The sequence below is a fragment of the Paenibacillus sp. FSL K6-2859 genome, assembly GCF_038008265.1.
Classification (GTDB): Bacteria; Bacillota; Bacilli; order Paenibacillales; family Paenibacillaceae; genus Paenibacillus_AQ; species Paenibacillus_AQ nitricinens.
Map to the genome: position 1 here is coordinate 115343 of NZ_JBBOYU010000003.1, position 57671 is coordinate 173013.

At 38.5% G+C, this 57671-nt stretch carries 62 protein-coding genes (2 of these 62 running past the window's edge); 1 reads left to right on the plus strand and 61 read right to left on the minus strand.

Translation table 11 applies throughout. The features are described 5' to 3' along the window. From MHB64_RS33135 to MHB64_RS33435, 61 genes are all read right to left on the minus strand, one after another. Positions 1-1723: the 5' end (the start) of a fibronectin type III domain-containing protein gene (locus MHB64_RS33135; RefSeq protein ID WP_341136458.1), read on the minus strand. Its footprint begins 7343 nt before the window's first position; only the first 1723 of its 9066 coding nucleotides appear in the window; it begins with the start codon at positions 1721-1723; the stop codon falls past the left edge of the window. A gap of 199 nt (positions 1724-1922) precedes the next feature. Further along, positions 1923-2159 carry a hypothetical protein gene (locus tag MHB64_RS33140; protein ID WP_341136459.1) on the minus strand — a complete coding sequence of 79 codons (237 nt, stop codon included), beginning with the start codon at positions 2157-2159 and terminating at the stop codon, positions 1923-1925. A gap of 112 nt (positions 2160-2271) precedes the next feature. Then, positions 2272-2508 carry a hypothetical protein gene (locus tag MHB64_RS33145; protein WP_094878525.1) on the minus strand — a complete coding sequence of 79 codons (237 nt, stop codon included), beginning with the start codon at positions 2506-2508 and terminating at the stop codon, positions 2272-2274. Between the two features lie 256 nt (positions 2509-2764). Next, complete coding sequence (gene dnaG / locus MHB64_RS33150; protein WP_341136460.1) at positions 2765-4087, minus strand: DNA primase; 1323 nt, start codon at positions 4085-4087, stop codon at positions 2765-2767. 43 nt (positions 4088-4130) lie between these two features. Further along, a complete protein-coding gene (locus tag MHB64_RS33155; protein ID WP_341136461.1) occupies positions 4131-4787 on the minus strand; it encodes a hypothetical protein in 657 nt (218 codons plus the stop codon). 93 nt (positions 4788-4880) lie between these two features. After that, positions 4881-5660, minus strand: coding sequence for a hypothetical protein (locus MHB64_RS33160; RefSeq protein ID WP_341136462.1), 780 nt, complete (start codon positions 5658-5660; stop codon positions 4881-4883). A gap of 528 nt (positions 5661-6188) precedes the next feature. Beyond that, positions 6189-6764, minus strand: a complete 576-nt coding sequence (locus MHB64_RS33165) for a hypothetical protein (protein ID WP_094878521.1) — start codon at positions 6762-6764, stop codon at positions 6189-6191. A 65-nt stretch (positions 6765-6829) separates the two neighbouring features. After that, complete coding sequence (gene hfq / locus MHB64_RS33170; protein WP_341136463.1) at positions 6830-7279, minus strand: RNA chaperone Hfq; 450 nt, start codon at positions 7277-7279, stop codon at positions 6830-6832. Between the two features lie 634 nt (positions 7280-7913). Next, positions 7914-8624 carry a hypothetical protein gene (locus tag MHB64_RS33175; protein ID WP_341109667.1) on the minus strand — a complete coding sequence of 237 codons (711 nt, stop codon included), beginning with the start codon at positions 8622-8624 and terminating at the stop codon, positions 7914-7916. A gap of 110 nt (positions 8625-8734) precedes the next feature. Next, complete coding sequence (locus MHB64_RS33180) at positions 8735-9445, minus strand: hypothetical protein (RefSeq protein ID WP_341136464.1); 711 nt, start codon at positions 9443-9445, stop codon at positions 8735-8737. A 24-nt stretch (positions 9446-9469) separates the two neighbouring features. Continuing rightward, positions 9470-10432, minus strand: a complete 963-nt coding sequence (locus tag MHB64_RS33185) for a hypothetical protein (protein ID WP_341136465.1) — start codon at positions 10430-10432, stop codon at positions 9470-9472. Between the two features lie 194 nt (positions 10433-10626). Then, positions 10627-10938, minus strand: coding sequence for a hypothetical protein (locus MHB64_RS33190; protein WP_094878516.1), 312 nt, complete (start codon positions 10936-10938; stop codon positions 10627-10629). A 111-nt stretch (positions 10939-11049) separates the two neighbouring features. Then, positions 11050-11763, minus strand: a complete 714-nt coding sequence (locus MHB64_RS33195; protein ID WP_445671655.1) for a hypothetical protein — start codon at positions 11761-11763, stop codon at positions 11050-11052. A gap of 303 nt (positions 11764-12066) precedes the next feature. Then, positions 12067-12261, minus strand: a complete 195-nt coding sequence (locus tag MHB64_RS33200) for a hypothetical protein (RefSeq protein WP_094878514.1) — start codon at positions 12259-12261, stop codon at positions 12067-12069. 688 nt (positions 12262-12949) lie between these two features. Continuing rightward, positions 12950-13258, minus strand: a complete 309-nt coding sequence (locus tag MHB64_RS33205; RefSeq protein ID WP_256990664.1) for a DUF2325 domain-containing protein — start codon at positions 13256-13258, stop codon at positions 12950-12952. Between the two features lie 424 nt (positions 13259-13682). Further along, positions 13683-14048 (minus strand): hypothetical protein, encoded by a 366-nt coding sequence (locus MHB64_RS33210; protein WP_094878513.1) that lies wholly within the window; start codon positions 14046-14048, stop codon positions 13683-13685. A gap of 435 nt (positions 14049-14483) precedes the next feature. Further along, complete coding sequence (locus tag MHB64_RS33215) at positions 14484-15230, minus strand: LytR/AlgR family response regulator transcription factor (RefSeq protein ID WP_341136467.1); 747 nt, start codon at positions 15228-15230, stop codon at positions 14484-14486. A gap of 16 nt (positions 15231-15246) precedes the next feature. Then, positions 15247-15648, minus strand: a complete 402-nt coding sequence (locus tag MHB64_RS33220) for a hypothetical protein (protein ID WP_280788210.1) — start codon at positions 15646-15648, stop codon at positions 15247-15249. A 186-nt stretch (positions 15649-15834) separates the two neighbouring features. After that, positions 15835-16182 carry a LytTR family DNA-binding domain-containing protein gene (locus tag MHB64_RS33225; protein WP_341109661.1) on the minus strand — a complete coding sequence of 116 codons (348 nt, stop codon included), beginning with the start codon at positions 16180-16182 and terminating at the stop codon, positions 15835-15837. A 144-nt stretch (positions 16183-16326) separates the two neighbouring features. Further along, a complete protein-coding gene (locus MHB64_RS33230) occupies positions 16327-16866 on the minus strand; it encodes an accessory gene regulator B family protein (RefSeq protein WP_341136468.1) in 540 nt (179 codons plus the stop codon). Between the two features lies 1 nt (position 16867). After that, positions 16868-17536 (minus strand): hypothetical protein, encoded by a 669-nt coding sequence (locus MHB64_RS33235; protein WP_341109659.1) that lies wholly within the window; start codon positions 17534-17536, stop codon positions 16868-16870. A gap of 286 nt (positions 17537-17822) precedes the next feature. Further along, positions 17823-19163, minus strand: a complete 1341-nt coding sequence (locus MHB64_RS33240; RefSeq protein WP_341109658.1) for a hypothetical protein — start codon at positions 19161-19163, stop codon at positions 17823-17825. A gap of 122 nt (positions 19164-19285) precedes the next feature. Beyond that, a complete protein-coding gene (locus MHB64_RS33245; RefSeq protein ID WP_341136469.1) occupies positions 19286-19792 on the minus strand; it encodes a hypothetical protein in 507 nt (168 codons plus the stop codon). Between the two features lie 102 nt (positions 19793-19894). Continuing rightward, positions 19895-20410: a putative metallopeptidase gene (locus MHB64_RS33250; RefSeq protein WP_341136470.1), complete on the minus strand. Its 516-nt coding sequence runs from the start codon at positions 20408-20410 to the stop codon at positions 19895-19897. A 43-nt stretch (positions 20411-20453) separates the two neighbouring features. After that, positions 20454-20789: a hypothetical protein gene (locus MHB64_RS33255; protein WP_341136471.1), complete on the minus strand. Its 336-nt coding sequence runs from the start codon at positions 20787-20789 to the stop codon at positions 20454-20456. A 520-nt stretch (positions 20790-21309) separates the two neighbouring features. Further along, the gene (locus tag MHB64_RS33260; RefSeq protein WP_143812458.1) at positions 21310-21720 is read right to left on the minus strand and encodes a hypothetical protein; all 411 of its coding nucleotides are present in this window, start codon (positions 21718-21720) and stop codon (positions 21310-21312) included. Positions 21721-21935: 215 nt separating this feature from the next. Beyond that, the gene (locus MHB64_RS33265) at positions 21936-22325 is read right to left on the minus strand and encodes a hypothetical protein (RefSeq protein WP_094878502.1); all 390 of its coding nucleotides are present in this window, start codon (positions 22323-22325) and stop codon (positions 21936-21938) included. Positions 22326-22868: 543 nt separating this feature from the next. Next, on the minus strand, positions 22869-23957 hold the full coding sequence (locus tag MHB64_RS33270; RefSeq protein WP_341136472.1) for a replication-relaxation family protein: 1089 nt from the start codon (positions 23955-23957) through the stop codon (positions 22869-22871). A 387-nt stretch (positions 23958-24344) separates the two neighbouring features. Further along, positions 24345-24836, minus strand: a complete 492-nt coding sequence (locus tag MHB64_RS33275) for a hypothetical protein (RefSeq protein WP_094878822.1) — start codon at positions 24834-24836, stop codon at positions 24345-24347. 33 nt (positions 24837-24869) lie between these two features. Beyond that, positions 24870-25262: a hypothetical protein gene (locus MHB64_RS33280; protein ID WP_094878823.1), complete on the minus strand. Its 393-nt coding sequence runs from the start codon at positions 25260-25262 to the stop codon at positions 24870-24872. Between the two features lie 156 nt (positions 25263-25418). Next, positions 25419-26525: a ParM/StbA family protein gene (locus tag MHB64_RS33285; RefSeq protein WP_280788201.1), complete on the minus strand. Its 1107-nt coding sequence runs from the start codon at positions 26523-26525 to the stop codon at positions 25419-25421. Between the two features lie 114 nt (positions 26526-26639). Further along, on the minus strand, positions 26640-26951 hold the full coding sequence (locus tag MHB64_RS33290) for a hypothetical protein (protein WP_094878825.1): 312 nt from the start codon (positions 26949-26951) through the stop codon (positions 26640-26642). Next, positions 26944-27852 carry an AAA family ATPase gene (locus MHB64_RS33295; RefSeq protein WP_094878826.1) on the minus strand — a complete coding sequence of 303 codons (909 nt, stop codon included), beginning with the start codon at positions 27850-27852 and terminating at the stop codon, positions 26944-26946. The genes MHB64_RS33290 and MHB64_RS33295 overlap by 8 nt, the downstream gene beginning before the upstream one ends. A gap of 32 nt (positions 27853-27884) precedes the next feature. Further along, positions 27885-28202: a response regulator transcription factor gene (locus tag MHB64_RS33300; RefSeq protein ID WP_094878827.1), complete on the minus strand. Its 318-nt coding sequence runs from the start codon at positions 28200-28202 to the stop codon at positions 27885-27887. Between the two features lie 245 nt (positions 28203-28447). After that, positions 28448-28840 carry a hypothetical protein gene (locus tag MHB64_RS33305; protein WP_094878828.1) on the minus strand — a complete coding sequence of 131 codons (393 nt, stop codon included), beginning with the start codon at positions 28838-28840 and terminating at the stop codon, positions 28448-28450. Positions 28841-29038: 198 nt separating this feature from the next. Beyond that, positions 29039-29965: an alpha/beta fold hydrolase gene (locus tag MHB64_RS33310; protein WP_341136473.1), complete on the minus strand. Its 927-nt coding sequence runs from the start codon at positions 29963-29965 to the stop codon at positions 29039-29041. 132 nt (positions 29966-30097) lie between these two features. After that, positions 30098-30961: a hypothetical protein gene (locus MHB64_RS33315; RefSeq protein ID WP_094878830.1), complete on the minus strand. Its 864-nt coding sequence runs from the start codon at positions 30959-30961 to the stop codon at positions 30098-30100. 41 nt (positions 30962-31002) lie between these two features. After that, a complete protein-coding gene (locus MHB64_RS33320) occupies positions 31003-31929 on the minus strand; it encodes a type II secretion system F family protein (protein WP_094878831.1) in 927 nt (308 codons plus the stop codon). A 2-nt stretch (positions 31930-31931) separates the two neighbouring features. Then, a complete protein-coding gene (locus MHB64_RS33325) occupies positions 31932-33443 on the minus strand; it encodes a CpaF family protein (protein ID WP_280788200.1) in 1512 nt (503 codons plus the stop codon). A gap of 83 nt (positions 33444-33526) precedes the next feature. Then, a complete protein-coding gene (locus MHB64_RS33330; RefSeq protein WP_341136474.1) occupies positions 33527-34471 on the minus strand; it encodes a hypothetical protein in 945 nt (314 codons plus the stop codon). Then, positions 34468-35367, minus strand: a complete 900-nt coding sequence (locus MHB64_RS33335; RefSeq protein ID WP_280788199.1) for an SAF domain-containing protein — start codon at positions 35365-35367, stop codon at positions 34468-34470. The genes MHB64_RS33330 and MHB64_RS33335 overlap by 4 nt, the downstream gene beginning before the upstream one ends. Before the next feature lie 22 nt (positions 35368-35389). Beyond that, the gene (locus MHB64_RS33340; RefSeq protein WP_094877624.1) at positions 35390-35806 is read right to left on the minus strand and encodes a hypothetical protein; all 417 of its coding nucleotides are present in this window, start codon (positions 35804-35806) and stop codon (positions 35390-35392) included. 20 nt (positions 35807-35826) lie between these two features. Then, positions 35827-36411 carry a hypothetical protein gene (locus tag MHB64_RS33345; RefSeq protein WP_280788198.1) on the minus strand — a complete coding sequence of 195 codons (585 nt, stop codon included), beginning with the start codon at positions 36409-36411 and terminating at the stop codon, positions 35827-35829. Positions 36412-36479: 68 nt separating this feature from the next. Beyond that, positions 36480-39527 carry a CARDB domain-containing protein gene (locus MHB64_RS33350; RefSeq protein ID WP_094877626.1) on the minus strand — a complete coding sequence of 1016 codons (3048 nt, stop codon included), beginning with the start codon at positions 39525-39527 and terminating at the stop codon, positions 36480-36482. Continuing rightward, a complete protein-coding gene (locus MHB64_RS33355; protein ID WP_341136475.1) occupies positions 39524-40570 on the minus strand; it encodes an S-layer homology domain-containing protein in 1047 nt (348 codons plus the stop codon). The genes MHB64_RS33350 and MHB64_RS33355 overlap by 4 nt, the downstream gene beginning before the upstream one ends. A 192-nt stretch (positions 40571-40762) precedes the next feature. Next, complete coding sequence (locus tag MHB64_RS33360; RefSeq protein ID WP_179283719.1) at positions 40763-41527, minus strand: stalk domain-containing protein; 765 nt, start codon at positions 41525-41527, stop codon at positions 40763-40765. 149 nt (positions 41528-41676) lie between these two features. Continuing rightward, positions 41677-43878, minus strand: a complete 2202-nt coding sequence (locus MHB64_RS33365; protein ID WP_341136476.1) for a hypothetical protein — start codon at positions 43876-43878, stop codon at positions 41677-41679. Between the two features lie 162 nt (positions 43879-44040). Then, positions 44041-44475 carry a hypothetical protein gene (locus tag MHB64_RS33370; protein ID WP_341109645.1) on the minus strand — a complete coding sequence of 145 codons (435 nt, stop codon included), beginning with the start codon at positions 44473-44475 and terminating at the stop codon, positions 44041-44043. An 88-nt stretch (positions 44476-44563) separates the two neighbouring features. Beyond that, positions 44564-46384: a peptidoglycan DD-metalloendopeptidase family protein gene (locus tag MHB64_RS33375; RefSeq protein WP_341109644.1), complete on the minus strand. Its 1821-nt coding sequence runs from the start codon at positions 46382-46384 to the stop codon at positions 44564-44566. A 170-nt stretch (positions 46385-46554) separates the two neighbouring features. After that, on the minus strand, positions 46555-49083 hold the full coding sequence (locus MHB64_RS33380) for a hypothetical protein (RefSeq protein WP_341136477.1): 2529 nt from the start codon (positions 49081-49083) through the stop codon (positions 46555-46557). Positions 49084-49087: 4 nt separating this feature from the next. Continuing rightward, complete coding sequence (locus MHB64_RS33385) at positions 49088-50989, minus strand: VirB4 family type IV secretion system protein (RefSeq protein WP_341136478.1); 1902 nt, start codon at positions 50987-50989, stop codon at positions 49088-49090. Continuing rightward, entirely contained in the window at positions 50986-51786 is an 801-nt protein-coding gene (locus MHB64_RS33390) for a hypothetical protein (RefSeq protein WP_280788189.1), read from the minus strand. The genes MHB64_RS33385 and MHB64_RS33390 overlap by 4 nt, the downstream gene beginning before the upstream one ends. Positions 51787-51929: 143 nt before the next feature. Then, positions 51930-52226 carry a hypothetical protein gene (locus tag MHB64_RS33395; RefSeq protein WP_280788188.1) on the minus strand — a complete coding sequence of 99 codons (297 nt, stop codon included), beginning with the start codon at positions 52224-52226 and terminating at the stop codon, positions 51930-51932. Between the two features lie 12 nt (positions 52227-52238). Then, positions 52239-52634: a pilin gene (locus tag MHB64_RS33400; protein ID WP_341109641.1), complete on the minus strand. Its 396-nt coding sequence runs from the start codon at positions 52632-52634 to the stop codon at positions 52239-52241. 698 nt (positions 52635-53332) lie between these two features. Next, positions 53333-53680, minus strand: coding sequence for a type II toxin-antitoxin system PemK/MazF family toxin (locus tag MHB64_RS33405; RefSeq protein ID WP_341136479.1), 348 nt, complete (start codon positions 53678-53680; stop codon positions 53333-53335). 112 nt (positions 53681-53792) lie between these two features. Then, complete coding sequence (locus MHB64_RS33410) at positions 53793-54296, minus strand: metal-dependent hydrolase (protein WP_094877639.1); 504 nt, start codon at positions 54294-54296, stop codon at positions 53793-53795. 139 nt (positions 54297-54435) lie between these two features. Next, positions 54436-54840 (minus strand): hypothetical protein, encoded by a 405-nt coding sequence (locus MHB64_RS33415; protein ID WP_280788184.1) that lies wholly within the window; start codon positions 54838-54840, stop codon positions 54436-54438. 93 nt (positions 54841-54933) lie between these two features. Then, positions 54934-55392 carry a thioredoxin family protein gene (locus tag MHB64_RS33420; protein ID WP_094877641.1) on the minus strand — a complete coding sequence of 153 codons (459 nt, stop codon included), beginning with the start codon at positions 55390-55392 and terminating at the stop codon, positions 54934-54936. A gap of 47 nt (positions 55393-55439) precedes the next feature. Then, the gene (locus tag MHB64_RS33425) at positions 55440-56162 is read right to left on the minus strand and encodes a transcription termination/antitermination NusG family protein (protein WP_341109639.1); all 723 of its coding nucleotides are present in this window, start codon (positions 56160-56162) and stop codon (positions 55440-55442) included. 50 nt (positions 56163-56212) lie between these two features. Next, on the minus strand, positions 56213-56608 hold the full coding sequence (locus MHB64_RS33430) for a hypothetical protein (protein ID WP_094877643.1): 396 nt from the start codon (positions 56606-56608) through the stop codon (positions 56213-56215). 230 nt (positions 56609-56838) lie between these two features. Further along, positions 56839-57063 carry a helix-turn-helix transcriptional regulator gene (locus MHB64_RS33435; protein ID WP_256990570.1) on the minus strand — a complete coding sequence of 75 codons (225 nt, stop codon included), beginning with the start codon at positions 57061-57063 and terminating at the stop codon, positions 56839-56841. Positions 57064-57291: 228 nt separating this feature from the next. On the opposite strand from MHB64_RS33435, the gene MHB64_RS33440 reads away from it, so the two are divergent. Then, a protein-coding gene (locus tag MHB64_RS33440; protein ID WP_341136480.1) for a helix-turn-helix domain-containing protein crosses the window boundary here: on the plus strand, positions 57292-57671 show its beginning. Its footprint extends 502 nt past the window's final position; 380 of the gene's 882 nt are visible here — the first part of the coding sequence; its start codon is at positions 57292-57294; its stop codon lies off the right edge, out of view.

Below are 57671 nucleotides of genomic sequence, written 5' to 3' on the forward strand. Positions count from 1 at the left end.
TCGCGGCAGTTACTTTTGCCGCATAATCAATCGCTGCTTGCACTGTATCCAAACGAGCGCTCAACGGTGTTTTTTCCGATGCGTTGAGGGCATTCACCAAGGTACGGGCTGCCGTAACATCTGCTTGGAGCTTCGACCCTTCTGCTTTCACTACCGCTGCTGTTGCGGCAGTTACTTTTGCCGCGTAATCAATCGCAGCTTGCACTGTATCCAAACGAGTGCTCAGCGGTGTTTTTTCCGATGCGTTGAGGGCATTCACCAAGGTACGGGCTGCCGTAACATCTGCTTGGAGCTTCGACCCTTCTGCTTTCACTACCGCTGCTGTTGCGGCAGTTACTTTTGCCGCGTAATCAATCGCAGCTTGCACTGTATCCAAACGAGCGCTCAACGGCGTTTTTTCCGATGCATTGAGGGCATTCACCAAGGTACGCGCCGCCGTAACATCTACCTGGAGCTTCGACCCTTCTGCTTTCACTACCGCTGCAGTTGCGGCAGTTACTTTTGCCGCATAATCAATTGCTGCTTGCACTGTATCCAAACGGCCTCCAAGTGTCGCCTTGTCAGATGCATTGAGAGCATTCACCAATGTACGCGCCGCCGTTACATCTGCCTGAAGTTTCGACCCTTCTGCTTTCACTACTGCTGCAGTCGCTGTCGTAACCTGTGCAGCATAGTCGATTGCCACCTGCACTATATCCAAACGGGCGTTGAGTTCACCCTTTTCCGGATCATTCAATTTACTGACAAAATTTCTGGCTGAAGTCACATCCGCTTGCAACTTAGATCCTTCCGCTTTTTCAACCGAATTCATGGCTGATCTATAAGTTAATTCATACATTAGACCTGTGACTACAACCGAAGAAACTGTACTCACATTTCCAGCAGCATCCGTTGCTCGAGCGTAAACCGTAGCATCCGCAATTAAACTAATCGGAGCAGTATATTGGGAATAAGTACTTCCATTTGTTGACCATTCTTTAATAACAGAATCAGCCGAATAGTTTATAGTTACTTTTTTAATCCCATCATAAGGTGTTGTATTATCAACGCTGAAAGTAGGTTTTGACGGAGGAATATTGTCAATTCCCGTGACGGTATATCTCCCAGTAACTGATCTCACGCCATCCGATGAATAACTGTATGCTTGTAATACTTGATTATTTACCACTGCATTATATGAACCAGTATAGTTACTTCCATTTACCTTGGGATTTGTTGTACCAGCTGCATAATTAATGTATACGGTCTTAGCTTTAGCTTCACCAGGATTATCTACAGAGAACGTTGGTGCTGCTGGAGGAAAAAGCATCTTTTTAGTAGTGAATGTAAAATTACTATCCTGTGCATAGTAAACCGCTTGAATTGTAATAGTTTTATCATCATTAAAAGTTACAGTTACATTCAGTATTTTATCTTGATCGTTCCATGGTGCATCCGGTAGTTGCCGAGAGTCAAGATCATCCTCAACACCATTAACTATTCTCGATACATAAGCGAGATCCGGGTCATAAATAGTTACACGATATGAATATCCATCAGGCCCAGGTACTGTGAAATTATCAGAATAGACTGTGGTTGAGCTTGCTGCCTGTGCAATGGATGGACCAAAACCCGTAATTCCCCCACCAACTGTCATTGAGCTACCGAGGATCGCTACAGAGAGGGCGAGTTTCCCAATAATAGTCCATTTACCTGTACGCGTTTTTCTTAATAGTGGTCTCATTTACTTACCTCTTTCGAAATAATTTTGTGATAAATTGTCCTTTCAGCGCCTCCCATTCGCTATGGATATAATTTTTTCTTAGTGTTTTCATCATACATACATTCTGTACACATGTAAATACATTAAAACTATATTGTAAATATTTAAATACAAAAAAAGACGCCCATATTAGGCGCCTTTTTTTGTAATATGGTCACTTTTAGTTTGTGCGACCCCAGCCGGATACGTTATCCGTTGCAGTGTCAGGAGAAATACCACTCGTTGCTGTTGCTTCCATGCCGGATAGGACAGTCTCACCAGTTGGTTTCAGATATTGAGATACCAGGAAGGTTGCACCCACTGCCAAGGCGATACCGCCCAGCATCAGCATACCATTTTCAGTTGTCAGAGAAGCGGATTGTTCGTTCAGAGCCCATTTTTTAACTTTATTAAACATTGTAAGTTTCCTCCTTAGGGAAATGTGATTGGTTTGGTTAGGCAGGTTAATTCAATCGAGGCTACCCTTCCTCTTTTAGATCCATTGTGCTGCTGCAGAGCACATTAACCGATTAGTTCGTGCGACCCCATCCTGAAACGTTATCCGTTGCAGTGTCAGGAGAAATACCACTCGTTGCTGTTGCTTCCATGCCGGAAAGTACAGTCTCACCGGTTGGTTTCAGATACTGAGACACCAGAAAGGTTGCACCCACTGCCAAGGCGATACCGCCCAGCATCAGCATGCCATTCTCAGTTGTCAGCGATGCGGATTGTTCGTTCCGTACCCACTTTTTTACTTTTTTCAACATAATTCAAACTCACCTCCAACTAAAAGTGTTAAAATATCCCAAGTCGGCTCTGGCCGACCAATCAGCTCTCACGTTGTTTCGTGCGTGCTGCTTACATTTATAATAATACGGTTTCAAAGCGGCTTTGTAAGTAACCTAATGTATACAGTTTATTATACTATAGTGTAATTAATCATTTACAGATAACGAATTCTAATTTTTTTCCAAAAAAAAAGACCCCCTTTCGGGAGCCTCAATACCTGTTTCGACTTTTCATCTATAAAAAGGTTCTTCTCGATAGATGAAATCTACTTTCAAACTTGGTAAGGTATCTGTGCTGTTCACTATATGGCAGTTTTTTTATTAGACTAATTATTTTTTGAAGATATACCTGATAAGCAACCCGATCTCCACCCGCTTCAAAACATTTTGTTCTTAAGCGATTACAGCGGAACTCAAAAGGATGAATTGCTTTTCCTATCACATCTCTCTGAAAAGAGTGAGCACCATACGCTTTGAAATAATCATCTGGATCCGTACCAGCCGGCATCGGAGCAACCTTTAATACCATTCCGAAGTTTTCATTTTGCAAGAGGGCCTTTTCAGTTGCTGATTGTCCAGGTTCATCGCCATCATAGCAGATAATAGCCTGATCAGTTACTGAAGATACTAGGCGAACTTGAGATTGCGTCATAGCTGTACCTAAAGTGGCTACACCAATTGTACATCCAGCTTGCCATGCAGCAATCACATCCATATAACCCTCAAAATAAACAATCGGTTGTCCCTCTTTATGTCCACGTAAGACACGGTTCAAATTATAAACATGTTCACCTTTTATGAAAATCGGAGTTTCTGAAGTATTTAAGTACTTCGGTTGCACTCCATCCTGAATCGTGCGTCCTCCGAAACCAACAACGCGATTTTTAATATCCTGGATTGGGAAAATTATTCGACCACGGAATCGGTCAAACATTTTCTTTTTATCATTCATATATATCAAACCACATTCTACCATGAGCTCCATATTAAAGTTCTTTGCTTTTAAAGCATCGGTAGCAAACTGAAATGAATCTGGTGCGAATCCGATTTTAAATGTTTTTATAGTTTTCATCGTTAAGCCGCGCTTCAATAAATACCGAAGAGCCAGCTTCCCTTCTTCTGTTTCTGTAAGTACACGATGATAAAGGTTCGCTATAAATTCATTCCCCTCATACATTTCGATCAACTGGTGATGCCTTTCATGACGTGGATCCACCAAATGCGCTATGTTAGTCCCAATGTACTGCTGATTCACGAGTTTAAACGCATCATATGCAGAAAACTCCGGATTGATTTTTCGATTCATTAAGAGGATAAACGTAAAAAAGTCACCCTCCACTTGGCACGAACTACATTGGAATACTTGTTGGGTCTGGTTCACTTCAAAAGTAAGTTCCTGTCCCTTTCGCTCATGAAAAGGACAGATACTTCTAAGCATATTCCCATTCCTCTGCAAGAACAGATAATCCCCGACTACATTTGAAATATCAATCTTTTCTTTTGCTTTTTGTGACCAAGCGATAATGATTTCTTCTTGTTGCTCCTTAGTGATTGCCATGTGGAAGGCTCCTCCTTTACAATTTTATCTTTTTGTCACTTTATTATGATATTTTGTTCTCATGCTGATAGCGCGAAATGATCGTATAGTTTTGTTCAGCTTGGCTCAAAAAATCATCAATAGAGAGAGTTTTATTGTCCTCGCTCCCTTGCAGCACCACATGGGTTTCAAATTCATTAATCCCAACAACAACGTAATCATCGTCACCCGAATTAATTGTTTGACCAATATATTGACTAACTTTTTTCAACTTCTTTTGATGTTCCTTATCCGGCTTTGGCCGTTCGAGAAGTTCAAGAAAATAGCCTGCAGGAAGAACTCGAATATCTCCACATCCTACTCCTTCTGACCAGAGATAGATTAAACTATTTTTTCGTAGAGCGAAAAAAAAGATCCCATTCTGACATTTAATCTTGTCTCCTCGTTTCAAAGAAAGGACTTGTTTACTCCGCTCTTTTCCTTGTTGAACCTCAACATGATAATCTTGAACGAGTTGAGGTGCAGCATTCTTTTCAAGAATTTTTTCAAAATCATTCAAAGATACGGAATATTGTTGTTTATTTGCTGAAGCTGCCAAGAGAGTACATCTATTGCCCCTCTTAATCACTTCCAACAAAAAGAATTCCTTTCCTTTTCGATTAGCAAATCGGTCCCCAGGTTCAATTCCTAACTCGACTACTTTTTTCGCTTTTTCTTCCATTTTCAATTCCCTCCATATCGATTGGTAATGTGTATAATATAGTGTCCCAAAATAGAAAGCCTGGAGCCTTTTTCGCTCCAGGCCATATTGGGGTTAGACCGCAGTTAGTACAGCCTTTGCTTGTTCTAAATAACTTTCGACTTTTTCCAGGCTTTCTAGCAGATTTTCATCCGCTTCTTGTAGCTGAAGTTTTCCTTCATCGATTACAAAAAATGCATGGTCCAAGGCTTGTTCAGCACGAGTTATAAAGTCTTGAATAGACAACTCAGCAGGCTCCAGCTCGGATAACCATTTCTCATACGCTTGCTGAGTTACATACACTTCCTCAATCTGAGCATCCAATGTAGCAGTTGTTTGCTCCTTCATACGTTTAACTTTATCTTGGCTGTTGCGGATCAATTGTGCTTTCCGCTCAATGCTATCTATTTGACCCATCCAAGCACTTTTTACAAAACCTTCTGGATTTTTACTTGTAGAGAGCAAATCTTGAAGGATATAGTATGCTGACTCTTCTGCATCCTTGGCTTTTTCAAATTCCCAGTTTAATTTGGAATTTGTTTTCATCTCTTCTAGTTGCTTAATCTGACTTTCCAGCTCCACCGGTACCAAGGTCTGTTCTACTGTCTTCTTTGCTTCGCTAGCAAGAATATCAGCGATGATCGCTTCCTTTTCATCAATAGTCGCCTCTTCTGTAATTCCATCGATGAACTCTTGCGCACCTGAATGATCAGGTCCATACAAGTTCGAACTGGACAACAGAGTCACTTTAGTGACTGCCGGGATTACGGTTTGGTTCTCTTTCTTTTTATCACTACAACCAGTGGCAATCAGACATACCATTATCATCAAGACAACGACGATTTCTTTTTTCATTTTGAGTTCCTCCATTTTTGTTTTTTATTCAAAGTACTCTTCTGAATTAGTTGTTACGAGAATGATAACCTGACTTTTCTAATTGACAACATCTGCATCGTCAACCTTCTTCTCACCTACAGGCACAAAAAAAAGAGCATCGGCCTAATTTGGCTGACACTCTTTTATAATCCCGTAGGGCTTTGCATCTTCATTTTTAAAATCACTGTTTAAATATCTCTGCCTGCATTTTGAGAACAAGAGCGGAATCAATACGCAATCCTGATCGTCATGCTAGCTGCGTTGTCATCATCAGTACGGAGCTATTGTTCAAAAATTCCGTGACGACTTACAACTTCATTCCTCTATCCTTTGGTCGATGATTTCCGCTAACCAAAGTCCACTGTGCACTATAAGATTTGCTGCCATCGTATTATAACGTTCACAGCTTAAGAGTACACTCAAAGGAATGCAAAAAAGATTTGATAAACCTAGTTTACATATTTTTGTAATAAAAGTAAATAAGAAATTTGGTCAAAACTGCTATTTCTAATTTGCATATTTACTAAGCCTACGCTTAATTTCACTTTTGGAGGTTATACTCTCGATTACCAAATTCTCCTTATCAAGCTGTCGTTGATGAATATATATACGAATGACTAGAATAGCTAGAAACAGAATAAAGCAACCGGGGATAAGAATCCTCAAGCCCACATTAACCTCACCACCCGCTTCCAGTAAACCTTGCATCCAAGTAAAAACCAACAATACGCAGATCACAAAATAGTATGAACCCTTTATTTGAGTATGCTGTTGATTTCTTTGGAGTTCTTTCCCAATCCATTTTAACTCAGTGTATGATAGGCACTTATACTTTTCTTCCATAGCAAGCTTACAATGCGGTATGTTTGAAGCTTCTTTGACTTTAGTTAATCTATTAGTGCTGATATTCGAATCCTTTTGTCTATTTCGGTCCATTGCATAACCCATAATGCTTATCATCACTATGACAAAGAAAAACAGCTTCTTGTCATTGGGATTGGATAGAAAACTCTGAAATACACTATAAACAGCTGCCAAAAATAAAACGCGAAGCACACAAATTCCTCTCAAAGACAATTTCATCACACTACCTCATAATATATTTAGCATATTTTCTTCATCACATGTAAAGCATCGTATTATGATGTTTACTTTATTGTAACCTTACGCGCTGGTGATATGGTCGAAACGGCATGTTTATAGATAAATGACTGTTGGCCACCTTTACCATTCAATACCATAGTAAAGGTATCAAAATGAGAGATTGTACCGATCAATGGTTTTCCTGATATTAAATAGACAGTGAGAGGGATCTTTCCTGCCTGACATTGAGTGAAAAAGCGATCTTGACGATCACCATGCTCCAGAATCTCCATAGGAGGAAGAATAATAGGTTTAACGGGAATAATAGAAGCTACCGCTTGTTTGTAGATAAAGTGCTGTTTTCCATTATCAAGAATTAGTAGAGTGAAACTATCGTATTCCGTAAGATGTCCATTTATTGGTACCCCATTCTTCAGATAGATCCGGAGTAGCGTACGGTCCTTTCGACACTGATTTAAAAAATGGTCCTGAATAATTGGTTTATTATGCTTCATAAATCTTCCTCCTCCAATACCATACTGGTATATTAATTTGATGGTCTGATTATCATAGTATGGGATTACCAAATGACAACTCAGTTCGGAGGATATAATGATTCACCTAGTAGGGAGGAGGACATTTACGCTCAAAAACCCATTTCTATTCCTTGCTTCGCTATTTCACCCATGTGATGTCGCTAAGCTGAGCGCACAGAAAAAAGCCTCTCATACAGGTGTATAATAGGCTTTTGATGAATGGGATATTAGAGTGGGTTTTCGGTTTTACGAGATTAGCCCCATTTTTTAGACTTGTTCTAGTTTACTATGTTTTTTTCGATTTATAACTTCTCCAGGTATTAATTAGTAGAACCCACATTTGAATGTTCAATACATTTAATAATCCAATTGTCGCTATGATCGCAGCATATTGAATATCACGTAAAATTAAAAGAGTTGAAACAAAGAGGACAAAAAAAGCAGCTATTGGATACATGATTTTATTCATAATTTCAATCCCACTTCCTGAAATTTTATTGGACTTAGAAAAGGAGGAACCTAAGGTACCTTCTCTTATTTTCAAAATCCTAGTTTTCTGTACAAGCTATTAGGATATTCAAAATATCGTATCCATCCAGAAGTTTGACCCTTCTTAGGAAAACCGAGAGATTAATTTATTATATTGTGTGACATCTAGCAATTGTTGATGTAGCCGGTCTAAGAGATCACTTTCAACACAAGAACTCTCACCTAATATATCTTGAAATTCATGAAGGAATATCGCTGCTACTATGATCATCTCAGCATCATCATTTAAATGGTTTAAATGGTCAATATAAACTCGTAAGCCCTTCATAAATGATGGAAGGTCTGCTTCTGAACAATATATGAGCATCTGCCCCGACGTGCCATACTGTGATTGGTCAATATTATCTATAAAACAAGCAGACTCAAGTTCTATTTGAAATTGCTCCGCCCAATATTTCCAATGCAACATCTCATACTCGAATATATAATGTTGTTCGGATTTTCGATTTCCACCAAGACGAATTAGGTGATGATCCAGTTCAACTTTTTTTAAATAGTATTCTGTGAGCACATCTTCATACTGTCTGCCATCTGTTATGAGAATTCCCTCACTATTGTTCAAAAACAGTAGCATATCTTGGTATCGTTTCATTAAAGCTTCGCATATCTGAATCCAGCGCGGTATATACGTGCAATTTATTGAAACGGGAATGTTATGCTCTATGTTTAAAGCAGTTTCCTGAAAATACAAAGCCTGGGCCCGCTCCTTTAAATAATCTTCCACCTCACGCTCACTGCGGTAATTTTCCAGTGATACGATTTTATTTTTTTTCATAGTGTAGCTCACCTTCTTCCTTCTATACACTATACTGGAGTGCATTATTCCAATGATTCTATAATAAAACATTAATATACCAATGGGCTTTACGAAACATAAATAGTGGGTTATGGATTCATCTGTCTTTGTATATCTTCCTTTGCCCTGTAAAAAAGTTTCCCTCCTTCTTTTTTCACTTCACACCAATTCATTTCAAAAGATCTTAAAGCATTTGAGACTGATGATTTTGGAGCAGCATAATGTCTATGCGCTTCACAGTGATCTAAAATCTCTTGAATTTCTATCCATCCATAATTACGAAAGCCCCCGTGAACAGATCTCAAATTATCGGCATCTCTCACGCTTATTAAATGATTTCTAATCCCATTCATCAAAAGTTTGTAAGGAGTCTGTATGTGAGGACCGTTATCCCCTCCAACATGTAACTTATATTCTGGTCTCAATACACTGTCCCACTTTATATTGTGATATGGAGCGGGACGATTAAATCTCGCAGGAAGAGACATGCTTACGAAATCATTCTGAATTTCAAGCAATCCTATCCCTTCTCTATTTAATAAATCTCTTGCTATTCTAGGTATGGGTGTCTTTCTTTTAGGAATTCCAATGTAAACATAATGGAAATACGCTTTTCGGTCTACAGCCTGACTTAATAACTCAAAAGAAAGCTGCACTTTCAACTCCACATTCAGTACTGCCATCCCATGCCGACCGACTATGTCCGCTCGACCACCGACACCAGTCACCTCTGCATATACATCCCATTCCCGCTCCTCTAGCCAGCTTTTGACCGGTTCAAAGAGATCTGTTTCTCTCATTACCTATACTCCTTTACTTATTAATCAAGATCGACATGACAGCAGGTGTTTACTTCTATCTGTGCTTGTCCGAGACATCGACTCTTCGTGTGACCTTTTCAAATCAAGTAACATCTGATTTTGGACGATGGTTTTAAGCTTAAAAATCATTTTTTTCAGTACAAAGCCGCCAAGCATGACCTGCAAAGTTATACAATCGCCTTTACGGTCTGGATTCGGACGTACACCGCCTTCTCGTGTCCGTATACCTGGTCCTTGCTTTAACCGAATACCGAGCTTTCCGTCGCGCATGACGTTAAATTCTGTTATTCGCGAAATACATTCGCCATTGATGAATCCGCCTCCATAAAATGTTTCTCCAGAAAATTGCTCACGAGAAACCATGTCCATAATTGCACCAAACTCACACATGCCAATGTAGTGCTTCAGAATACCGGTGCGTTTTGATGATTCTTTATTGAAAGTCAGAATGGTTATGACAATTTTATGCCGCTCATTATCTCCATCTTCTTGGTCATGAAAAGAAAGTAGGTCGAATTGTATTTTCAAGTCATTTTCGCCTTCTCTAAGCTTTATAAACTCGTGATGAAGCATTATCTCATGTCTGTCTAGTTCTGCCTTAGGTTTCTGAATGACATGTGGAATGCTTAATGAATGATTAGTCCTGGTCTTCTCACTCGGCTTATTATTCGCAATATCCAATCTGTCCAAGTTATCTCTGTTCTTTAATGATACAACCTTCGGTCTTTCGTCTTGATTGGAAAGGGGTTGAACTGCCTTGTTGGAAACCTGTTCTCTTGGCTTATCATCTGGCTGCCTGCGGAACATTCCTTCAAAACGGGCTTGTTGTTCATCCATAGATGGTATTCCAAGCTTTTCAGGATAGTTATGTTGACCGGTTATTACGGATGATTTGTTGTCAACATTACCAAATGATGCTACTGAAGAGGATCCAAACTGTCTCGTTCTTCGATATGTTTCTAACATAGTACACATCCTTTCGATCGCAGAAAACAATATCATTCATTGCCAATGCTACAATTATCCTAACCTGAGTTTTAATAATTACAAGGTGGTCAATGTTAGCGATCAGCAATAGGAGAATCAAATGAGATAACTATGAGTAATGCTAGTAATTTTCTCGATGCCACTTCCAATCCCTTTTATGAATTCATGGATCCTCAGACTGACTCCCAACGGAATGGTCTACCCTCTTGACGACTAATGTTTTCATCTTCGAATGAAAGTAAATGAGGCACCAGCTCTAAACCATATTCTTGTCGTATGACATCCAAGTTCTTTCCGATCAGCTCCTCGCGAAAAACTTCTTTTGCATAGGCATCTATCACTGGCTGGATCTTCCTTTCCCATACTAGATGATCAGGGACCTGAATCGTAACTCGATTACATAGCTCTCTCGGCTTAGGTTTAACTGGGTAGTATTGATGCCCCACCTTCCGAACTAACCGTTGTTCGATTTTCAAAATTGCCATCTAACTAACCTCCTCCTGTTCTTGTCGTTATTAATAAAAAAAGAGCACCTACAGGGTGCTCCTAGAATACCATTCTCACCAGCTTGTTCTTCCAGTTGTAATGCCAGGTTACTAAATAAACCATTTACTTTTAATCCGCTTCTGTTTTCTTTTAATATCAAACTTAGGATATTCGGTATTCCAGTTTTCTTTTTCGCCTTCATTCACCATTATAGGTCTATGGATAATCTCAAGTTTGGGTCCTAGAGTGACTTCGGTAAGGTCCTTAACCTCCCAATTACTTTCATTACCGGCTACTCGAATGACAAGCTCCGCAAATGACGCAACGATAGAGGGAATAAGATTTTCCATTCCTGGTGAGTTAGGCAGAGTAGGTTTCATCATCAAATTGACTAGACGATCAACTGTGTGTTCAGAATCTCTTGCTACGAAAGTGGTGATACTTCCTTGGAGGTGTTGCATAACCCCATCAATATAATCTTCTACTTCTCCACCTCGCAGCTCAGACAAAAGGATACGATTGGAATTCATCGATATAGCGGCTTTCATTAATTTTTGCTTGTCTTCTCGACTTGTGGCACTCCAAATAGGTGTCATCATCCTATCTATTTCAAGAGCCCGTTCATCCTGCAGGACAATGACTTTTTCGGAGAGGGGAATTTGGTTTCCGAGTATAGCCAATAAAGGTAATTTTGCATCTACCCGCTCCCCAATAATAATCATGTTTACCTGTGAACGGAGAGCAACTTCTAAAAAATGCGCTGTTCTGTTAGAAAGATGTCCCTTCATGAGAATTGATTCAATATGATGTATTGGTTGTGTCAAAAGAATTAACCTCACTTTCAAAATATTATAAGTGCAACAACCTCTGTCTTTTGATTGAAGCGGGCTGTGAAACACGTTGGGTCACTGGCGACGACGCAGCATTAGCCACAACGGCCTGAGAAAGATATTGGGCAAATGTAGGCTGGTTCCGATTATAGGCCAAAATAGGTGAAGCTGGTGCCTTTCGATCAACGATAAGATGCGGTTCCAATCGCATAGAAATGTCCCTTTCAAAATCACACAATCGATATGATCGAAGTGTAATCTATAAATTTATGTATAAACCCTCAAAAGATATATCACTTACTGGATAGGAGATATGTCCTCTAATTCGGAATTATTGATACGGATAGTATTTTTGTGATCCGTATCATACAGAATAAAATCGGTAATATTACAGAGCAAAATTGTTCCATAAACTGTGACGGGTAATTGGTTATCCTTTTTATAGATAACCCTCATCATTTTTTGCTCTTCAGATAATGCAACAGATTGCATAGACATTCTCCTTCGTTATAGATCGTTATAGGCAGGAATAACTACTTCACGAGTTTTATTGTACACGTTTGAATACAGAAATTAAATACTTTTTTTTCTACAAAGGTTATGTTTTTATAAAGACTATTTAATGTGACTAATGTGACCGTCGTTACCAGTGAACCGAATGGGTCCCAGCAGGTATCAGAATCACCAAATGCATGTTCTGTATGGGCTTACTCTGTCGCGCCCACCGGAAAGACCTACTGCAAATCCACAAGGCTTTTAATCAGGAGCGGGAGCTACTGGGGATCGTTCCTATAGGTCACAGGCTTTGGTGATAACAATTAAACCATCATTCTAAAGAACCAGGCTTGCTTGCTGCAGGTGATTGTTCCTGCTGTCAGAGAGATCTGACAGAGAAGGAGAAGGCATTAGGAGCACAAACTGCAGATACAAGCGCTTCCGGCCAAGGACATTGGTGTGTTAAACAAATATAGACTTTAAACAAAGGTACCAAGATCTTGAAGCTTTCATGGAAGCCACTATCATCTCCACATCAGTCTCAAACTTTATTTTCTTCTGATATTTAACGAAAATAGAAAATGAAAAATAATCCCCATTCTATTTTCAGAATGGGGATTAGATAATGTGTGAAGTAATGTGGATCACACTCCTATCATGAACAAATATAACAATTGATTTTGAATTACCCTATTAATATAACCGCTTTATCTAGTGCACCGGAAGCTCCAAATCCCGTATGATAACCAATTTTTTTACCCATACCTTCAGCCAAATCTCGAGCTGTGTTCATAGACATATGGTTAATAGCACCCTCCATAATAACTACTCCATCTGCCTTCCTAATAATACTTTCCAGTACTTTCTTTCTGGAGCGTTTGGTTTCTCCTGTATGATGTAGTACCTGGAGTCCCCTCTTTTTTCCTAATTTAATTAGTGTATCGGTTTGGGTTCCCCCAATAATAGCCACTGTTTTCATGATATCTTTAATCATAATAATTCCTCCTTGATATGGATTCATTCAGATATTTAAGGGTGAACCGGCTTATCTATCAGTTCTAGAATCATAATAAACCAGCTTCTCTAAATGACAAGCTCATACCTGAAGAAAGAAGCCTTGAGCAGCGGGCCAGTGCTGTTCAAGGCTTCTTTCCTTACTGATTAAAGATGAATTCATTTGGGTGTCTTAATTATAGCTAGAAGGAAAAGTACCGTACAGTATTCTTATGTATACTTTTCTTCGATTTAGATTCATTATTCACAGCTTATTTGAGCGAATAAAAGACAATCGATAATTACTGATTAATTTCTGCTTATAAACACGAAGATTGTCCGTGCTTCGCAATTACGCTAGTTAATCCAACCAAAAAAAGAGAGTAGGTCTATTGGACCTACTCATACCCCTAGATAGTTTCATTTTATGCGAAAGCGGGAACTGCACTTTTGGATAAAAAGATACTTGCATAATTTAATGTGGCTTGCTGCTCGAAAGTAGATGGATTCTCATGTAGCCCCATTAGCGTATCGTCTTCATCATATAGAAAAATATCAAAACAGCCGATTGCGCGTGCAACTACAGATTGTTTTTGCATCTCATTGATTTTCCCTGTAACGATAAGTGTTTTTCTACCATAAGCCTTGATAACCCATGCGATATGTCCTGCCAATTCGACATGATCATTGGTTATAATTCTGATAGACTCATTCTCCGCAATAGTGTATACATCCGTTGTATTATGCGTCTCAATCATTAGTTTCGCCAGTTTTACGGTTGTCTCCAGCATGCTAGTCGCTCACTCACTCTCTACTCCTAAATTTGCTCTGTAAAGGGTATAAATTGATCTCCTGCAGAATAAGCAGGCCGCTCAGTTTTCCTCATAGGTAAATTGTACCATGCTCATACCCAGGTTTGTATCACTTTCCGTCAGGATAAGATAATTTCTGTCTACACTAAATGACACTAAACATCATAAAAAGAGTTCTTGCCTTATTCGACTTTTTTTTCTTTTTTTCGACTGAATAATTGTTAATGTGATATACAATATATTCTATTTCTATAAAATCATTGTTATTTTCATGATAATGTCCATTTTGTTCTTATCTTCTATTTATCCTTATATATCCAGTTATTTCTCCTGGTTAATATTCATCTGGATGAATGTCATTTCAGCTCGTCTGAAAATAATTAAAAACTGAATCTTTGGTCCCGCTATTCCCTACTAAGGTCTAATAACATCTTCTTTTGAGTTGATACTGAAAAGTAAATCAGATACATATTTCTTGTTCACAGGTATCCGGTCATTATTATCGAATATAATTTCCACTCCACGGATTTCTTCAATTCGTCTTATGTTAACTATAAGATGACGTCCTACTCGCTTAAAATTGTTACTAACCAGATAGCTCTCATATTGATTCATTGTAATTCTAGAGGGATGAAGAGCCTTCTCCGTTTTTACCAGTGATGTTTTTTTAGATGAATCGGTTTCAATGTACATTATCTCTATAGACATGACCTGTTCAATAGTCGAATCAATAATAGGGACTATTTTCCCGCCACTCTTTAAAAATCGATCTATCTGCAAAGCTTTTTGCAGTTGGATGATACATTTATTCAGCCTCTCAAATGTAAACGGCTTCTGCAAGACATCGATGACACCCAAATCGTAAGTTGATTGGACATCAATATGTTCCTGATCCGTAAGAAAGATTGCTGGAAGTTCAATACCACGATAAGGCATTCGCATATAGGCGTCTGCACCACTCACACCATTGCCAAGACTCATATCAATAATTAGAGCATCGATTTCTCCATACATCTGTGTAACTTGATTCATCAACTCACTACTGTCCCGGGCCACCCCAACTACTTCTACTCGTGGTATGCGTGCTAGCGATGAAATGAGTGTTTCTAATTGTTCTTCGTCATATTCTGCAACTAATACTTTATATACAGGCAGCACCATAGATGTATATCCTCCCTTATGTAACATTAGTGCTATTGGTTTCACGAGTATTTAACTGCAATTTACCTTGTTCCAATTCTTGTCGCATTTTTGAAAAGTTTTTTTGGGCAATGTTTGCTCGTTTACTATAGTTGTCTGGATTGCTTTCGAAAAAGACACATCCTTCGTGAGAGTCAAATACCTTAACCTTTGAGAGATTCACAAAATTACTGTTATCCATCCTAGCAAATGTCATTTCCTTGATGAAATCACTTTCCATTAAGTCCGCTAGCATCGACACAGAGCTGTATGTCTTACCATTTTTATGATGATATAAGATCACTCTCTTGTTGGTTTCAATATATAGACAGTCCTCGAGCGAAATGTTGGTCAATTGTCCGGGTAAATCCGGATCCTTTACTAGGGCTAATAATGTCACTTATGAAAACACCTCACTTATTTTACATACATGGATTAAAACGACAATCTCATAATAACATTCATACACCTCTACTTTCATCACTATCTGCATTTTATTCTTTTATTTACATCACTTATTGCTTGTGATAACATATCTTGCCGAAATGACTCCAATAAAAAAAACCTATCTCAGAAGAGATAGGTTCTATACTTTAGGTAAATGATTTAACCAGGACCTGAGCATTTTCGCTAGATTTCCAGATACATTAGCTCTGCTCTTATTTTTGAACAAAACCTGTGACCATGTCGGATCAAAGGCAACCACACGTGATTGATTTACCACAAAAGGTCTGTCGGTTTGAGCAAAACCATCCAGATGAGCATAATCCGTAATAGTATGCAGCATTTGAAACTTTCCGTTTGGAGTAAATGCCCAGACTCGATTATCTATGAACTCAAAAAATTCGATGTCCTCAAGAGCAACATAATCAACAGATAAAGAGTGGCCATCTTTTCGCAGTACTGGGAATACAATTTTTTCTGATTCACCCAATTGAATTCATCCCTTTTTCATTAGTATTTTAATCTTTGTTTGGTACATCAGTAGTAAATAACCACCATTTTTGCGTTGTCGCTAATCTTGCCGAACCAAACATCATGATTTTGGTAGCTGAAGAAGCTATCATCTTCTTGATAATCAAATTTTCTCACCACCTTTCTTATTCGATGTGAATGGAATTATCGTTATAGCTTGAAACATAAAGATATTGATTATTACTGAGTTCCCCCATAACATACTTCCAACAACCAGTAAGACGGAAATTAACTTATATCGTACTTTGTGACTTTCTATTCCTTTCACAAGATCGTTCGAAGGATTAGGTGCAAATAAAAAGATAATACCGAGCGTTACCAAATGGAATAACCATTCTAGGAGTACCCCTACAGAAAATATAGTTGCTCCATAAGCTGCTATGACAGTGACAAGAATACATCCTTCCGGCGACTTTAAATGAAAACCACCGGAAAATCTCCTTAAAACTGCCAAGCTTATGATAGCGGTAAACATACCACTCAATTCCCCGCTCGCAATGCCAAGAAATATGGATACTACAATAACTCCTGTATTCGTGAGTAAATGAAGCATAAAAAACATCATATGACTTTCTGAATATTGATTTTCATCAGTATACTTGATGGTCCATTTCACTATTTTCTGTGCAAGCAACTCTATCATGTTATAAAAATTCCTTTTTAAAAACCAACCTTAAGATATACACCAATAATATTAAAAGTGTTAAGCCGCTGATTTCGATTAATGTATCTAGTCTAAAGTGAATAGCAATTAAAGATAGCATGAAAGCTCCAATGATACACACTGCTGCTATAAATATTCTTTTGTTAATCCCAATTAATTCTACTGGTTCCTTCGGATCATATGGAACAAACGTCACGCCCCAATGAAATCGATTCATGAGGAAGGCAAGGATAAATCCGATAATAACAGTTCCACCCTGGAGTAGTAATGCACCACTGCTGAGACCGTCTTGAGTTAAGAACTGTACACCCTGACTGCGCGTTATTAACCAATAAACAACAAACTGTATACCCGAATACAAAGCCAAAGCGCCGGCAGCTACAATAATGACCGAATAAATCCACCCGATACTAAATATCATGCGAAGTGCCAGGATCATTAGAATAATCTGGAGCAGAGTATCCCACCCAGTAAGCCCAAAATCTCTCATTTTAAAAGAGATATAAGATAGGATTACTCCAATCAAAACGATTTGATCTAGCTTCTTGCGAAAAGAAATACGAAATAGCAACAATGAGAGAGACAAGATCATTACTATCTCAAGTGTAGAAAATACTATTGAAAGAAAAACCATCCATCCTGCATTCATTAACTTGCTCCCTACTATCTATTTCCTTTTGGATATTGAAAGACCCATTAGAGATCTCCTAATTATTATATCGTCATAAACTTCTTCTTTTTTATGCATTTATTTTAGTATAGTCTCCTAGCAAATTACTGCATTCAGCCCCCCGATCTCTTCATCAAGATTTGATCAATTGGTAACAGATGGTGCATGATAAAACAAGATTAATTTTCCAAGAATACTACGACCTCCATATATATTACCTTACTACAAAAAAACACCAGCACAAGTATCATGCTGGTGTTTTTCATTACTTTTGGGTAGCAGCAGACCAATATAGTTCTCCTAGAGGAGCCTCGACATTTAGCTGCATACTAAACAGATTCGATTGAACATTGAATTTCTCACCTAAGATATTAAAAGTATAGTTACCGCTTTTGACAACAGAAGTAGCTGGAATCTTAATTTGTGCAAGCGCTAAGTCATTGCTTTCTTTGGTATATCCTCGTGCGATTTCAATACCGCTTGGATCCATCACCTTCACTAGATATTTACCTTCTTTTGAGTAGAAGGGTAAAGCGGCTTTAATGATTACCTGGTCCGCTTTATATTCTCTAAATAAGCCTACGCTTACCTTATTGTTACCAATACCAGCAATTGGAGGAGCGGCTTGCGTCGCAGTTACAGTGAATGAAAGTGCCTTAGAACGACTCGTTGTTTTCCATGTGTCGTGTATGGATTCAATCAACACCTTATAGTTTCCGGCAGGAAGTTCATCTGTAATAATTTTATTTTTATCTTTAAGGTTAAATCCTTTTTTCTGAATTTGAACTCCACTAGAATTGTAAACATAATAGAAATTGCTTTTCGTGGCTACATCCGACGTGATTTCAGCATAGCCTTTAACATTAACAGTTAGGCTAGTTATTGAAGGTTCAATTGGTTTCGGATCTTCCTTGACATTACTCACCTCAATAAGTTCACTAATTTCTTGACTAATGTTCCCGTATTTTACTGCTTGAGCGGTAACTTTATATTTCTCTTTTGCGATTTCGTTCCGCTTCAAAGAAAACGTACTAGAAAAGTATTGGTTATTTTTATCCGTAACCTTAACTTCTTTAATTAGGCCACCGTTCGGTTTGTATAGACGGAAATAGATTACCGTCTCGTCGCCCGGTATCGGATTTGCATACGCAGTCAGTTTTACCGAATCCTTTGAAAGTTCAGTTCCCAGTGAAAGTCCACTCGGTGTAGTTGGGAAGAACATGTCATTAGTGATAACAATTGAACGACCCTCTGTTTTCTGAGTTGCCTTTGTCGTACCATCATAGGATTCCCCCCTTACAATATAATCTCCAGGAACGAGTCCTTTAAATATATTTTTTCCATTCTTACCCGCTTCCTGGCGGATAACAGTTTTGTTTTTACTCACATCAAATACGGTTACAAAAAGCGTATTCGGACCTTGAGTTTCAGTAGAGATGACTCCATCGACATTGACCTCTACAGACTGGGCAAGTACCTTTGTTGCAGCTGCCATTGCCTTACCGCTAGTTTTGAAAACCGATGTTCCGTTTAGCGGTAAAAACACAAGGATAATGGCTAGACTCAGAGCAGCACACTTTCTTAAGTACATTTGTTTTTTTGTCACTTCAATTACCTCCAATTTTGTTATTCACCCATAAAAGAAAAACAAGCAGCCAAAATTTAGGCTGCTTGTAGTAATGTTTATATTATTGTTGAATATTAAAATGTGTGGTTCTCTGTCGCTGTTCACTGAATCGCATCCTTACACTTCTGTTTATCTAAACAGAAGTGAAGCGGGTCCACTCCAGTCGGATCGTCCACTACATGGATAATTACATTTTCACTCTTACAGTAATCGCATTTACCAATTTTAATTTCTGTATGATTATTACTTGGATTTAATTCTACTAAATGAATTCCGGCTTTCCACCTGGTGATGTGAATGGGTACTGAAAGTGCATTGGCAGTTTCTATAATTGATCCGTCAAGATCAATGACTTTTATTGTCGTTCCCCTCATCATATGCCACTGAACAATGCACTCTGGATCACCAATAGTTCTAGGCTTTTCAAAATTGATACCGGCAATATGAATATCTAACAGTTTCAGTACATGGCAGACTGCATAATACTGATGGTTCATAGAATCCTTCTCAAGTCCCTCTTGAATTAATTCTTTACAATAGCTAGCTACTGAGATGAGACCTTCCGGAGATACCTCTACTACTGAATCGTTTTTTATTGATAAGCGCATACCAGAAGCCTCCTAATTGTTATTAGGCTTTATATCTACCAAGTATCGTGAACCTTCCATCTTCTTTAAAGATTCTTGCCCATTCCGAGAAAGAAATTCTCTCTAATTCACCATATGTAAATACACAACATTGTTCTCTTTCGAAGTCTCCATTGATAATTGTTCACCTTGACGAGCTGCATCGAAAAACTCTCTGGTATCCGTCATCCATAGACCATACTTCTTCACAACCAATTGGAACTCTTCGATATCATGTCCACAGATCTGAAGAACTGGCCGTTTATCATTTTTATTTAATTTCGGACTACCATGTTTGTCCGTTGGGACGAGGTAGTGACATAATTCATGAGTGACTAAAGCTTCCTTCATCCGATCATCTAAAAATTGCCAGGCATTCTTGTTTATGATGATAACAGCTTCAGCCTTGGTTTCATAACGTTCTAGTGCAGTAAGGACCTTGGCTCGCCCTAATATTTGTCTCCCCTTTGAATTCCAATTTCCAGTACGGAAGCGGGCAATAATATTACAGTTTTTTAAATCTTTGAATTCATTTTCTGACTTTAAAATCCTTTGTATGATCATAATCACTTCATCTGCCTGCTCATAGGATCCTGACATTATGGTGTATACCTCCTCTTTTACTTTTTATTGGCTTATCCGCCTAACCAACAAAGGATGAGGATAACGGAGTCATTTCTCTACTGATCAAATCTTTACATTCCCTAAGCCATGACATCGGAGTCTTCCCTTCATTTAGAAAGAACTCTGAAGCATGTGAGAGTATAAAATTGTTTTTATCCTGTTCGCTCATTTTTGTTTCAAGTGCTAGATCAATCATTCCTACAACAAACGTCAGATAAGACTCATCAAACTCTGTAAATTCTTTGCCGAATGGTTCATCACGAAAGATCTGTAAATCAAAATTGTAAATTGAACTTAATACTTGTGCTGCATTATGTACACGCTCGCCGACTATAAAAGATAAATTCTTCTTCATAAAAAAATCGCCCCCATAAAAGTAATAATGAAATACCATCCGATCGATCGAAAAAATACTAACTAGATAAGCCGCCGCGATATATTAAGCAGCTCTTCACTCTCACTCACTGAACAAACGAAAAAGCAGCCCTTCAAAAGAAAGGCTGCTTTTTGATATTGCCCATATTTGGGCTATTTTGAAAATCATTTTTTGGGATGGCCATAAATTGCCAGATGTATCGAGTTCCTTTGTCATCTTCAATAGGAATTCTCGTTTACTCAGATAGCCGGTTACTCTGATGATTCACGGCTAACCTACAAAGATCCAGAAAGCAATTTACAATCATGACTATGTGGATCATCCAATAGCCGCCCAAGTTCTTTGGGTGAGATTAACCTTCAACAATTGCTGAATCATTAATCCGGCGCCGCCGTCATGAATATGAGATGATTATAGCAAAGAGGCTAGGTATTTTGCAAGTTTGATCTTTTTTACTTATTGTTCGTTATGTAAGGATAACTGTATGTGCGTATACTTATTATTTCTTGAAATGTTTTATATTTAAAATCTCTTCTTTCTTTTCGTGCCATAACTCCATATTTTTTTCCATATCAATACTGAATATTCTTTCTGTCATTGGATTCTTTTCCATAGTTACTGATAGTTCATTAATAAGTTGACCACAGAAAATGAGATACGGCGTTGCACCTTTATAATCAGAATCTTGGTATAAACGAAGCTGAACATAAGCACAGGCGATCTGCATCACTTCCGGAGGCATTCTGGTAACTAAATAATAATCAATGCCCTTGATTTCATAGGTGTAGGTTTCATGTAAATCATACAAACTAGGTAAGGTATCTATCCACTTGATCAAATTTGATCGAGTATCCTTTCTACGCTGCTGTGACTTATAAGAAGTCGCTGTGGGAATATTGCACATGAGCATGAATTCCTCCTTTCGTTAGTTTCCTTTCGGCCCATCTCATTCAAAATTAAAAATGCCTACCTTCATAAACACCAGTATTATCTTTATTTAGTTGTTTAAAGACTAATAATCCCAATATGGATACACTTGTATCTAATATTAAATAATATGTCTTTTTTATCTAGCGAACAAGCTTTTTTGGTACTTTCTTCCTAAATTATTACTTGATATCATATTCAAAAGTCATTCAACTCATTAACTATAGGCTTCAAATCTTCTAATAAAATCCAAAACCCATGCGGGCCTTCATTTATGCGAATTCCATCAATGCCATAATCAGAATGCTCTAATAACCAGGGAATCGATTCTTTTGTATCTAGTTGAACATAATATGCTTCCGCTTTTTCTTGTAAAACACCTTCAAAGCTGTTGTTCACTTGTTCTGGACTAGTGTACAAAAACAACCAAACCTTACCATTAATCTTGCCGGCATAAGCACGTGATCTATCAACTGTGCTCATGAGTAGGTACAGGTTCGGCTGCTGCAGAACCTCATTTACTAATTTCTTAAATGCTTCTTCTGTGCCAGTGTCATTAGCTTCTATAGACAATAAGTTAAATCTCATAGTCTGATCCCTCCATTTTTTAAATACCCTTTTAAAATTCCTTTTGATAATATTTTATTTTCATTATTGAACGGGATTTGTCTTTTGTTACTGATCGAGCCGGCAGCAAAATTTCGGCATCACTTTTGTAACGTGCTGGCTATACCACCCCACCATATAGCGCGACAGGAGCGGGAGCGGCATCCGGTTTATCCGGCTGCCGCTAATGGTCATATCTGAAACTCCTGTATTTCTTCTGATACGTGCTGAATGCAACACCCCACCATATAGCGCGACAGGAGCGGGAGCGGCATCCGGTTTATCCGGCTGCCGCTAATGGTCATATCTGAAACTCCTGTATTTCTTCTGATACGTGCTGAATGCAACACCCCACCATCATAGCGCGACAGGAGCGGGAGCGGCATCCGGTTTATCCGGCTGCCGCTAATGGTCATATCTGAAACTCCTGTTTCTTCTGATACGTGCTGGCTACAACACCCCACCATCATATCGTGCAACAGGAGCGGGAGAAGTTTTATCTGAAGTGTTAGCCATCAATTTAATCTATATATAAAGTTTACTACCTTCTTCCGATAGATTTGATTTTATTAACGATGTTTTTAAAAACCCTTTTAAAGTATTATCTAAGGGAAGATCGGGCACTTGATCAAAATTCACACCAACAAATTCCACATACTCAAAGTGCTCGAATTCTTGCGCAAGCGCATCCACCATGCCCTCCCATGTTAGTACGATTACTTTTTTCCCATCTTGCCGATAATCTGCTGGGCTATAGCGTTTTAGCTTCCTTAAAACTCCCGTTCCTGTCATCGCGTACTCAACGATATATTTGGGTTCCCCATTATGAAGAACGGTATACGGAAAAACCCCCTTCTGGTTAAACCGTACAGGTCCGATCTTTTCAAACATCTTTTCTTGGCTTCTTTCTGTCCCCAATTTTTTCAGAAGATACATTCCGGTCTGAAAAGGGAGCAACATCACATTACTACGAAAATGATGCATTTCTTTTCTGATTATTCTTTCAAAATCCTCATACTGTTCATCTGGTTTATTCAACATAATTAGGACATGATCGATCTGAAGCATCTTTTTAACTTCTGTGATTAAGCTGTTCATCATTTTCTCAGTGGCATATTGCTCTATTGCATATATAGCGATCGTTTTCTTACCATCTGGTGTTATAAGGCAGCCGTTAATATGTGAATTTCGATCAAGAGCAAATGTCGCTTTCGTTTCTCTGCTATCCTTCATTTGATATCCGAAGGGGGTAAGCTGAACAAGAATGTCATTAACTAAAAGCACCTGCGCCATCCTTCGTCCTTCGAGTCGAAGTCTTTCCTGGTTTCTATTATATTCGTCAATAATGCCATATTCCTTCAGAGCCTCAAGTGCCTTTATTTTGATAAAGTACACGGAGGAAGACTTCCTTCCATCTTCCTTTACAATAGCTTTATCCTCGAGAAAACCGGAATGTTTTAAGACATATAATCGTTTATATACATAATTCCTCCTTTCATTTTCTCGGAAGAATAGTTCGTGTATTTGAGGCACATTTAGCGCTCGAAATTTATAGAGCACATAGAACAGTTCTAAATCTCTTTCCGTCAAAGTTATGTTAGGTCTATCTACCACTTATCCTCTCCCCTTCCATTTGACTTCACTTGAAGCGGGTATTCTATTTTATGCTCTTGGAGCTTCTGTTCTCGGTTAAGTACTGCTGGTCATACCTGCAACCTTCGATGGAGGGCTGCCTATACATACCGCCCTCCATTTGTGTTTCCAAGTATGTATATGGCGAGATTCAAAAATCCCTTATATGGCATGGTTTCATGCTATTTTTGGTGGAAAGAATGTATTTGTATATTTTATGGAGGAATACAAAACACATTTTGATTGATACAAAAGGAATTTATTCATAATAAAACACTTATGACAGGTAAAAACGGAGAGGTAAAAATAGCTTTGGTTTCTAAAACCATTGTTTTTACCCCTGTTCTTTCTCCTGTTCTTTCTTTTTTCCTAAGTGATTCTACTGTCTTTTTGAATTGATAAGAAAACTTCAGATGCATATCTTTCAGGCGCCAAAAATACTTCAGTATGTGCATTTCCTTTGTCATAAAGGCCCTTTTCTGCAAACGAGAGGTGAGTCCAGGAATCTTTTAGTAAGAGTCCAGAAGATCTAAATGCATCCATAACATATTTTCTCCCTCTGTTATCAAGATCGCTTTCGATCAAATTGGGAAAACAATGAACTATATAAATAAAAGATTCCTCAAAAGGGTGGTTTTTTTCCAGCCCTCTTTCCTGCAATAGAGCGAATATTTTCATCCCAAGTTCAGCTTTGTAATCCCTTATTTCTTTTCTAACTTCTCTTAATTGCCTATTTGCCTGATCGTAAATAGGCAGCAAACCAGGTAAGGAGAAATGGAATATCCATGCCTGCCTATCTTCAGTCCAATAGATCCGCAAATCCCCCTCTTCAGGAGGTTTTATACCAAGTTCCAAACGCATAATAATCACCCTTCTCAACTCTAAAAAGAGATCTTATTCCCCTAAAAAGTACATCACTTCGTCATTAATTAGTGTCTTATTCTGAGACTCGGTTGCTTGCTCCGATACCTCGTTTTCTGGCGGAGTCAATGGACTTTTTAATGTAATCTTTGTTGTTTCAGTACTCTTATCATTGATCAGATTAAAACCGGATTGAGTAGCTGCGCGTCGTTCAATTTTCTGTAGAATTTCATTTAGTTTCAACTCTATCCTCAATTCCAAAGAATCTAGACGTGAGACTATATGATTAATGTCTTCTTTTTTTTCGAAAAAATCGATTGCTTCACGTATGTAGGCACTTCTCGTACCCATCTTCATCCCCTTTAAATGGGTCAATTGGTCATCGTCACAGCGAAATGTTACATGTTTGTTTTTCCCCTCCGGCACACTTCTCCCTCCTTTGAATTTGTGTTACAACGTTATCTTTTACACAAAATGATGTGTCACAAATGTTATTAAAGCCAATTGAAATGTGTCACAAACGTTATTAAAGTCAATTGAAAATTGTTATTCTAACTTATTGTGTTACTTTTGTGTTACACCTTAATTGGATATATACAATTGTTTCTCTCTTTCTCTGTTTTCTTTATATTCCTGTAAGCGGCCATAGATGAGGTAGCCCAATGCATCTGCAAATTGGTGGTCCTCGACAATTTCTTGATTATGGTGGAATCCTAATATTCGTTCTTCAAGATCTCCAGGTCCACCACCGCATATAAACGCAGTATGGATGAAATCTTTTTGACTTCCCCACTTCGTTTTGATCGTATCCAGGTTGATCTGGGCGACAATATCTTTTGCTCTTTTAATGTCGTTTTTAAGATCAAAGTATTTACCTTTATAATTAATTCCGCCCGATTTTAAGATCGGTTCAACTTGGGGTAAATTTAATCTTGCTCCGGATTGCTCATAAAATGCTTGTTCAACTATCTTTCGAATCTCCACCATTCCCACTCCTTCATCAGAGCTGAACGACATGTCACCAAGTGGTTTAAATTTTTCTCCTGCTTCGAAAACTATAACATCGAGCGTATAGAAGCCCATATTGATTACAGCCAGTTTCAGTCCCTGTTGAAGAAGGTCTTTGCGCGTTGGTACCCCATGGATATTCATCAAACAGGAGTAAATGCTCGCGCCCCCCTGGAGGTACACTGTTGCCTTTTCAAAACCAATTGTATATTCCGTCCCCTCAAATTTACCGGCTTTATGCTGCACCTTGCCTTTGAATTCACGTAAGTAATTTTCAAATTGCACTTTTTGAGTTTTATAAAAATCAAGCGGTAAACCAGTTATAAGATGCAAGGGTTGATCTACCCCCACTGTTAACATGCTTGTAGCCGTTGCAATTAATTGTGTTGTCGTTGGGTGATCAATTTTGTTCTTATCAAAGGCATAAGCTGCTTTCGTTGACGATAAAGCAAGTTCCCCTACAAAAATTTCCTTTTTTGAACCATCTGGCATTGTGACAACGACATGGATGTCTGTATCTTGATTTTCTACCCCAAAGGCATCGTTAAGGTCTCGAGAATACGGTGGTGCTACCAAACTTCTAATAAGTACGCGCTCTCCTCGTTCATTAACTCCTTTCACCCATCCATAACCAATATCGAGCCCAATCTTAAAATATTTCAGCATTTTGAAATTAGTCATCTCACTATCCCCTTCCATTAATCTTAGTTCGGTGCTTCTAACCAAAAACAAAAAAAACGAACAGGTGCCGTTAATCCTGTTCGTTTTAAGGTGGATTATGATATTTTCTATGCATCATGTTTCTGTCTGAATGAGCTTTTCCTCACTCTTCAGGTTTTCATAAAACCCAAGGAAATCCATCATTGTTTCCGGCTTTACACTAACGCTGAGCGTTATGATGTTCCCTTCTTTTTTAAAAGTCATAAATTTGTACAAACGAGTTACATTCATAATAAATTTATTGGTATCCGCTGCTTTTGTATGTACGATATATTTCTTAGAGAATTCAATACCGCGGATTTCCCCGTCATGTCTTTTGAGATGAAAATCATCATTCCATGTGGCCAAAAGAGTTTCAAGATTAAACTCCGAAAATGCATTACTCATTTTGAGATTCCTCCTTTTCAATCACGTGAGTCACAATCTCATTTACATCATCTTGATCTTTTTCATATAACCAGAAGACATGCTTCAAGAGATATAAATCAGATACCTCAACTATATTTCTTCCTCGGACAACTGCTGCAGCCCTCAATAAATTGAGTGAATTACGTAGTCTACGATCTGAAGGAAAAATCTCCTTTTTAAAAAGCTGATCTCTCATTTTGATGATCATATCAATTATCAACTCAGGTACCTGGACTTTTTTCATCTCTAATCTTAATTGCTTAATGTCCTCCAAAGTTATGGATCCTAAAACTTCATCCGAAGATTTAGGCTTTTGGGTTAATAACCCTCTTAAATTATCAGATTCTTTGATATAGTCGATTCGTATCCGCACAAGAAAACGGTCATATAAAGCCTGAATATCCTCGTCTTTCGGGTATGAATTCGTAGCACCAAACAATGAAATTAATGGGACCTTGGTAGAAATGTTATTTTGTATAAATGTCCTCTCATTCATTATCTCTAGAAGGCTGTTGAGGGTGTCACCAGTGGCTCGCAACGTTTCATCCAAGAAAGCTAGGTCAGCTTCAGGGAGCTTGTTTTGTGTAAGGCGTATATACTCTCCATACTCCATCCTGTAGGGTTCATACGGACCAAGAATTTCATCGATTTTAGTTTCTTTATTCATTGTCCACTTAAAAAGTTTTACTTCTCGGATAAAGTCGCAAATGTCATCTAGCACGGATGACTTAGCTGCGCCTGGAGGACCAATAAGGAGCATATGCTCGGCAGCAATTAGGGAAACAAGAGAGCAAAAAATTATTTCACTACGTTCATAATATTTCTCATTTAAATATGCATCGATGTAATTTATTTGTTGTATGACATTTGAAATGTTCATGAATCAATTCTCACCATCTTTCTATAATGAATCTATCGACGATTGGCCAGTGCACGTTCAGCAATTTGGACGAACTGATCTGTGGTAATCGTAGGTGTAACAAACAAAGTGGATCCAAGTGTATCAATTACCCAACGTGCTAACTGAGTTTTTCCTTCAATCCCTAACTTCATATATATATGTTGAAGATGCTTTTGTACATTTACTTCCGTCATAAACATAATAGCAGCTATTTCTCTCCGCGCTTTTCCTTCAAGAGTCAACCAGAGAACTTCCCTTTGCCTTTCTTTTAACTCACAACGAAACATTGGTTCTTCTAAAGCTTTTCTGATCACTTCATTACTTGTCATTCCACTCGCCTCCCTTTTCTTTTCAAAAAAAAAAAGCCTCTGTACGAGGCCAGATTTGTATTTCTAATGAATTGTTAAATCAACGAATAATAGTAGGAAATAAAAAGAAAACAGAAGAGTTAAATTCACTCTTCTGCCAAGGTTATTCGTGGTAAATTCACTTCCCCCGAAACCACTGAAGTTTCGATAAATTAATTGTACAACATTACTGTACACAGGTCAATACAGATATATAATCTTTTATATTAATGGATCTCAGAAGACTTTATCGATGAAGCTCCTAAAGATAATCGCGTAGACTCTGACATTGACTCTTGCATTGATTTTCCAAATACACCGAATGCTTTTACTCGATAATTACTAGAAAGAGAAAAAGAAACGGTACCAGGTGCTTTTACGATACCATTACTGTATGAAATGCTCCAGTCCGCTGGATCAATCCCCATTGCTGCCATTTTCTTTGATATATCCTCTTCTGCCTGTGCTGTCATTCCTCCACTTTCAGACATTGTTTCTACTGCAAAATCTGTTAATTCATGTGCTTTCCATTGCCAGTTAGCGTAAGTTATCATATCCGGCACAAAGAGAGTAAAAAATGAAAATACCATAATCCACAATAGTTTTTCTGGAGTCTGCAATTTAATCTTCCTTTCATCATAAAATTACATATTACATTAATAGAAAAAAAACGGCCAAAATTAGGCCGCTTTTAAAATTGGTTGTGATTTATTTTTGGCAATTGGAAGTGTTGTTCATATTATTAAATCATCCCCTTAGGAACAATACCAGAGCATAGCCACTTGCTCACAGTCTGGTATAGACCCACGGTTCTACCATTATTTAATAAAATCATAAATCAGTTCCGCAGCTTTTGCCGGTTGTTTCATGCTCCATGTGTGCGTTTCGCCAGGGATCGTAACCAACTTCGCTTTTTTAATGGTAGAAGCCATCAATTGTGCATTCGCATACGGTGCGGATTGGTCTCCATCACCGTGAATGATAAGCGTCTTCTGTGTGATCTTGTTCAGATCATTAACAATATTAAATCCGATTAGTGCTTGAATATCCCCGAGTGATGTTTCTTTTGCAGGAATCAAGTTTGGAAACCACATATGGAATTCAGCTTGTTGTTCCGGTGTAGTGTTTACGGCATAATCATCTTCAATCATGCCAGGGTACATTTTATTAAATTCTTCCCCTGTATAACCACTTAGGAATCCGAAGTGCTTCCATTCTGGTGAAGTACTAATCAGTACAACCTTTTCCAAGCCTTCAATATTTCTAACAGCTAACTTTTGGGCTGCAGAGCCTCCCATAGAAATACCGACTATCACTACTTCATTCGCGAAATCTCCGGATTCTCTGCCTTGTTCCACAAATTCAGCTACAACATCAGCCATATCGTTCACACTGCTTAATACTGGACCTTTAGAAAGTCCATGGGCAGGTAGATCAATTTGTACAATTTGTGCTTTCTCGAATTTTTTTCCTAATTCTTCAGCCAATGAATCAGTGGACAATAGGTTAGCAGATGCCCCATGAATCAATAAAAATGTGCGATCTGGATGCTTAGCTTTGCTAACGGAATCACGAACCTTATAAGAAATATTTTGCTCACCAATTTGGACTGACTTGATTACCGCTTTACGTTCTAAATTATTGGAACCCGTGTTGTTTTCTTCTGCAGAGGCGCTACTAGTGCTAAGTGAAGTTGGTGCCAAAATTACCGCTAACGGAGCTATAAAATTCTTCTTCTTAAACATGATAAAACCTCCAAATAGTTTGATTAAGTTTGTCATCTTTTTTTAGTAAAAATACTTTGTAATGAAACACTTTAAGGGTTGCCTCGGATGAGTTGTCGTAAAAAAACTCATTTTACCATTTCTGATTTTAGCTTATATCATAGCTCCCATACTCTTGACGAAGGCTACGCCAATTATCGCGATTGGAAGAAGAAGTACAAAAGCATAAACACCTGAACTAATAAGCTGTAAACGAGCAGGTCTCTCTTTGATAATCTTTCTTTGATTCTGTATACGCATTTCTCGCATTAATACCGACTGTCTGTTAAAAATCTGATTTGCTTCTTTTTTAGACATATCCATCGCCTGTTTCATGGCGAAAACAAATCGTTTCGCCGCCCCAATGCCTACATTCTCAGCAAATCGGTTTAATGCTTGTTGTTCAGTCATAATATCTAAATCATTAGACAGTCTTTCACAATCAAGCCGTAGCACGTCTGGGGATTGTTCAGTAGCACGTTTAATGGCTTCATAAGGTGTTAACCCTGCAGAAAATAATAATATAAGCAATTCGATGAAATCTGGTAGATAAATACTCGCTTGTTTCTCTTTGTAGGCTACCGCTTTCTTAAGCCGATTTACGGGATATCGATAAAATACAAAGCCTGCAACTACCGCGAAAAACAAAAGCACGGTTGAACCGCTAAAAATACCAAATAGGGACAAGCCAACCATTGCAATACCACCTAACATCAGCTGTTGTGCTGCAATATCTTCAGGTGCTTCTTTCCAACCGACCCTATATAACATTTTTTCAAGTACGTCTTTCTGGTTATGAGACAGTTTGACTTTCCTTTTCGCAGCGCCCTCCATCATTTCAGCTACTTGTTTCCAGGTAGCCTGCTTACCGTTAGTTACATATGCTTGTGAACGATATTTCTTCTCAGATACAAAAATCGAAGCAAAAGCCCAATAAAGAACTAATAGAAAGAGCAAAGCAATCACGTATTGAAGCATCCTCTATTCCTCCCGAATTATTATTTACTAATCAACCATTATTACATCTTGGTCATTTTGTTAACTTTATGGAAGGACCATAAGATGTACAGAAACATTGCAGCAATCAGAACTTGTCCTGCTGGAAGCTTCATTAAATCGTTGTATTGCTCTGCTTGTACGAATCTAAAAAACAAAACAATGAGGATAGCAATCCCTACATTCATTCGATGTGATTGGCGCTGCTGGGTACATTCAACGCGATCTTCTTCCTTTAGGACACGCTTACTCATAATGACCTCAGCCACCTTCTTCATTGTATCGCTAGCATCCCCTCCGGCCTTCTCAACCACAAGAAGCACAGCAGCAAATACCTTGAATTCACTTACAGGAATTTTTTCATACAACTCGTCTAACAAGATTTCTAAAGAGCGCCCTGTTTTATATTCAACCATTAACATTTCCCACTGACTCCTAAGTGGATCCTGAAGACTTTCCGTTGCCCTATCCATTGCCGTTGTTAAGTTGCGAGTAATTGCATAACTTGAACTTACTGCTTCGATTAAAATTTCAACTTGTTCTTCTGACTGATCTTCAAATTGTTGCTTTCGTGTGTTCAAGTAAAACCAAGATAACCATGGACCTCCAATCGCTCCACAAAACATGACCAAAGGTGCCTTCATTAATACTCCTACAAGAAATCCTATCAGCATGCTTCCATATAATATTAACGGTGCTTTGCTACCTACTTTCCATCCAATTTCTTCTGCCTCTCTCTCAAAATCTGCTACGGAAATGAAGCGTAGAAATCCGAATCTTGACTTCTTATCTTTCTCCACTTGAACTTCAATGTGAGATTCTTCCTGTTCTGTTTTAAGCATGGCCCATGAACGATACTTTCTAGCAGGCATGCTCTTCTGAATTACAATAAAGAGAATAATAAATAGAATACCTATGGCCACATAATAAAATAGATCTTCTCTATACATGATTACGCCCCTTTCTTTGAAAAATCGTCTTCCCGCATCCACATACGTAACTCGTCTCTAGATACCCCTTTTTTTACGAGTTTTGCTATTAAAGGCTTAGAAAAAACACAATTTTCGCCCTTTATGTGTCGCCCGATAATTTTAATTTTCTGGTTTTCATCAAATTCAACATCAATATCCTCGAACTTATAAAGGTCATTTACAAGTGGTTGATTATTTTTATATCCCAAAACTTCAATAACCTCTGTGATGCGTCTAGTACCATCCACCTTTTTTTCAACATATACGATAATATCAATCGCAGTTGCTACCATTTGTCCAATAATATCCGGATCAAGTGGTAGCCCATTACGAAGAATCATTTGGAGTAGTCTCATCACTCCGTCTTTAGCGGAGTTCGCATGCAGACTGCTTAATCCACCGTCATGACCAGTATTAAGAATTTCAACCATGTCCAAAGCTTCTGCTGACCGTACTTCACCAACAATTATTCTTGATGGGTACTGACGTAACGCGTTTTTTAGTAATTTACCTAAATCAATTGTTGTTTCTGGCTTGTCAGTTAACCGGCATTCCACACTAATAAAGTGTTTTAGAGGGTAAAGCTGCTTTAACCGCAACTCTTCAGTATCCTCAATGGTAAGTGTGCGCTCCCTATCTGGTATTTCTTCGCAAAGTCTTTTAATAATTGTTGTCTTCCCTGCCCCTGTCCCTCCAACAATAAGGATATTTGCGCCTCCACGAATCAGAACCTTTAAAGAGTCGAACATTTCCTTAGTGCATAAACCAGTTTCAATCATTTTCTCTTCAGACATATTGATTGGAGGATATTTCCGAATTGTAATTGTTGTACCATTGCGAGATACTGGCGCTATTACGATATTAATACGTGTATCCGGTAAGCGTGCATCTACAATCGGAGACGCCTCGTTTACTGTAGCACCGGCCATATTCAACATCTTTTTCGCCATAGCAAGTAGGTGGTCTTCGTCGTCGAATTTCAGATTAGTAAGAGTTATTCCCAATCCAACCTTATCAATGTAAATTTCTTTTGGACCATTAATCATGATCTCTGTGATACTATTATCTTTCATCAATTCTTCAATTGGACCAAGTCCAATTATTTCGTCACACATATACTTTGCCATTTCTTTACTGCTCATCTTATCCATATTTAATTTTTGATCAATAATGATGCGCATAATTTGTTTCTCCATCACATTTCGCATTTCTTTGTCAAAGAAAGCGCGCGCAAGATCATTACCATGTTCAAGAACTAAACGTTCACGAACCTTAGTAATTGCATCAGTGTTCACAATAGCATCAATTGCTCTTTCTGCAGTTACTTTTGATCCGGTCGGGTTCTGCATTACCTCCATATACTCTTCTGTAGTTTGAAGTGCATCATAAAAGTTGTTTTGCTCATTACCCTCTACTAAAGTCTTTTCATCAACTGTGCTCAAGTTGTTTTGCTCATTACCCTCTACTAAAGCCTTTTCATCAACTGTGCTCATAATGAGAAATCTCCCTTCAAATATATTCTTACTTAATAAAAGAAAAGCCAGTGCGCCTTCAATCGCACTGGTCTTTTGAATTTTTATACTCTCTTTGTAAATCGGAATAACCTACGTGTAATGCCTTTGACTCCATTCTCTTTACCTTCTCTTGATTCTTCGAAAGGACTTTCTTTTGCAGCTGTCTTCTTTTTCTTTGGAAAACCAACATTATCAATAAAGGTACTGACGGCACTATTGAAATCATCCCCGCCTCCCTGTAGAAGGTCCAACGAACGCTCTGCCATCGTCGGATCTTCTGGAAGTATAGTGAATACTTCACGCTCCATTAGTTTTTCAATGACCTTTACCAGTGGCTGAGGTGTCCGGTTTAGAACAAGTTTGATTCGGTCATTTTCGATTTCCCGGCTAAGTCGATTTAGCTCTTTAGCTGTATACATGCAATGGGCTACTTGTCCATCAATTAATACAACTACTTCATCAGCAAGTTTCAAACTTGCCGGTGTAACAGCCATTAGCAGCTCACTAGGAACATCAATAAAGATCGCTTGAAACCCTAGTTTATCTAGAGAGTCAATAATAAATGCTGGCATATCATGTTTTAACTTTAAAGATCCCGCAAAAAAACGATCTAGGTTTTGAGAAGGTGTTAATAGAAACAAGTCCTGAGGCAGCTCCGCCACAACGTCTTGCATCTGTCTACTATCATCATACTTTTCATGCGACCAAATATTGCTGTTCAGTAAGAAGTCCTTCACATCCCTATAGTCCTCCCCCTCCTGATTCTTTGAAATCCAGGTTTCAAGGTTTCTAGTAGGATGACTCATTCCCATTGAATATGCTGTAGAAGCATGAAACAGATCTAGTTCTACTAGAGCCGTCCGAATCCCCCGACTTGCTGTTTCTGTTGCAGCTGCACGTAGAAACGTATTTACGCCCATTCCACTATCACAAGACCATCCTGTAATGACTTTACTTGTTCTTTTGTTTACCGTCTCAATACCTTCATTCACATTATTTTTTATCATTGCCCAGTCACTCCTTTATTAGCGTCGCCGATCTGCTCAATGCCTATTGTTGAACTTACGTTTGTACCTTCTATAGAAGTTTCTTTCTTCTGGATATTATTGATATCAAATTCTTTGCTTAGAATATATGGTTTAATATCGTATGGATCTTTTTCACCCAGGTCTGGAATTGTATTTTCATCAGCACTTGGCACCATAATGATGGCAGAATCTCTGAACGCATTAGATGTCGCACTGTTCAACATTCTGAATTGGTCCTCAGTAACAGCCAGTTGTACCACGGTAGGATACAATTCCTTTTTAGGAGCAACGCTTTGACCCTGAGAATTTACAGTATTGGTTGTGTTTTTAGTTGTTAAGTCTTCTGCTTTTTTGTTCTTTGTACTTATTACTTTGATGCTTCTATACATTTTTCCTGAAACCCACTGCTCTTTCGTACCAGATGTTGCATTGCTTCCTTCAACCGCTTGGAACCAAATATCTACTTTAGATCCTTCGATTACATTACCAGCAGCAATTTCAAGTAGGTTTACATTACCAGTCCAAAGCACTTGCCCAGGTTCCAATTGACGTTTAGCATAATCTAGTAATTCTTGTTCGCTGACAATCTTGTTTTGAAAAAAGTAACTGTTTTGTGAAAGTCCATATGATGCCTGTGTAAACTGACCTACTATTTTCGTCATATCCATCACAATGCCTGGAGGCAGTCCTTTTTTAGGTACATTTGTGTGTTCTATCATATCCGCAGTAATCTCGGTATGAGGGGGAATATCATTCTTAGCAAAATAAACCTGGGTCTCTTCCAGTTCTGAATTTACTCGAAACTGACTTATTGCATAAAATGAACCCACAACGATCAAAGCTGCCATTAAAGCAAGTAATTTTCTTTTCTTCATAATTTGTAATTCCTCCTGAATTTTATTGTTTTTCGTCCCAGATAAAAATGACCCTGTGACGAGGGTTATACCAAACATCATCTGCCTTGAGATACTTCATAGCCTTGGACTCACCGGGGAGAGACATTTGGGCTGCGGCATATGGAACAAGTCGTTGTACATCGTAAATCGCTGTGTATTTACTTTGTAGCGCTTTTTCTCCTGCATTCAATGTCCCATACACATAGAATTCATGATAAAAATCATTTAAATCAGTACGCGGTTTATGTTTTGTACGTATTCCTCCTTCTTCAACTGATCTCATCAGCGCAGTTTGCGTTGTATTCCTCGCTCCATCCTCAACAACAAACTTTTTTGTACCAATGTCAACAATGTCGAGCAGAAAGAAGATTAGCGAAATAAAGATCATAAACCATAAAAGCTTCGCAGGTGATTGCATTTATGACTCCTCCTATCTACCTAACCGAAGGCAGGGATAAAAAATGAAATTGTAATTCCAACTGACATTGTTATCATTACTGCTCCCGGTAAGATACGAAAATCTTTATTATCCAAACTGCTGGATGGCGCAAAAGCGTTCATGCCCGCCTTGGCCATGATATAGCCAATGGTGTTCTCAAAGATCGCTTTAACTACACGTTTAAGCCCGTATTTCCTACCAAAGCGATAAGCATCAATAAGAAATAAAATCAAAACAAGGCTAAAGAGAAATATCCTTAACGCTGATCGCATTTCATCTCTCACAAATCCCCCGTTAACTGCTAATACGTAGCAGCAAATCCCTAGACCATTAGTCATCATCATTTTAGTATCGCCAGGAGCTGTAGATCCCGCAGCCTCAAGTAATAATCCATAGAAAAGAAATGCGATACAACCCCATCCAACTGCCCATAAAACAGCAGTTCCTTGCTGTACAATAATAAGAGTTAAAAATAACAGCAAATAAAGAACATGCCATAAATTCTTTGTTATTCTCCAACGAACATCACAATACATATTGAATCCGTTGTAAACAATTAATAGAATCAAACTACTCAAAATCATTTCTCTATTTCCCTCCCTTTGAATTTCCTTCTACTCTTATAAAAAAACCTCCCTTTCGGGAGGAAGGTTTAATCTTTAGGCCAATTCCACATACTCTCATCAAAGTTATCCCAATCTATCAGTGATTGACTTTGCAATACGTCATAATTATCTTTCCACAAAGAAGTAGGTCCAGAAGGGAATAGTGGTGATGGAAAAGGTTCTTCCGGATTAATCTGTCTTACATAAAAGTCGTCCATTACCGTTCCAGAGACTGTATACTGCATAAGCACGCATTGGTGAAGAGCGTTAACTCCTTCTGCATACAAATCCACGGAAACTATAAAAGTTCCTGCTGGCATATTTAAACTGGTATAAAACGCTCTACCACCAGGATAGTAATAGTTTGTATCGTTCGGATCGTTTGATCCTGGATTTGAGCCTTCTTGGTATACCACTTCATCACCATGCTTTGCGACCCATGCTGTCGGCATCGCCCATGTAACTTCGTTACCTGCTGTCCTTATCTTTACTAGGTCAATATCCTGTAACGTCCCATCCTCTTTTGGAAAGTGTGCAACTGCTCTTGTAAGATTACCTTGACGTCCTCGATCTTCGGTATACTTGGCATCAATTGCAAATGTAAATCCTTGCCCAGCTTGTACTGTAGAACTTCCACCTTGAACAAGAGGAACATCAATACCGTTTATTTCATCTGCATTTTCCTCCACATATGACCCCGACAGGCTTGAAGATACATAGGCGTTGAAATATTCATAGTAATTCCCTTCGTTCCAATTGACACAATCACGTCCAATATAGGCTCCAGTAACAGGATGATAAATATTTTCATAACGGGAACAATACGAATAAGTTCCAGAAACACCTGTGGTTGCACCAATTGAGCAAAAGTTTCCATTTGGTGGCGTAGAACCAGTTATTTCAAATGAAGCAATTTGAGTATTATCCGCGTAGGTCGTTTCCGGATCAACTGGTTGTATATTTATTGTTGCCATCAAGTTGTATCCATTGCCTATGGCCATATTTCCGCTATTCCAATCAAAGAAAACCGTTCTTGTATCACCAGGAGATGGGAGTAGAATCGATTTAGTCTCTATAAGACTTGCATTTCCGTTGGCGTCTAGAATATACAGTCTAACGGCTGCCTGTTTCTCTCCGTTAGTATCAGAAGATAATTGTTCCCGTCCGACCACAACACGTGTGGTCACAGATGAATTCTGAGTAGCTGAACTAGCAGAAATTGTTTTCACGAAGTAATTTAAATTTTTGGACATCAGTTGATACTTTTTACTGATCTTATTATCAGTCCAAGCATTAGTCCCATCAGCTTTAGTCTCATTAACAGGCTTGTTATGATTTTTATTTATTTCTGCATCAAAATAAAGATAATTTCCGCCTGGTACAATAGGAAGAACTAGATTTGAAATCCATTTTTGTTCTCTCGGTGACAAGCTGAATTTCGCAGGCTGTGATTGTAGTGTTTGGTTAGTCCACCAGTCCAGATAAGTATCCGTGACCGTCTCTGTATAGCTCTCGTTCTCCACTAAAACCTCAAAATTCACTGAGTTACCAATTTGTGGCTTAGTCGGATTTAACCGAACCTCTTTAGCTCTTAGATTAATCTGTACGGGCCCGACTCTTACTTCCGTTCGATTATTGAGCCAATCGATCTCGTTCGTAGGTGCGTCCTTATTCGCATTAATGTTCAGTATAAGTAAGGCCGACTGAGGCGGATAAGTAATATCAAACGTTAGGCTACGCGTTTCTCCTCTCTTAAAGTTATTGATCGGAATTTTCGATACAGTATTTCCCGCCGTGTTCCAGCGCCAAGCCAAATAGGTTGATGCGATATCTTTACTCCCCTTATTCGATACATTCACAGTAACTTTGGCTGCAGTACCAGCAGTCTGGGGACTCCCAGGGGTGATTTTAACGCTTGATGGAATTATAGCCAAGTCGTTCTTATAGGTGCCTACTTTGAAATTTGTAACTGCTATACGATCGTAGGCATCACTGACGACCATGGTGAAATTCTGTACGGTACCATCCGGTGTAATAAGTGAACTCATTTCCGACATAGGAATACTACTATTGTAGTTGTACGTTCGTTTTCCAGAAGCATCAAAAATTTTATAGATATTTGGTGAAAAATCATTAAAACGTGTTTGGTCACTTGCTCCTGACATTTCTGTTGTTGAGTTCATGTAATTCAGAACGTCACCAAATGTTTTACTCCCCTTCATAATCCAGATCTTTTGCTTGTGACCTGAATAAGAATAAGTGGTAGTTGATATTTTCAGTTTACCAGTCGCTGCACTAACTAATTCACGCTGTTCACCATTACTTTCCATTCCAAATACAGCATGTATTTTGGGCCATGAAGTCACTGAATATGTCGTTTTAAAAGCCGGGTATGTGATACCACGGTTTACACCTTTTGTTGGTGTTTGCGCGATCATATCACCTTCATCCACTCCTCCACCCGAAAGACTAACAATTGAATTGAAACGAAAGAATAGATTTTCTGTTAAGTCTACTGGAGGAATTGCTCCGACATAATAAAAATTATCTGCCGATAATACGTTAGAACTTGAAGCTTTGCCATTCAGAACAGTATTTATTTTGTTTAACACATAACTTGGATTACCGCCTGCCCAATCAGCAACCTTTTTAATAGGAGTTCCTTTTTGTGTGGTATTTACATCACCATTCGGATAGTAAGGAACTAGTCTGTAACCATCACGAGCATCGAATTTATCAGCAGACTCCTGTTCAAGTATTTGAAACAAAAGGACAGGTAGATAGCTCCCTCCTGGAGTTGCATCTGCCCATGTACTAGTAATGACGTTTTTAAACCGAACATCGTCCCAAAGAGCGTAAGCCTTCCGTGATGCGAAAAGTAAATGATCTCCTTGTTCAGGACCACTTGCTCTTAAATCTCCTATCACTTGAGTTTTAACCTCTTTTGTATACGGATAGTATCTAACCCCATATTCCGGTTGAGGTGATGCTGCATCGGATTTAATAAAGGTAACAAGAAATATCAGAACAATTAAAAGAAGCGTTGTCACAAGGACACGCTTCTTTTTTAAATCTGAGGTTTGAACTATGTTCATGAATGCTTTGCCCCCCAGATAACAGCTCCGTCAGCTGAGATACTATTAACTTGTTTTGCCTCTGCACCTACATACATCGAAATACCGAACGTCCCTTTTAGCTTAAAGGTTTTTGTTTCGCCAGCCAGAACATCGACCATTGCTGAGCTCCCGTTCTCTCCGACCAAATATACGCTATAACCACTAGGAATATTATTAGGGAAGTCGATTGTGACAATCCCATCTTTCACCTGAATAGCATCCATAACTTGGTGCATAAAAGATTCACTCTTTTTGTCTATAGGCATAAAACCAATAGCACGGGACAAAATCGTATTGGTAACTGTTTGCTTCTTTACTTCCTTCAATGTAAAGTCGCCTACATTTTTATTTTCCCATCCGTGTGAAGAGCTAGAATTATTAGATGAATTTGATGCACTATCATCCGGAAACTCTGGTAGTTTAGTCGTGTCCGATGCAGTGGTTGGACGTGGCTTTACTTCATTGAACCCATGGTCAACTGCATTTTTTATGAACTGAATCGCTTCTGCTCTTGTTAGTAACTCTGCTCCCGCATAACCCTTAACACTTGGCTTGTCTGTACGCCCTTGGGACAGATCATTTGCCAGCATATAGCGAATTGCATTATCTCCAGAATAATTCACACCAGCAGCCCCGCTTACGATTTCTGCCACTCGTCCTCTGCTCAACTTTTCAGCAGTTTTTGTTGAATCATCAATGCCTTTAAGAGACCAATTATACTTTTTTGCAAACGCATAATATCCGGAATACCATTTTCCTGTTCCTACTGGATTCTGCTTTCCAACAAAGGTATTGATAAGCATGGTCAGAAATTCTGCTTCCGTTACGGTCTGATTAGGTTTAAAAGTATGGTCTTCATAACCTTGTAGTATGTTTTGTGTTACTCCCCAAGTGATCGTGTCGTGTGCCCAATACTGATCTGAAACATCATTGAATGATTCATTAGCAAACGATGCTGACGCAACAGTGACAAATGTAAGAGCAACGATGATTCCATGTCTAATTTTTTTCGAATTTCGCATTGACTAGACCTCCTCTTCTGTTCGCTTCAATTATCTTGTATTAAAGTTATCATGACTCTAACTATTTACAACTCCCCAAGAAACTTGTAGATGGGTTTTTATAAAAAAAAAAGCAGCCGGGGGGGGCCGCACTTTCATAACTTGCTACAAACAGAAGTTTATCACAATTCTGTACACAAATCAATACAGAATTTACGGATTAAAAATTGCATCTCCAAGTATCAGTTGTGTATCTAATACGTCGCTCTTAAGAGCGATTTTAATTTTTGATTTATTTCTTAAATCTAATTCAACATGAACAGGAGCATCGTTGGGGTAGATATTTTTTGTGAAATAGGATACTTCCTTCCCGTTGATCACCTCGGTAATTCTAACCTCAACTGGTGTATTCGCGTATGCAGCTTTATTAGTTGAAGTTATGGTTTTCTTTACAGCCATATATGTAGATAAGCTGGCATATGGGTTTTTAGATAGATCTATCGCCGCTCTTGCGCTACTTCCTTTGAGAATGCCTCCCTGAATAAACTGCATCGTTCCCACTTTCAAATCGGTAGGTACTTTAGTTAGCATTAATGTTTTATCAATACTTCCACCGAAATCCGTAAGAGTTGTTGGTTCTGGACTCTTTTCGTTTACTTCCTCTTTAAGTTCAGGCTGTATTGCTTCGTCTAAAGTTATGGTGCGTTTATCATTGTCCCAACCCACATCCCATCCCATATTCTCCGAAATAGCCCTTAAGGGAAGATATGTCGTGTTATCAATCGTTACTGGAGTTACTCGAAGACCCCTTGCATCCTTTAACTCTAGTTCGATTCCATCCTTTATAACTACAATTGTTTCATCTCTAGTACCAGTCACTTCATTTAATGACATAGCCGTTGTTTTATCAGATATAAGAGAAACTGCAATGCCTATTAAAGCTGTATACTGCAGGAGTTGCTTAGAAAACAATTTCATTATATCCCCTCCCATCTGAAAATCGTATATTAATATCTATATACACCGAAATAGGTTGCACCTTTTCGGTACAACCCACCCTGTCCCACAACAAATATTATACTCTAACCTTTTTATTCTGTACACAATAATATACAGTTATATAAATTTTATACCATTGCCAGTAATCCTAAGTGTTCTGCTATACCATCGTACAATTCTTTTTTCCATTTCAACGATTTTAAATCGCGATTTAATGTAGCAATAACTTGTACACCTAAAACATCACTCCATGGTAATTTCGCCCCAGTCACCTCCTGAACAACTAAACCTATTTTTCCAACATCAGCCCCCATTTTCCTTAAGCTTGAAATTTGAATATCAGCCATTCCAAGGTGCTGTTCGGTATCTTGTACAACCCAAACAGCACGAGTAGCCCACTCAATTGCTGTATGAATAATCACTGGAGAACTTTGACTTTGCAAATCTGCAATAATTGATCTCCCAGGAAATGCTCGCTGGGATCGATTCAACCATTCTTTTAATAAAGACTCATTGAATGTTTTCTTTACTGGAAATACCCACGGCGCACACAAAAATCGGTTGTTACATACCGCCATTTCTTCCATCCCTTCTTCAATATCCGAGATGTTATACTGTGGCTTAAGATTTAAACGTCCGGCAAGTTGACCATAGCTAAATGCAATCTCAGCTAATCCAATATTATTCTCTATTGAAGCTTGTGTCAGTTGGACAGCGATATTTGTCGTACCAGCACCACCTTTTGGGGAATACAGAACGACTCGATGTGGTACTGTAAACTGTATTGAACTCTGAGTATTGTCTGTAATCTTTTTACCAAGCTTGATTGTAGACGAATCAGGAAACTCCCCTGTTCCCTTTTCGAGAGTTACATTAACTTCTTGTTCGTCCTTCAGTTCTTTCCGTTCCCCGCGAATTGATCTAGGTCGAGATATACTTTTTATTTTGATTTGTATTTTTCCGACAAGAGAGCTTCCTGTAGATAAATCAGAATCCTGACTTGTTTCATTTACTTGTGTATCATCTCCTTTTTCAAAGTCGTTTTCATCCTTAGGAACATTCAAATTCGTGTTGCTTTCTTCTTTATGCTGATATATTTTTTGCCCTAACGCTTTGATGAATTTTCGGGCAGAATCTGTTATCGAGGTAGTGTTTGTTTCGTTGTCGGTGTCTGGTAGAATGTCTTCTGCAATAACCTTACCCATAACTTCTATATTCTCATAATTTGTAGTGGGGTCGGCGGCTAGGTCGCTCTGAACATTAACGTTCGTATACACACTTGCTTCTTGTGTATCAATGGAAACTTTCTTAATAAATTCCGTTTGGTTCTGGGTTCCGTCTGGGATCTCTATGGTACTAGTTGTGCTTTCTACGCTCTCCTTAACTTTTTCATTAGCTGATTCTACAAATGTTTCCGCTAGACGGTGAGCTTTATCTTTAACATTCTGATCAATATCATCCTTAGTAAGCACAGATGGGACTACTTCCGAGCTATTTGCTTTTATCGTTGCTTTTTCTGGTGCCTGATTCAATTCTTCTTTCGGAATATAATTAGCGACTTCGCTAAGGGACTTTGGAACTTTAATTAACCGTTCAATATCCGAAAGTGAGAGTGATTCTGTGCAGAGGAAGTCATAAAAGCTTTTTTTCACAAGCTTTTGCATAAACGATGTACTGGATCTTTCGAATAATAGGAATGTTAATCGTCTTCCACTTCCTTTATATTCCTCGATAAGTTGTAACATTTTCAACTCTCGTATTGTAATTGTCTCCTCATTCATTACACTTTCTTCAACAAGAATGGTATCTGCATTATTAAGGTTTTCTGCAATCTTCGCATCTTGTATATCAGACAAAGTAGCCACGACTGAAATTCCGGAAAGCCTATTTACTGCTTCAATGATAGATTTTGTTGTAGATACTAACGCCACCTTAATTCCGTTTTCACTAATCAAAGCTTTTTCTGATACGATTGGTACTTCAGATTCAGTTTCATTACTCGCTATGCTTTTTGCTTCAGAAGAACGAGAAGGTGGGGCTTCATGATTACTTACATTCAACGAGTTCAGCCATTCCTGAACTTCTGACCCAAAACCTTGTGGTTGACCTTGATATACGAGTGAAGGTATAGGCATACTTACAATATTTTTATAAAAACTGACGTTCTGGTCAATCAGCACCCCGTCCAACTTGGCTTTTTGCAAATATTCCATCGCTGCATTCCAATCTGAAATCAACGGGGAAATAGAAATTCTAGTTGAAACATGCTTTATATATCCTGAAAGCCGCTCGTAATGCTGTGGACGGCAGATAATTACTATATGCATCATTTACACCTCTTCCTGAAGAGAATTAATATCGACTTTAACAACTTCCTTATCACCAGATCTAATATTCACTAATTATTCTCCCTTCAATTATTTGTAAGGAAATCTAAATTTCAGTTCCTACTGATAAAAAAAAGCATGCCAGCCTGAGCCAGCACGCTTCTATTAAAAATAGTTTCGAATATTTTGCGTAATATCATTTACTATATTCATTAATTTAGTCATGTCACCCATAAATAGAAGCGAAGTAAAAGCAACTACCAATGAAATCCCACCTGCCGCCAAGGCTTTTTTAGAGAAAATGCCCAAAAGTAACAGAACAAAACCAAGTATAAGTGCAATAAGAAACAGGGGATAGGATATTCTTTCACCAAATTTTGATAAATCGTTCCCCATCTTCGTCATGCCTTTTCCAAACCTTTCTGAAGTTACTGGTGTAATATCAATAGCCCCTTGAGAATCACCAGTTGATTGATTGATCGATTGGTTATTAGTAACGGTTCCTGTCTGACTATCTCCTGGCGCCGCATGTGCAGGTGCACCAAAGCATAAAACAATAAACACAATCAGACTAAATACTCGAATACCTGATTTTTTCATATAACCTTTCCTTCCCTTCTCATAGTTATTATCTTTAATGATTGAATCCCCTCTAGCTCCAACGGATTTCTCACCTCCTCGAATTAGTCTAAAATCTCATGTATTCCGTAGGATCAACCTGTACGCCATTCACACGAATCTCAAAATGAAGGTGATTTCCAGTTGATCTTCCAGTAGATCCTACCCCTGCAACTTGCTCACCAGCTTTTACCTTCTGCTTGGGTTTAACCAAAACACTATTATCCAACAAATGACCGTATGCCGTTGAGAAACCATTCCCATGATCAATGATCACTAGATTCCCATACCCTGTTTGCTTGCCCACATAAGCTATCACACCATCAAGAGGAGCCTTTACAGGTGTTCCTGCGACTGCAGCTAAGTCTATTCCTTTATGATTCTTAGATTCCCCAGTAAAGGGATCTGTCCGAACAGCAAAGGGGCTTGAAATGGTATATAAACCAGAATCTACCGGAAGTGTCGCGCTTGCCCAGAGTGGGGCCGGCTTTGAGAAGAGATCTGCAAACATTAGAACATCATCTACATACCAGTCTGCATGGTTATATTGAAAGATTGCTTTCCTAGGGTCCGAATTCATACCGTTCTTGTTCAAGTAATTTGCAGTGGAAAATATCGCGTCCCAAATATTCCAAGGGTCTGCTTTACCATCACCATCAGCATCCACACCATAACCGCCTCCTGATCGAATAACTTCAAGATTGGTAATGTCTAAATCAGTAGATACTAGACCATTACCGACATTGTAAGTCCATCCAACCCATGTAGCCGGCATAAATTGGGTATGACCTATTGCACCGGCAGATGAAACCATCGTTGGTTCAGTTGAAAAGACTGTCTCGACTCGATGAATTGCAGCAAGGTAATACCACGGTACGCCATACTTGGCTTGAGCTGCCTCATAAATAGGAAGAAACTCAGCTGGTACCTGAGCGCTTACATAACCGCTCCCGCCAAGTTGCGCAGCTCCGGGAGGAAATAAAAATTCAGAGAAATTCGGATCATAAGCTTTCGCAATTTCAATTACTAAATCCGTATCATCCTTACTTAGTCCGTTGTCGACTACGTATGTCGTCAGCCGATCACTTGATCTTGGAGTAGTGATAATCTGACTGATAACCTCTCTAGTTACTGTTGTGGTATCAGGTGCTGTACCTGTAGTTTGCGTTTGCGATTTATAAGTCAAGGTAACAACTTCATTGAATTTATCAACTTTAGAAAGAAGTTTGGATTCATAATTTTTCGTTGAACATTTAATCTTGGGAGCGGTGACTGTAGTATCAACAATTTCTCCCTCTTCTCCTTCAACCACTGGTGGAGTTACAGCTTTACACTCCGTTACTTCTGTGGTGGTTGTTTTCCATGAAAATCTTGGTCCAAGCGCTTTATAAGTTTTCTCAGGATCAGGATTACGATGTATTCCATCTCCAGTATAAGGATCTCCGATTAAGCGATCCGCCCCAGCAATTAAGGCCCAGCTCACATTGTAAGATTTCGCCTGTTCAAATTGACTAAGAGAAAAAGGTCCAGCTTCTTTTGATCCAAAACTCATATCAGCTGCTGAACCTAGTCCATTTTCGGACAATTTCTTATACTGCTCAATGAGTTTCTTGTCTTTTTCCAAGTCCCATTCTGTATCACCATCATCCAAAGCGAAAATAGAAGGTGATCCGGTCGCTACCCGAGTTTCATTTGGCTTATCTAAAAATATTGAGAGAAATGCAGAACATAAAATCACAATTAATAAGATACCTAGTATCCATGGACCAGCTACAGCCAATATTTTGAGTACTACTTGTTTCAGTAATTTCTTTCCGACCTGTTTTAAAACGTGCTTTATAAGATGTTTTGCTGCTTGCATGCCCCGCTGCAGCATACTCTCAAGGTCCATCAGTAATAGCACCTCCTATCTAAATAAAAAAAGACCCAATCTGTCTTAGCAGATTGGATCCTTCTGTACTGTCTAAAATAGCCTTTTTACTTAGCCTTATAAATCTGTTTCCTGTCCACTTGGAGAATTATCATTCTTAAAAGCACCCTAAACAGCGAAGGCACATTATCTTAATTGGAATGACCTCCATCACTTACCTGTCCTTTCACCCCTTCTGAAATAGTTCGAGAAGGACCTGCAGACTGTACTGGGGGATTCACAACTCTAGAAGAATCTTGACCAATTGATGGAATAGAACCATTATTATATGATCCTGAGTTACTATTGTGTCCTGAACCCACAGCCCCTGTGTCGTTATTTCTGACAGGTCCGCCTGTTAGAGTCCTTTTGCTAGTTGAAAGCTGCGAATTATCAGTATTTGAGCTTGTTGGCCCTTGTGTACTACGCGGATCTGAAAGGTCTGGGGTTCGATTACTTACAGAACCGGATACGCTAGAAGAGCGTTCCACACCATTCGGAATTGGAGCTGATCCTTGAACATTATGAGAACTTGGAATGTTAGCTGCTCCATTACCAGAAGGACTGGTAATGCTTCCTTGAGGTCCTGAATCTTCACTCCCAACCCCCCTGTCTCCGAAACTAAACCCCATTCCCTCTCCACCCATGCCACCAGATCCTGGACTTTCCAGCGGTGGAATGGGACCGTAATCAAAGGACGAAGCCATTCCACTCCCACCGCTATGCCCCTCAAGCGAACCTGATGGATTCATAGGGGAAGGAAACGTAGGGAACATGTTTTTATCTTGCGTTCGATTAACCATGACTCCACTGTTATCTGCTAGAGGAGTATGAACTATTCCAGGCAATTCAAGTGGGCCTCTCCCTGGAGACATACCCACACCTGCAGGTAATGCTAATAGCGGATCCCCACTTTTTGGTGGAAGCGCTAAAGGGTGGGGAGCGGGTTCTACTTGTGTTATTGGATTATCTTTTCGATATTCGCGCCAACCAGCGATTCCTTCTTTTAAAGCTCCACCCGCTGCTCCAACGTGTTGCTTCATAAATCCCGCGCTTTTTGCCCCTAGAGAAGCTCCAACAAATCCTCCGCCAAAGTTTCCAGTTAGGGCTGAGCCCGCTATAAACCCTGCAGCACCCAGTATTGCTGTGGGTGCTCCCTTAAGAGCCTTATTTGCACCAGATTTAAGACCACTCGACATTTTTGAAGATGTAGATCCTATGGCGTACGCTGCCCCTCCCTTTAATCCTCTGGAGGCTGTAGCTGCTCGCAATCCACTATTAAAACTTTGCCCATCATTTCCAGATTCTCCTGCAAAGTCGAAACCAGACTCTATCCCTTGGCCAGCGCTGCTCCCAGCACCGTTCATCGAATATCCAGGAACAGCGCCACTATTCATACCATTAAAAGAAGGAGCATTAAGAGCTCCATTATTCATTCCGTTAAAAGAAGGAGCATTTAGAGCTCCAGCATTATTAATAGCTTGATTTAATCCTGAAGACAACCCAGCTCCTGCCATAGCACCCGCACCACCTGCAATGGATGATGAATTTTTACCAATACCATTCGCGCCTAAATTCAGCATGTTACCACCACCATTATTTCCAAAACCACCACTTATACCTTTGACCATCATTGTCATAGCTGCAAGTGTTCCTCCACCCAAACCTCCTTTAACTGTACCACCCCCAGGAGCTCCGAATAACAAACGTATAAGGCTGGTTAGTGTAGGCATTCCTATCAGAAAAGCAAAGAGTACCCAGAAGTTTGCATCATTCACAAGTACAGCCACAAAGAGAGCATATCCAAGAGCATGACCTGCTTGAATAAATACCTGTGAAGCCAATTCTCTAAACCACAGATCCATCGCTTTTTGGTTCCCAGGAAATATACTCGCATAAGATACCCAAGGAAAGATAACCATTAAAAATAAGAGAGTTACCATACGCATTGCGTATTGATAATTCATCATACCGATACAAACAGCCATAACCAAATAAAGAATGGCTACTGGGAGGCTTGTTACACCTTCTACAGCAACTATTCCAAGTAAGTCAAATTGCGAAACATCCCATCCTGTTGCTCTATATAACCCATCGATGGCAAAAAGGACGATCACTTTGTTTGGGAAAAACACGATTTGAAATAGATATCCAGCAAGATACAATCCTAGAAAATAGAAGATTAAGCCGCGTGTCATACCACCAAGTGTAGACTGTCCTTGGAAGGTGTTTCCTTTATACATGTAAATAAATGCCCATGCTAAAACTGCTATAACAGCCAAATAAGCACTTACACCAATGAATGAACTATAGAAATCATTAAGGACATTGAATACCCCAACATCAAATGTATTTAATATAAGACTTGGATTATCCTGATTGAAAATTAGTTCGTTATAATCTTTCAAACTCAGTACATGAATAAGAAAATCTGTGAATCCTGTAAAGAGTTTGGCCAGCGTCTTCTCCAAATAAGAAGGATCCTTACCTTCATTACTGAATGATTCTCCAAGCATTTGGTCTTTCAGAGAATCCATCTTATTTTCCGATTCAGTTTGATTGCTTTTATTCCCTTCAGCATAGGCATGCTGTACCGATATGGTCGATACAGTAAAACCGATTAAAAGGAGAATGACAAAGAGAAATGCCGGCAACCGTCTTCGCTTCCGCATCTCAGCCACTTAATCACACTCCCTTAACCGCTTCCGCATAGTCATTAGGATTTGTTGTATATAACCAATATTCATTATCAGTCGCCTGCATTTGTACAATTGTAGACTCTTCATCTACTTTCAGTATACCAACACCACTGTTTGCTTTTAGGAGAAAAGCGGCTTCACCTGAAGCAAGATTGAACTTTCCTTGGACGGCTTCGATATCAATTGCTTCTTGACGCAGTAGGAGTTTAGTAGGTGCGTTTTTCAGAATACCCATTCCTTCAGGCTTTCTCAGGAAAACTTCGAACCCTTGAGTTACCGCGCACATGGAAACATTTAGTTTCCGACCACGTCGATATGAATTCTCCAACCATTTTGCTTCTTCTTCTTCCTCCATCATAAGTTGTGACTCATCGACAACAATTCGTTTTTTCTGAGTACGGTCTTTTTTTGCGAATTTCTCCCATATCCATTTTGTTGAAACGAAAATTCCAAGAGGTTTCATCCATTCTTCTTCGAGGTCTGCAACAGAAATACCGTAAGCACTAGCACTGCCAATAGAGAAAGTAGATTGTCCATCAAAAATGGCTTTCGATGGGTCACCCCCTTCTCGGGTAAACAGTTTGACAACACCCCAGATTGGTTCCAGCTCTTTATATTCCAGCATAAGTTTATAGTGGTCATATAAAGTTGGAGATGGCTTCTGTACCCAAACTCCGTCTTTTAACTCATATAAACTACTCGGGTCCTCATTTATTTTAAAATCTCGATACAACTGCAATATACTTTCATATACCTTAACCTTTACCTGTCCAGTCAGAGCCTCTGGGCTAACAATACGTATCATTTTAAAAATGAACGCCTGCACAGCTTTATAGCACTCATCCATGATAACCTTGACTACGCCATGCTCGTCCTCTTCCTCCGCTACATCATAGAGATTTATGCGCTGGTAGCCTTCTGACTTTGGAGATAACTCTGCGTATGCTCCACCCATGGCTAACACCGTGTTTTTATATTCACGATCCGGATCTACAATTGCTGTTTTTATTCCTTGGGCTGCGCTTCGTCGTGTAAGAATTTTAATAGCGAATGATTTACCAGAACCAGACCTCCCAAACACGACCATATTCTGGTTAGTTAAACGCCTGTCCCACCCATTATAAAAAACAGGACGACGATACTGGTCAAAGCCCAAGATAACACCGGTTCGATGCGATAATCCACCGTATCCATAAATGAAAAAGTCAGCTACATTACTCGTTTCCATATCCATCATATTTTCTGAAATAAGTGCTTTATCACCGATGCCGAGCGATGCACGCCACATCTCCAGCTGTCTTGTATCAGCTGATTGAAATTTCACCCCAATTCCACCAAGCCTTTTAATAATCGTTCGGCTTAATCTACGAAGCATCTCAGGAGTCTGACTGGCAACACTCATGATTACTGAGGTTTTGAACAATTTCTCTTCGTTGATCCGAAGACGTGACATTTTCGCATTCAGATCGTATAACTCTTGTCGGATGTTCCCTTGCTTTGCCGGATTCCGTTCCTGTTCCAGTTCAGCTTGCAATATCGCCACTCGATTGGCCAGCCGATTCATTTCTATGCTAGCCTCAGCAGGTTCTATTACTATAGTTAAGTCCACATCCCCATCGCCTTCTGCAAGCATGATAGGATCAAGCATGCCTATCCATGTAGTGCGTCCAGTGAACTTCATGTACCATGAGCGAATATAACGAGCTCCTAAAGTATTATCACCGATTTCTAGCCAATAATCTGTTGCTTTGTTTTCACCAGGTAGACGTTCTATCATGGAAGGAGGCGCTATAAGCTGCTTTTCATGTTCCGTAAATCCCTCTTCGACTATAAATTTCTGTTCAGCCGGTACGGTATTTGTCTGTCTCTTTTTGAAGAACCACTTCACTGTGCAGACGCTCCTTTCGTATAGTGCATTTTACTAAACGAATGTAGTGTTTCGTTTTCTTCAGCAGTACGATTGATCATTTCTTCCAGTGTGATCAAACTTGATATTTCACGATTTCCAGACCGATAAAGATACTTCAGCACTTCTTTACGGTCCATTAAATTAGTTGACATTCCGATACTTCGCAATGCACCCTCACAGATCCTTGTACTATTTGTTAGCTCTTGACGAGCTGTATCAATATCCTGAGATGAATTTTTAGCACTATTTTTCCGTAAAATATCATTCAAAAGAGGATTAGAAAACTCTGCCTCCATATCGTTTAAATATCGATTATCAGTTTCCAAAAAAACGTAATAATACCTGTCAGAGATTTGGTTTCTTTCCAAATATGCTGTAAACATCAATCTTTGTTCTTCGACATATTCAATATTATTAACATCCCCCGTGTCCGTCGCTTCTGCAGCGAGTTCTTCAAAATAATCTTCAAGTTTGTAAGGATGGCTCTCAGTTTTAAATCTTAAGGGATGTGGAATAGCATTAATAAAATCTCGAAATGTACTCCATATGATTTTTTGCTCAATAGTTGATTTCAAAACAAATGATATTGGGAGCACTTCAATCATGTAAAAATAGCGATCGTCTTCGGTATAGATTAATCCATCTGAATCAACTTTTTTAACCGTAAACCAATCTGCAGCTTTAGTTTTCTTCAATCCTTTCTTTTTCCTCTTCCCGCTAAAATGTAGCCATAGATATACTGCAACCAGTCCAGCGACCAGAAGGTAATCCGTCATTTTGTGTATCCTCCCTTATTTCCATATTCATCTCTAATCAAAAAAAGGCTCGCCTGTATGGCGAGCCTTTTTTCTTCCCTTTATAAATTCTCTGCCGAGTGAACAAGGGAGTGACTTGACAGTGTTAATGTCATTTTGTAACATCACAAAAATTTACGCTTTCTAATTCGGCAATGAATATAATTAAAAATAAACTTGTGAAGCGACAAACCTGTTCTTGGATGTTTGATGTGTGCAAAAGCTAAGCAAATTAAGAACGGAATGAGATGAAAAATATATCCGAATGGACCAATACCAGGAATCGGACTTATAATCCCCCCCAATTTCATAGTTATCAACCCTCCGAGCGCCCACCATCCAACTTGTGGGTAGGTCAAACTATAAATGACTGTGCTCTTTTCGTTACTCTTAAAGGCCAATAAATGTTGTTCTCCATACATAAGATGGCCTCCCTATTTTTTTGGCGCCGCTGCTGTCCCAGGATCCACAGGAGTCGAATCTGGAATAATGCCGTAAACAACACCGACAATTTTATCTGCGAGAATTACCAATACAACTGCCCCGATAGTCCACTTAATTCTTTCTTTCCCTGCTTGGATCTTCTGTGAATCCCCGTTCGCAGTCAAAAAGAGGATACCAGCCCAGACAATAAATGCAACAGCTAGAAAACCTACACAATATCGAAAATACTCAACAGCCTTTGTAGATCCACCCTTAATTGTTTCCTTTAGTGCATCACCATTTGTTGGATTGAGTGTTGTGGCGTGTGCGACTGCTGCAAAAGTAAAGCATACTACCATTACCAAAAACAGTTCAAACCAAAATCGCTTTGTCTTTAAAATTCCCATTCTATTATCCTCCATGTCAAAGTGTTATTGGCCCAGTTTCCTAAATTAAATTCATCATCAAAATCCCAAGTCACCCCCTACCCTAAAAAAAAACTTCTCTCTATGAAAGAGAGAAGTCTATTTTCTATTCTCAAATTATTTTATGTAACATCTCGATTCAACCTGAAATAGAATTTTCTATAGATTGAATTACAGAAAGGCAAAGCCAAAAGAAATAAAATTATTCGGATTCCATCGTGATCATTTTGGTATAAAAAAAACATACTACCAACCAGTAAATATAAAATACATGTAAAATAAATGCTCCGAACAATAGCTAATCCCACACTTATATCTCTACCTGTTATTATCTTTTTTAAAGACTCAATCAAAATGACAATAGTAATTGAAGGAACAAACATTAGCAGATATATGCCAATATAGTCTATATCCAGTCTACTCACAGCCAGCAATCCAACTATAAGAAGTACACGGTTGTAAATCCGATCTATCAATGTCGTTACTCTAAATCCATTCCATGTATCTCCGTACATAACAAATTGTTTTAGCCATCGTATACAAAAAGACTTGTAATGAGAGTTTGGGTATCTAATGATCTTTCGCCTCATGGTTAATGACAGATCAATTAAACTAATCAGTATGAGCAAACTTCCGAATAAATAAATTAACACTATTCCCCTCTCCTTTAAAATAATTCTCTATAAATTTAGCTGCAGCTTCAGCACCTCCTCGACAGCTCGCATTTGTTCTTTTGATAACTTCGTTATATGGCCATCAAGTTGAACTTTGTCCACGGTTCGGATTTGTTCGCACATAACAACCTGCATTCCTACAATGGTATCGATGATAATCTGACAATCCAATTTTTTTCGCATCGCCTTCTCTACTTGACCTGAGAGCATTACTACCACAACCGTAGTGGAGTAATAATTACCTTTATTGTTTGATATAATCAAAGCCGGTCTAAAACCATCTACTTTTTGAACACTTCCTACTTCCTTATGAGTATCCTTAATCCAATAAATTTCTCCTCTTGATACCATCATTCTTTTTTTTTAGATTCATTTAATATCCTACCCTTTTTAAATTCATCAGAATGATTACTAGTAGCACCTCGTTCATTTACTGCTGGCATCCCCATGTTGCCGACTCCCTTCTCTATCCCAGAAGATCTTTTGTATTTGCAAGGAGATGTGCAATAACATCACCTGAAATTAATTTGTATATGATCAATACAATTAAGGCAGATCGAAAAAATATATCAACAAACCGATATACCAGAAAAGGCATCCTTATTCCGTATTTTTTCTGATATGGCCAAAACAGCTGTACCCTTCCCGTTATCATATCGCCCAGAATATGAGAAATTACCCCTGCAAAAAAGGCCAATGAAATTAACCACGTATGAAAAAAAAGAAACAGAATAGGAGCTAATACAATGGTTAACCCACTAGCAAATAGCAAGGAATGCGAGAGCGTCCGATGTTTTATCGTATATTTTAAGATAACGGATATTGGAAGAACTAATCGTCCTAGATAACTCTTAGTTTCGTCAATGTCTGAGATCAATCCACCAATCGAACCAGCTAAAATACCTGCCCAAGACGGATACATACAATAACCAGCTACAGCTCCTGCAATAACATGTGTTTTCGCGTACATTTTCTCTCCCCTCTCTTTTTGGAGAACATAAAAAGAGCCTCCAATTGGAAGGCTCTAAAAATAGAAATATAAGAGTTATTCATTTGCGAAAATAATTAAGTAATTTATGAATTAATCTTAACACATGTCGTTTCTGTATTCAATAGATTACACTATCTTTCTTAATCGTTACTATACCTTCATTGTCCACTAGTACTTCTTTCAACTCCAAATCCGCTGGATAATTTCCGACTTGAGATAAACTAAAACTCAACTTTTGGATTAACTCTGATACGCAAAAATCAGGTGTTGAATTATTAGAAAGGTCCAACTCAACCTCTAACCAATGACTGTGAATTGAAATTCTTTTAACTATACGATTACCTGGATGCCTTTTGAGTTGATTAATGATACTTTTGATCATAGTGAGAGTGCTTGAAATGGTAGAGTAGTGGGAAATAGCAACTCGACAAATAGGAATGGTCGAAGGATCTGGTCTCTGAATTATGAAAGCCAGTTTCTCATCCTTTATTTTTTTTGACTTGTTCTGATTAGATTTCGCCATAACTCTCCTTTCTGAAGATAGTTTTGTATGTAAACACAAATACACTTTTACCGAATATGCGTTTCATCGCATATTCAACAAAAGTGTCTGACTTCATAATATAGTTGGGAGTTGGTTAAGATCAAGCTTACCAATAGTTCTCCATACCTCTTCTCCATTCCTCATATGTATAACGGTTGGAGTCCCTATAATATGTTCCTGTTCCACTAACTTCTCATTCTCTTCATCCATTACATTGATTGCATAAATGGGCAGCGCATTGCTCTTACTACTATATTCCTCAATAGATGGAACGAGATTTTCACTTATAATGCAGTCGTTGGAATAATAAAAAATCAAATAGTCGTCTTCTCTTGGGCTAACTAATGCTTCAGAAGAAACTTCCTTCATTTGCTGTGGAAGAGAAGCAATGAAATTAGTTTTTACATCTTGTTTTGTTTCTTCTTCTGGTGCCAATGTGTAGTTTTTTATAAGGGCTATCGAAATAATTGAACAAATGGAAACAATTGCTATACCAAATGTAATGAATCCTACTCGCTTTCTCTTTTTCATGTTTCCTCCCAAGATTTCAGATTTTATTTTTAAGAAATTGAGATTTCTCATGTCATTAAAAGTTTTCTGAAATGCCGCTTGGCGACCCATAAAATGAAATATGGATTTCTTTCGTTCTGGGGATTTTCAAGTAATTCATCTGCCTCCAGAATTTCTCGATAAACGGGAAGCGGGATACGAAAGACTTTTTTTCCTCCCTTTATGAAGGAGTACATCAATGTTTTTATATAGCTGTAAGGAGTAGATTCCCCTTTTTGTGAAAATCTTTGTTTCTTATTCACTTCTAAATGATCAGATGCATCAGTTCCATTCAGATCATTCCTAACTTCGTTGGGCGTAGTATCACTACATAGATGTGCTTCTTCATTTTCATCTATTACGGTTGTAATGTGTTCTTGTTTGTCCAACTCAGTTTCATCTTTTACTTCTATTTTAAATTCGATTTCCCCAACACATTTCTTTTGCAAGTGCTCTATTTCTTCCTCACTGATTGGCAGCATGTCCAGTACCTTAAATACACCAGGTACATTTTTTAATAGATGCCATATTTCACCAGTCATATCTTGTAAAAGCTTAACAAAAATATAACCATTTAATACTGGCTCAGCGTCAATCCTACGACCTTTACTAGTCATCTTTACGATCTTTTTCACACCGGAGAAGATGTCCGTAATTTTGTCGGCTAAGTTCTTGAAGTTCGCATATTTATAAATCACTTCGGCTATTTCAAACTCTTGACCCGTTTTAACTTGAAGTGCGTACCAAGACATTGCTCATTCTCCTTTGTAAATGTGAATTTTGATCTAAGATAACAGCAGTTTTATTTCTGAATCCTGTTTAATCGAATAAACGTTGTGATCTTACGCGTAGCTTTCCGAAGTATTTCCATAACCTCACGAATGGGTATTTGGCATGTATCACTAATGGAAGAAAAATCTTCTTGCTTTTCAATCCGAAGAACAATTACCTTCTCTTCAACAGGATCTAACAACTTCAACAACTCTTCATCAATTTTTTCTCCTCGAATGCCTAAGGTATCAAGAGCAAAGTTGCAAGATGATACTGCACTGCTACTCAAACGATGATTCAAAAGCGCTTCTTTTTCCTCTTGACTAAAATAATCACCTAAATGAACAACTGTCTTTCTATTTCGACCTTTTAATGCTTTGCTTCGATCACTTTGATAACTGGCCTTCATTTCTAAATAGCTGCTCACATGGCACCTCCTTCACTTTAGTGTTTAGGGCAATTACGCTTCATGTTTTTTTGTCGCCATTTGTCGAATTGTGGCAAGTATTCTATTCGCGATTGATGTGATGTGTTATAATGTAAATGACTAAATACACAGGATATAAAATTCTGTATCAAAAATATACTTTTGTGACTTTGACTTTTTATAACAATTTGATATGATTAATTCAAATACAAACTTCTGTATTCATACGTTTACAGAATTTCGCAAAAAAAAACGTCGTTGATATCCATTTTAAAATATCTTGCAATAGCAAATGCCAACCAAAGTTCAGGGGAACCTCCTTTTTCTATCTTGATAATCGTTTGTCTGTCTGCCCCTACAGACTTAGCTAGTTTTTGTTGACTTAGCTGGTTTGCTTTTCTTATTCCCTTAAGGTCATTAGTAATTATGTATTGAGGAGTGGAACAAGCTTTCAACGATTACCGTCCTTTCTAAAGTATGATAGGAAGCAGTATTACCTTTTCTGGTGTGGGCCAGAGTGGTTTATATTTTGAATACTCATTTGAAATTATACTCATAATATAACTGTATTCCAAGTAACTGTCAACGATCATATACAGTAAATTGACTGTTTATTGTATTTTATTGATTACAAATGATTCATTTCGGGTAAAAATAGGCAAATTTAGGAAGGGTGAACTCTTATGTTAACTTCAGATGAAAGAGAACTATTGAAGAATGAGTTAATGAATGAAATGCGAGAAGAACAGCGTAACTTTTTGAGAGAAAAATTAAGAGCTGAAATGCAACTATCTAACTTAACATCTTCTTCATCAGTAAAAAAGAAAAAAGGCAAGACTACAAAAATGATTGTGGAGGAACTCTCTGAAGAAGAGTTACTAGAAAGATCTCGAACGCAAACTAGCTTTGGAAGATATCTTGAGCAATTAAGAATATCTCATGGACTGTCACTTCGAGATGCTATGAAACTTACTGGCCTAAGTCATTCTTATATTGCAAAACTAGAGAAAGGCTCCACCCGTAAGACCGATCGAATAGATGGCGGAGTTTCATCTGATGCTTT

Coding starts and splice junctions, on each gene's coding strand:
- MHB64_RS33325 (WP_280788200.1), bottom strand. CDS start 33,443: ATGAGCACAGTTGATGAAAAGGCTTTAGTAGAGGGTAATGAGCAAAAC.
- MHB64_RS33310 (WP_341136473.1), bottom strand. CDS start 29,965: ATGTTTAAGAAGAAGAATTTTATAGCTCCGTTAGCGGTAATTTTGGCA.
- MHB64_RS33415 (WP_280788184.1), bottom strand. CDS start 54,840: ATGGCGAAATCTAATCAGAACAAGTCAAAAAAAATAAAGGATGAGAAA.
- MHB64_RS33365 (WP_341136476.1), bottom strand. CDS start 43,878: ATGATGCATATAGTAATTATCTGCCGTCCACAGCATTACGAGCGGCTT.
- MHB64_RS33215 (WP_341136467.1), bottom strand. CDS start 15,230: ATGGTGCTGCCTGTATATAAAGTATTAGTTGCAGAATATGACGAAGAA.
- MHB64_RS33145 (WP_094878525.1), bottom strand. CDS start 2,508: ATGTTGAAAAAAGTAAAAAAGTGGGTACGGAACGAACAATCCGCATCG.
- MHB64_RS33360 (WP_179283719.1), bottom strand. CDS start 41,527: ATGAAATTGTTTTCTAAGCAACTCCTGCAGTATACAGCTTTAATAGGC.
- MHB64_RS33350 (WP_094877626.1), bottom strand. CDS start 39,527: ATGAACATAGTTCAAACCTCAGATTTAAAAAAGAAGCGTGTCCTTGTG.
- MHB64_RS33185 (WP_341136465.1), bottom strand. CDS start 10,432: ATGTTAGAAACATATCGAAGAACGAGACAGTTTGGATCCTCTTCAGTA.
- MHB64_RS33315 (WP_094878830.1), bottom strand. CDS start 30,961: ATGCTTCAATACGTGATTGCTTTGCTCTTTCTATTAGTTCTTTATTGG.
- hfq (WP_341136463.1), bottom strand. CDS start 7,279: ATGAAGCATAATAAACCAATTATTCAGGACCATTTTTTAAATCAGTGT.
- MHB64_RS33420 (WP_094877641.1), bottom strand. CDS start 55,392: ATGAAAAAGAGAAAGCGAGTAGGATTCATTACATTTGGTATAGCAATT.
- MHB64_RS33320 (WP_094878831.1), bottom strand. CDS start 31,929: ATGTATAGAGAAGATCTATTTTATTATGTGGCCATAGGTATTCTATTT.
- MHB64_RS33345 (WP_280788198.1), bottom strand. CDS start 36,411: ATGATTTTGAGTAGTTTGATTCTATTAATTGTTTACAACGGATTCAAT.
- MHB64_RS33180 (WP_341136464.1), bottom strand. CDS start 9,445: ATGAGAGAAACAGATCTCTTTGAACCGGTCAAAAGCTGGCTAGAGGAG.
- MHB64_RS33355 (WP_341136475.1), bottom strand. CDS start 40,570: ATGCGAAATTCGAAAAAAATTAGACATGGAATCATCGTTGCTCTTACA.
- MHB64_RS33210 (WP_094878513.1), bottom strand. CDS start 14,048: ATGCTGGAGACAACCGTAAAACTGGCGAAACTAATGATTGAGACGCAT.
- MHB64_RS33140 (WP_341136459.1), bottom strand. CDS start 2,159: ATGTTTAATAAAGTTAAAAAATGGGCTCTGAACGAACAATCCGCTTCT.
- MHB64_RS33265 (WP_094878502.1), bottom strand. CDS start 22,325: ATGAGATTTAACTTATTGTCTATAGAAGCTAATGACACTGGCACAGAA.
- MHB64_RS33405 (WP_341136479.1), bottom strand. CDS start 53,680: ATGATGGTATCAAGAGGAGAAATTTATTGGATTAAGGATACTCATAAG.
- MHB64_RS33260 (WP_143812458.1), bottom strand. CDS start 21,720: ATGCTCATGTGCAATATTCCCACAGCGACTTCTTATAAGTCACAGCAG.
- MHB64_RS33250 (WP_341136470.1), bottom strand. CDS start 20,410: ATGTCAGGATCCTATGAGCAGGCAGATGAAGTGATTATGATCATACAA.
- MHB64_RS33155 (WP_341136461.1), bottom strand. CDS start 4,787: ATGGAAGAAAAAGCGAAAAAAGTAGTCGAGTTAGGAATTGAACCTGGG.
- MHB64_RS33245 (WP_341136469.1), bottom strand. CDS start 19,792: ATGCGCTTATCAATAAAAAACGATTCAGTAGTAGAGGTATCTCCGGAA.
- MHB64_RS33160 (WP_341136462.1), bottom strand. CDS start 5,660: ATGAAAAAAGAAATCGTCGTTGTCTTGATGATAATGGTATGTCTGATT.
- MHB64_RS33175 (WP_341109667.1), bottom strand. CDS start 8,624: ATGAAAAAAAATAAAATCGTATCACTGGAAAATTACCGCAGTGAGCGT.
- MHB64_RS33275 (WP_094878822.1), bottom strand. CDS start 24,836: ATGCGTTTGGAACTTGGTATAAAACCTCCTGAAGAGGGGGATTTGCGG.
- MHB64_RS33205 (WP_256990664.1), bottom strand. CDS start 13,258: ATGATTAAAGATATCATGAAAACAGTGGCTATTATTGGGGGAACCCAA.
- MHB64_RS33300 (WP_094878827.1), bottom strand. CDS start 28,202: ATGACAAGTAATGAAGTGATCAGAAAAGCTTTAGAAGAACCAATGTTT.
- MHB64_RS33200 (WP_094878514.1), bottom strand. CDS start 12,261: ATGCAATCTGTTGCATTATCTGAAGAGCAAAAAATGATGAGGGTTATC.
- MHB64_RS33395 (WP_280788188.1), bottom strand. CDS start 52,226: ATGTATGGAGAACAACATTTATTGGCCTTTAAGAGTAACGAAAAGAGC.
- MHB64_RS33370 (WP_341109645.1), bottom strand. CDS start 44,475: ATGAAAAAATCAGGTATTCGAGTATTTAGTCTGATTGTGTTTATTGTT.
- MHB64_RS33330 (WP_341136474.1), bottom strand. CDS start 34,471: ATGATAAAAAATAATGTGAATGAAGGTATTGAGACGGTAAACAAAAGA.
- dnaG (WP_341136460.1), bottom strand. CDS start 4,087: ATGGCAATCACTAAGGAGCAACAAGAAGAAATCATTATCGCTTGGTCA.
- MHB64_RS33230 (WP_341136468.1), bottom strand. CDS start 16,866: ATGATAGAGTTGCTTGCACAGAAAATAGTGAAATGGACCATCAAGTAT.
- MHB64_RS33165 (WP_094878521.1), bottom strand. CDS start 6,764: ATGAAATTGTCTTTGAGAGGAATTTGTGTGCTTCGCGTTTTATTTTTG.
- MHB64_RS33235 (WP_341109659.1), bottom strand. CDS start 17,536: ATGAATGCAGGATGGATGGTTTTTCTTTCAATAGTATTTTCTACACTT.
- MHB64_RS33375 (WP_341109644.1), bottom strand. CDS start 46,384: ATGGACCTTGAGAGTATGCTGCAGCGGGGCATGCAAGCAGCAAAACAT.
- MHB64_RS33295 (WP_094878826.1), bottom strand. CDS start 27,852: ATGAACATTTCAAATGTCATACAACAAATAAATTACATCGATGCATAT.
- MHB64_RS33285 (WP_280788201.1), bottom strand. CDS start 26,525: ATGACTAATTTCAAAATGCTGAAATATTTTAAGATTGGGCTCGATATT.
- MHB64_RS33190 (WP_094878516.1), bottom strand. CDS start 10,938: ATGGCAATTTTGAAAATCGAACAACGGTTAGTTCGGAAGGTGGGGCAT.
- MHB64_RS33290 (WP_094878825.1), bottom strand. CDS start 26,951: ATGAGTAATGCATTTTCGGAGTTTAATCTTGAAACTCTTTTGGCCACA.
- MHB64_RS33410 (WP_094877639.1), bottom strand. CDS start 54,296: ATGTACGCGAAAACACATGTTATTGCAGGAGCTGTAGCTGGTTATTGT.
- MHB64_RS33400 (WP_341109641.1), bottom strand. CDS start 52,634: ATGGGAATTTTAAAGACAAAGCGATTTTGGTTTGAACTGTTTTTGGTA.
- MHB64_RS33340 (WP_094877624.1), bottom strand. CDS start 35,806: ATGCAATCACCTGCGAAGCTTTTATGGTTTATGATCTTTATTTCGCTA.
- MHB64_RS33425 (WP_341109639.1), bottom strand. CDS start 56,162: ATGTCTTGGTACGCACTTCAAGTTAAAACGGGTCAAGAGTTTGAAATA.
- MHB64_RS33255 (WP_341136471.1), bottom strand. CDS start 20,789: ATGAAGAAGAATTTATCTTTTATAGTCGGCGAGCGTGTACATAATGCA.
- MHB64_RS33335 (WP_280788199.1), bottom strand. CDS start 35,367: ATGAAGAAAAGAAAATTACTTGCTTTAATGGCAGCTTTGATCGTTGTG.
- MHB64_RS33390 (WP_280788189.1), bottom strand. CDS start 51,786: ATGACGGATTACCTTCTGGTCGCTGGACTGGTTGCAGTATATCTATGG.